A 48,025-nucleotide genomic window follows, 5' to 3' on the forward strand; every position below is an offset into this window, starting at 1 on the left:
GCGTATGGGTGAGGCGACAGACTGTTGGCTTTGGAATGCCGGTGCGCTTTGAAATATCTTGATTTCCCAGCCCATCATCACTGGGTCGAAAGGCGCGCAAAACCGCAAGCCCCCGGGCAAGGGTGGATGAAAACCGCATGTCGCGACCGGTATCCGGCATCAGCGAAACACCGGTTTACGCTTTTCCAGAAAGGCGCGGATGCCCTCTGCTGCTTCGTCAGCGCCAAGCGCGTCGCACAGGGTATTGCGCTCTGCGATCAGGTGATCGTCAAAGTCAGATGTCTCTGCATCTTTCAGCAAAAATTTAATCTGCGCGATGGCCTGTTCTGGCCCCTGCCCCAGTTGACGCGCAAGATCACATGAGCGGCTCAGCACGTCGCTATCCGGCACCAGCTCACTGACCGCCCCAAGGGCATACATGCGTGCGGCATCCAGAGGTGTTCCAAGCAGAGCCATCCGCGCGGCGGTTGCCCGCGGCATTGCCTGCATTAATGCGTGGCTTGCACCACCATCGGGCGTCAGGCCGGCCTTGACATAGGCAAGAGTGAACTTTGCGCTTTCGCCCGCGACGATCAGATCGCAGGCCATTGCCAACGACAATCCCGCCCCGGCGGCACCACCTTCTACCGCCGCAATCACGGGCTTAGGGCAGGTACGAATGGCGCGAATGATCCCGTGCAGGCCTTCGACCTTGTCACGCCGCTCGGCCACAGAGAGTTCGCGACGCTTCTTCAAGGCGTTGAGATTGCCGCCAGAGCAAAAGAAACCACCTTCTCCGGCAAGAACGACCGCATGTATCTCTGATTGCGAAGCTGCCTGCGCCAGGCCGGAGTTGATACCTTCATAGTATTCAGGTGTGAGAGCATTGCGTTGGGACGCATTGCAATTCCAGATCGTCAGAACACCTTGCGAAACTTCGTGACGAAACCCAACGCTCATCTCACGTCCAGCTCTCAGAATTGCTTCCGGCAGCCATGATCAAGCTGCCGAGAGCGCGATGAACCGCGCCAGGTGGTGGTCGACATCGCCAAACCAATGATCAATCATCGTTATACGGCGGGCGAAATGTGAGAGCGCATATTCATCTGTCATGCCAATCCCACCATGCATTTGCACAGTTTCCTCCACCACAAGGGCACCAACGCGGCCGATCAGGTTCTTCGTGGCACTCACGTGCCTTTCGCGCGTCACAGGGTCCGCATCAAGATGGCCGGCAAGGTTGATTACGGCGGAACGGGCCTGCTCGATCTCGATCAACACATCTGCCATGCGATGCTGGAGGGCCTGAAACTTGCCGATTGGCACACCGAACTGCTTGCGCTCTTTCAGATAGTCGAGGGTTAATGCCTTGGCCGCCTCCATGGCACCAAGTGCTTCGGCGCATATTGCAAGTGTTGCACGGGCATTGGCCATTTCCAGCGCGTCATATCCCCCCTCCAACCGAGCCGAGGGCACTACGTTTTCAAGAACCACAGTTGCACCAGAGGTTCCGTCGTTGTTGACGTGATCGGTGATTGTGACACCGGCCGCGGCTGGGTCGACCAGGAACAACGCGATACCGTCCTTATCCCAGTCCTCGCCACTTTCTCGGGCAGAGACGATCAGATGCGTTGCCTGCGCCCCGTTCAGGACGTGATGTTTGGCGCCGGTCAAAACGCCGCCAGAAACCCGCGATGCCACATGGTTAAGGTCGTACCGGGCAAGCGGCTCGGCATGTGTGAGCGTCGCGATTGCGCCGCCCGAAATTACCGCTTCGACCAGATCGGCATCCTGTGCCACGAGCGATCCGACCAGAACTGCGGGCAGAACCGGTTCAATCACGCCAGCGCGCCCAAGCTCTTCGAAAACCACAGCGATGTCGAAGCCTGCGCCCCCGAAACCGCCCGTGTCTTCCGAAAACAACGCGCCAAGGACGCCAAGTTCGACCAGCCCTTCATAGGTTTTCCTGTCATAAGGCGCACCGGACGCAATCGTCTTTCGGCGCGTTTCGTGGTCATAGGTGTCCGCAAGGAACCGTCCCAGGCTGTCCTGCAACATGCGGCGTTCGTCGGTCAGGTTGAAATCCATGTCGCGTCTCCCTCAGAGTCCCATGATCGCTTTGGTGATGATGGTGCGCTGCACCTCGTTCGACCCGCCAAAAATGGACAGTTTTCGATTGTTAAAATAGCTCGGCGATGAGGCAGCAGCATGTTCCGGCCCCATCATCTCGGCGTTGTCTCCGCCGTCCAGATAGTCTTCTTGAAACGGAAGCGCATCCGGACCTACCGCACGGCGCAAAAGCGAGGTCAGTTCCTGTCGAATGATTGTGCCTTTGACCTTGAGCATCGAGCTTTCTGCCCCCGGCGCCTGTCCTTTGGCCGCAGCTGAGACCACCCGCAGGTTGGTTGTTGCCATGGCCATCAGGTCGATTTCGACCTGCGCAATGCGGGCGGCAAAATGCGGGTTCTCGGCAAGAGGTTTGCCGCCGGACTGCACTTTGGAGGCAACCTCTTTGACGGTTTCCAACGCGGCATTTGAAAACCCGACGCCTGCAATATTTGTGCGCTCATGGGTCAGAAGGTATTTGGCATAGGTCCAGCCTTTGTTTTCTTCCCCCACAAGGTTCTCCGCTGGCACGCGCACGTTGTCGAAGAAAACTTCGTTCACTTCGGCCCCGCCATCGACAAGAACGATGGGCCGCACGGTGATGCCAGGCGTTTTCATATCAATCAGCAGGAAAGAGATTCCCTCTTGCTTCTTGACGTCCGGATCGGTGCGCACGAGACAGAAGATCCAGTTGGCGTGCTGACCAAGGGTCGTCCAGGTCTTCTGACCGTTTACCACGTAGTGATCGCCATCTCGTACGGCCCGTGTTTTGAGGGCAGCCAGATCAGATCCCGCGCCGGGCTCGGAGTATCCCTGACACCACCAGTCCTCGCCACTCAGGATGCGCGGCAAAAAGCGCTGGCGTTGTTCTTCTGAGCCGAATGCCATGAGAACCGGTGCCAGCATGGACAGGCCAAAAGGCACGAGACGAGGCGCATGGGCGCGACAACATTCGTCTTCGAATATCTGGCGCTGTACGGCATCCCATTCTGCGCCGCCATACTGTCTGGGCCAGTTTGGCGCAAGCCACCCCCGCGCATTCAGCATGGCGTGCCAGTTTTCGCTATCCTGCTTGGTCAGGCGTTTACCAAGCCTCACCTTTTCCGTTAGGTCTCGGGGCAATGTCTCGATCAGCCAATCACGCACTTCTTCGCGAAAGGCGTTTTGCTCGTCCGTATAGTTCAGGTCCATCACGGGTCTCCTAGAAAATCTCGAACAGACCAGCTGCCCCCATTCCGCCACCAATGCACATCGTCACAACGCCCAGCTTGGCGCCGCGGCGCTTGCCTTCCAGCAACAGGTGGCCGGTCATGCGTGCACCGGTCATCCCAAAGGGGTGTCCAATCGAAATCGAGCCCCCATTGACGTTGTACTTCTCGGGGTCAATGCCCAGCTGGTCACGGCTATAGAGACACTGGCTGGCGAAAGCTTCGTTCAGCTCCCAAAGGTCGATGTCATCCACTTTCAGCCCATGACGTTCCAACAAGCGCGGCACTGCGAAGACCGGACCAATGCCCATTTCGTCAGGCTCGCATCCGGCGACAGCAAATCCCTTGAAAGCCCCAAGAGGTTCAAGACCTCGACGCTCGGCCTCGGCGGCCTCCATCACGACAACAGCTGCCGCGCCGTCAGACAGCTGCGACGCATTACCAGCGGTAATGAAGTTACCCGCTCCGCGCACCGGATCGAGACCGGCAAGCCCTTCAAGGGTCGTCGTCGGACGGTTGCATTCGTCCCGATCAACGGTGACTTCTTTCATCGAGATCTCACCGGTTTCCTTGTCCTTCACAGCCATCGTGGCCTGCATCGGTACGATTTCGTCGGCAAATTTTCCCTCGGCCTGCGCCGTGGCAATCAGCTGCTGCGAGCGCAGGGCGTATTCGTCCTGATACTCACGGCTCAGGCCATAGCGCTGCGCCACGATGTCAGCCGTTTCAATCATCGCCATATAAATCGCTGGTTTGTGTTCAAGAATCCATGGATCGGGCGCCGGGCGCATCTTGGATTGTACCAGCGAAATGCTTTCCACCCCACCTGCGACCATCGGACCAGCACCCTCTTGTGTGATGGCATTGGCGGCGAGCGCGATGGCTTGCAGCCCCGAAGAACAGAACCGGTTTACGGTCATACCAGACGCCGTAACCGGCAGGCCGGCGCGAATGGCAATCTGGCGACCGATATTGGCCCCGGTTTCGCCTTCAGGCAGACCGCAACCAATCACGCAATCTTCAATCTCGCCCCCTTCCAGGCCGGCACGTTCTACGGCAGCGGACACGGCATGCCCGCCCATCGTTGCGCCATGCGTGGCATTGAAAGAACCTCGAAACGACTTGGCAAGGCCGGTCCGGGCGGTCGATACGATAACAGCTTGTTTCATGGATCGGTCTCCTTACCGGTTCAGCGAGGCAAAAGTCTTGCCCTCAGCGACGAGTTGTTCAAGAAGTGGCGCAGGCTGCCAGAAAAAATCGTCTTCTTTCTGGAAAGCTTTGATGTCATTCAGGATTTTCTCGAGTCCGACTGTATCCGCATAGTGCAGCGGTCCACCGCGCCAGCGCGGGAATCCGTAGCCGTTGAGCAGGGTCATATCCACATCGAGCGGGCGCAGGGCAATCCCTTCGCCAACCACGCGGGCGGATTCATTGACCATGGCCGCCATGTAGCGATCGATAATTTCCCCATCACTGATTTCGCGGGGCGTGATGCCTTTGCCGGAGCGTTCTGCTTCGATGATCTCCAAAACCTCGGGGTCAGGCGCTTCACTCCGGTCGTCACCATGGATGTAAAAACCACGCCCGGTTTTGCGCCCAAAGCGGCCTTTTTCACAGATACGGTCCGCAAACTCGGCATATTGCTCGCGCGGATCCCGGTCCGGTGCCCGACGCTTGCGCGAGGCCCAGCCAATGTCCAATCCGGCAAGATCCGCAACGCGGAACAGGCCCATGGCCAGGCCGAACTCTTCCATGGCACGGTCAACATCATAAGGGCTGGCGCCCGCCAGAACCGCGCCATTCACGGCCTTGGCATAGGCATTCAGGATGCGGTTGCCGATGAACCCGTCACAAACGCCAGCGCGCACGGCGATTTTCTTCATGCGCTTGGCCAAAGCAAACCCCGAGGCCACAACATCTGCAGAAGTCTTGTCAGCAACCACGACTTCGAGCAGGCGCATGACATGGGCTGGCGAAAAGAAGTGCAGGCCAATGACATCCTCAGGACGGTTGGTCATGGCTGCGATGTCGTTGATGTCGAGATAAGAGGTGTTTGACGCAAGAATTGCGCCTGGCTTGCAAATTTTGTCGAGCTTACCGAAAACGTCCTGCTTGACCTCCATGCTTTCAAACACGGCTTCGATCACAAGATCGGCCTGCGCAAAATCCGCATAATCCGTTGTGGTACGGAACTTCCCACCAACGATGGCGTCGAACTTGGCCTGTGCGAGCTTGCCGCGTTTTACAGCCCCTGAGAGATGGCCCGTGACTGTTGCAGCGGCTTTGTCTGCCGCTTCTTGGTCGCGCTCTGCCAAGGTTACATCGAGACCTGCAAGCAGGGCGCTGGTTGCAATTCCAGCCCCCATCGTGCCGCCGCCAATCACGCCAACCTGCTGGATGTCGCGCGGGGCGCCCGTTTTGATTTCTGGTACTTTCGCGACTTCACGTTCACCAAAGAAGGCGTGGACCATCGCGGCGCGTTGCGGATCATTGTAAAGCTCCATGAACAGCTCGCGTTCGCGGGTCATGCCCTCGTCAAACGGTAGGGTCATGGCCGCTTCAATGGCTTTCATGCAGTTGACGGGAGCCTTCAGGCCGCGCGCCTTTTTGGCAACGGCGGCCTGCATCTTTGCAAAATCCTCTGCATCAATTGCACTGGCTTCACGCGCACTCGTCGGGCGAGCCTTGGCGCCTTCCGCAACCAACCGTTCTGCCATTGCGATCCCGGCTGCGCGGACGTCATCACCTTGCGCAATCTCATCGATCAACCCCAGCTCCAGCGCCTCTTTAGCGCCGATCATGCCGCCGCCAGTGATCATCTGTACTGCCTTGGCGATAGGCACGATCCGTGGCAACCGCTGGGTTCCACCCGCGCCAGGCAGGATACCCAGATTAACCTCTGGCAGACCAAAACGTGCCGAAGCAAGCGCCACCCGGTAGTGCGCGCCCAGTGCTGTTTCCAGCCCGCCACCCAATGCCGTACCGTGCAACGCCGCAACGGTAGGAGTCGAGACCAGCTCAATTTGGTTGATAACATCAGGAAGACTTGGTGGCATCGGAGGCTTGCCAAACTCGCGAATGTCCGCGCCAGCGATGAATGTCCGGCCAGCCCCGTAGATAACAATTGCCTTCACAGCCTCATCAGCATCTGCCGCCAGGACAGTCTCGACCAACCCCTGGCGCACGGCCTGGCTCAATGCGTTTACGGGCGGATTGTCGATTTCAATAATGGCAAGGCCGTTCTCAACGGTCATGCGAACCGGGTCGGTCATGGGGATCTCCTAAGAATGGTCGGCAAAACAGGATTCGCCGCGCTGCAATAATTTTACAATGTAAAATTCACAAAATATACCTAAGAAATTCGTGACGCCGCGCCACTAAGCGTTGAGTCTTCTATTTTTCGCTAGCATCACGAGAGTTTGCCGCCAATTCGCCTTCCCAAAAAACGGGTGCAATCTTGGCGTCGGGCGTGTCGTGTTGGTAAGACGGCGTCATAATCTGCACTTCGTTTTCATTGAACACGTCGATGACATTCTTGTGCAGCTCACTCATCAGTTGCGGCAGAGAAGAACTTCGCGTGGTAAACGCATTGATCTGATAGTTGATCGCATAGTCCGCCAACGCTTCGACCAAAACAAACGGGGCGGGATTCTTCTTGAGACCCGTTGTACGCTCCGCAGCATTCAGCAACATCGCTTCAATTTTTTCGCGCGGCTCTTCATACCCAATCCCAACCGTGGTGTGCAGCAGCAGGCCCTTGCCATCCAGTTTGGCCGAGTAGTTCTTAACCTCGGAGGCCAGAAGTTTGGCGTTGGGAATACTGACCAGCTCGTTCTTGACTGTGCGAAGGTAGGTTTCCATCAGCTTGATGTTGATGACGTCACCGTAATACTCACCAACAAGGATGCGATCTCCGACCTTCATGCTGCGCTTGTAGAGAACAAACAATCCGGCCAACGAGTTGGAAATGACCGAATTGGAGCCGAGGGAGACCATCAAGCCCAAGAAGATTGTCAGGCCCTGAAAGGCCGCAGAATCCGAGCCCGGAATGTACGGGAAGCACAGTACAATGGCCATCAGGATCAGACCAAGACGCACCAGGCTATAGGTCGGCCAAATCCATTGAGGCTCAAAGTTCTTGAGCGCTATTGTCCCTTGCTCGACGTTCTCAAAAAACAGCCGGACACCGCGGATGGCAAAACTGGTGACCCAGGAAATGATCGCGATGACGATCAGGTTTGGCACATATGACACCGCCCCTTTTGCGAGGTCCACAATGGGATCGGTCACATACTTGATCAATAGCGACGCGATGGGCCTGGTTTCAGGAAAGGCCAGCAATACGAAAGACAAGTAGTAATAGAAGCCCACAAAGAGGGTCAGATCCAGGAAAAGGCGCATCACATATTCAGCCAACCGCGCGACCGCCTGACTTTGCACCATTTCTTTGGTGGCCTCCTGAACCGCCTTGAAGCGATGGCGCACCATACGACCAAGGAATGCAGGTAACCGGCGTCGGATCATCACGATAAGTGCGCAATAGGTGATAAAGACAGCAGTCCAGATCAGCGCAGTTGTCGCGCTTTGGGCAATCGCTTCGTCGGTGCGGCTCTCTCGATAGGCGAGGATCGCTGCCTCAATCGCATCGGATTGCAGTTCGACAACCACAACCATGTCCATTTGCTCGAGTTCTGCGTCGGCCTCGGTCGCAATGGTGATGAGCTGGCCTTCGGCGTAGATCTCGATGCCAATACCCACCCGCCGGGTTGTCATGACCACGCTTTTGGCAACGCTGGACTTCGCCACTTCTAGAATACGCTCTGAGATCTTTGCGGCGCGCTCGTCCGCAGGCAGTGCAGAGGAGCCACGCACATTAAATAGCGCCTCTCCGTCAAAAATCACCGGCTGAGCAAACTCTGTTGCCGTTTCCCGAGCCGCCTCTTCGTCCGGTTCGCTGCTTTGGGCGACCCCAGTCCCTGACCAGGAAAACGCCAATAGAATGCACAGAACAAGGCTGCGAAGTACCAGTTGCATCTCACCCCTCCCCAAGGGCCGAAGCAGTAAGCCGCCTCGTCCATGGTATGCTACAGGTGTAAGACGCAAACTCAACAACAGAGTGTCATAGATGATCCCGGATGGTGCCCGTTTTCGGCGATAGGCTGGCATCAATGTCGCGCATTTCCAGCGATAAAGCCAAAGATCGCGTCGCCAATACCGGAGCCAGAAACACCTTCGCCGCCTCAAAGACTGTTTTGGCAGCTGCTTCTTTCACGTCCTGCGGGCGCCCTTCTCGCAGACGGATTGAGATGTCAACAAAGCCGTGTTTAGCGTCTCCGTCTGCAATGGCATAGTGTTCTGCGCGAAACGCTCTGACCCGAATTCCTGGCATCGGGAATGCTTCGATTTCAGCAGCAGCTTTACGAATGGCCTCGCAAAATTCGCTCATATCCACCGCGTCTTCCAAGTTTGCTGAATACTCGATGATGAAATGTGGCATATGGAATCCTGACTTAACTTGCTTAATAAATTAAGTTTTAGCCAGGCGGCGTGTCAAAGTATTTCCCTAATCAGTGCAGATCAAAATTTTAGTTGACATGTTAAGTAATTTCTCGCTACCCTCCATCAACAGAACATCCCATCCACACGGGACCACGAAGGAGCATCTTATGAGCGCACTTGCAACCAACCTTGAAAAGCTGGACGGCTACCTCGCTCGGTTTCGTGAAACCGGCATCAAACATCGCATCGGCGGCAAGGATTGCGACGGTTCGGCCGGAACATTCCAGTCCACTTCTCCCGTCAACAAAACTGTGATTTGCGACGTCGCACGCGGGGATGCCAGCGACATCGACGCTGCAGCCCGCGCTGCAAAAGACGCTTTTCCGGCGTGGCGCGACATGCCTGCGTTAGAGCGCAAAAAAATCCTGATCCGTATTGCAGAAGGCATCGAAGCCCGCGCCGAAGAGATTGCCCTGTGCGAATGCTGGGACACAGGGCAGGCTTTGCGGTTCATGTCCAAAGCGGCCATTCGCGGCGCTGAAAACTTTCGGTATTTCGCGGACCAGGTAACCTCGGCACGTGACGGAAAGCAGCTGCAGTCACCGACACTCATGAATGTCACGACCCGCGTTCCAATTGGCCCGGTTGGCGTCATCACCCCCTGGAACACACCCTTTATGCTGTCGACATGGAAGATTGCCCCAGCCCTCGCCGCCGGATGCACTGTTGTTCACAAGCCAGCCGAGCTTTCCCCCTTGTCAGCGCGTATTTTGGTTGAAATCGCGGAAGAAGCTGGCCTGCCTCCGGGTGTTTGGAACATGGTCAACGGCTTTGGAGAGGATGCCGGCAAGGCACTTTGTGAGCACCGGGCCATCAAAGCCATCGCATTTGTTGGTGAGAGCAGCACGGGCAGCCTGATCCAGAAACAAGGCGCAGACACGCTGAAACGTTGCCACTTGGAACTGGGCGGCAAAAACCCGGTGATTGTATTTGACGACGCCGATCTGGATCGAGCGCTGGATGCGGTGATCTTCATGATCTACTCGATCAATGGTGAGCGCTGCACGTCGTCCTCACGACTGCTGGTCCAGGATAGCATCCGCGAAGAGTTTGAAGCCCGCCTGATCGCGCGTGTCAATAACATCAAGGTTGGCAACCCGCTGGATCCTGAAACCGTCATCGGCCCATTGGTTGGCGAGGAACACTTCAACAAGGTGACGTCCTATTTCGACATCGCCAAGGAAGGCGGCGCAACCATTGCTGCCGGCGGTGTGACCGTTGGAGACGAAGGTTATTTCGTGCGGCCCACGTTGTTTACCGGTGCCAACAATCAGATGCGCATTGCGCAGGAAGAGATCTTTGGCCCGGTCCTGACCTCGATCCCGTTTTCCACGGAAGAGGAAGCCTTGGAAATCGCCAATGACACGGACTATGGGCTGACCGGCTACCTGTGGACCAACGACCTGCAACGCTCGCTCCGCTTCACCGAAAAGCTCGAAGCTGGCATGATCTGGGTGAACTCGGAGAACGTTCGCCACCTGCCCACGCCCTTTGGTGGAGTCAAGGCCAGCGGCATTGGCCGAGACGGAGGCGACTGGTCATTCGAATTCTACATGGAACAGAAGCATATCGGCTTTGCCACCGGTGAACACCGAATACCGCGTCTCGGCGCATAAGAAGACCACTGGAAACGCGCGACATTTGGGAGGAAAACCTATGGGAGAGATTGTTCTCGCCGCCAAGATGACTCATGTACCGACCATGCTCATGTCCGAGCAGGACGGCCCCGTCAAAGGCAAGCGTCAAGCCGCCATTGACGGCCACCGCGAGATTGCCCGCCGCGCTAAGGAGCTGGGGGCTGACACCGTGGTGATCTGCGACACGCATTGGGTGATCAACGCGGGCTTTCACATCAACAGCAACAACCGTTTTGAAGGGCTGTTCACGTCAAACGAGTTTCCACAGTTCATCCAGAACCTGCCCTATGAATACCAAGGCAACCCGGAACTGGGCGACGCGATTGCGGCCAAGGCCAGCGACATGGGCGTCTACACACTCTCGCATCGGTTAGACTCGCTGGAGCTGGAGTATGGCTCGCTCGTGCCCATGCGTTTCATGAGCCGCGAACATGACATGAAGGTCGTCTCCATCGCCGCCTGGTGCACCGTGCACGACCATGACGAAAGCCGCGTCATCGGTGAGGCCATTCGCGCAGCTGTAGAAGCCAGCGACAGCAAGGTGTTGCTGGTGGCGTCCGGTTCGCTCAGCCACAAGATCTGGTCGAACAAGGACTATGCGCCCAACAACGGCACCTTCACAATTTCCAGCGAGTTCAACCGCCAGATGGACCTGCACGTTTTGGAGATGTGGAAGAATGGCGATCACGCAACCTTTCTCAAGATGCTGGGTGACTATGCCAACTTTTGCTGCGGCGAAGGCTCGATGCATGACACCGCCATGCTCTATGGCGCGCTCGGCTGGGACAACTATGATGCGAAATGCGAGGTCGTGACCGAGTACTTTCCGTCTTCGGGTACCGGGCAGACTAACGTGATCTTTCCGGTTCAATAAGGAACCGCAAGGAACCGCGCCCTCTGGCGTGATGGTCAGAGGGCTGAATTTGAGTATTTTTGGCAATACGAAGCAGGGGTTTGGGATGAAGTTTGCAACAGTGCGCGCGGGTGATGCGCAGCTTTATGGGGTGATTGTCGAGGGCGGGTTCATCGACCTCTCGGACTCGTTTCCCCAATGGTCCGGTTTGCGAGATGTGATTGAGGCCGACGCCTTGTCAGAGTTGGCGGCCGCATCTGAGAAGAAGCCCGTAAGTCATCCAGATGGCGACTTCAGCTATGACCTACCCATCCCCGAGGCCGCGCGCATCCTTTGCGTGGGCGTGAACTTCCCCGACCGCAATGCAGAATATAGGGACGGTAGCGCGCAGCCAAAGTACATGTCCCTGTTCCCCCGCTTTGTCAGCGGCTTTACTGGGCATGGCAGCAATCTCGTGCGTCCGCCCGAGAACCACACGCTGGACTATGAAGGTGAAGTGGCCATTGTCATCGGCAAGGGCGGACGGCGCATCAAACCCGAGGATGCCTATGACCACATCGCCGCTCTGACGCTGTGCAATGAGGGCACAATCCGCGACTGGGTGCGTCATGCCAAGTTCAATGTGACCCAAGGCAAGAACTGGGACAATTCCGGTGCCATGGGGCCTTGGCTGGTGCCCTTCACCGACGCCGCGCAATTGGATGACGCGCGCATCGTGACGCGGGTCAATGGCGAGGTTCGCCAGGACGATGTTCTGAGCCGTATGATGTTCCCGATCCGCGAAGAGATCGCCTATATTTCGACCTTCATGACGCTCCAGCCCGGCGACATCATCGTTACCGGGACCCCGACCGGGGCTGGCGCGCGGTTTGATCCGCCGCGTTATCTAAAACCCGGTGACGTGGTTGAGATCGAGGTCGAAGGCATCGGAACGCTCAGGAACGGCATTGAAGACGAGGTCGTGTCATGACCCCGGAAGATCACGCCTCCGCAGCCACCGCGTTGTTGCAGGCCGAGGCGTCTGGCCGCCAGATCGGCCTCTTGTCGTTGCAATACCCCGAGATAGGCATGGACGACGCATACGCCATTCAATCTGCCCTTGCTGCGCAGAAACTGGCGGCAGGCCGACGGGTGATCGGCTGGAAGATCGGGCTGACCTCCAAGGCCATGCAATATGCGCTGAACATCGACATCCCCGACAGTGGCATCCTGTTTGACGACATGGCCTTTGACACTGGCGGCACTGTACCCGAAGGGCGGTTCATTCAACCCCGTGTCGAGGCCGAGATTGCCTTTGTGATGAAAGCGCCACTGGCCGGAGACACTGTAACGCGACAGGATGTATTGGCGGCAACCGATTATGTGGCACCGTCGTTGGAAATTCTTGATACCCGCATCCTGCGCCAAGACCCTGAAACCGGGCGCGCCCGCACTGTCTATGACACCATCAGCGACAACGCGGCCAACGCAGGGTTTGTTCTGGGCAACCAGCGCCACGCGGTTGATTCATTTGATCTGCGCTGGGTCGGCGCACTCACCTTCCGCAATGGCGAGATCGAGGAAACTGGCCTTGGTGCGGGCGTTCTGAACGACCCGGTTGAAAGCGTCGTTTGGCTGGCGCGACGCATGGCGCAATACGGCCAGCGGATCGAAGCTGGTCAGGTGATCCTGTCGGGCAGTTTTATCCGCCCCATCGAATGCCCGCCGGGCAGCCATATCGCGGCTGATTTTGGCGACTTTGGATCGGTTGACATTCGCTTCACCTGATTAAAGCGCGCCCCGCAGCCCCGCGACGCGCGCCTTGACCTCTGCAATCGCCAGTTCTTTCACCGGCCCATAACCGCGTATGTCCATCGGGGCCGAGAGGATGTCCGCCAGGACAGGCCGATCGGCCCCTTGCGTGGCAACAGCGGTCCTCAGAACGCCCTCAAACCACAGGATCAGGCGACGTTCTTCGCGGCGCTCCCAAGCATAGCCAAAGGGATCAAACACCGTCCCACGCAGCCGCTTCATCTTGGCCAACACCCGCATCATGCCAGTCATCCAAGGGCCAAAGGTCCGTTTGCGTGGGCGTCCTCGCGCATCCCGCCCTGTGGACAGGATCGGTGGCGCCATGTGGTAGTGGACCTTAAAGTCACCCGAAAACATCTGGGCCAGACTGTCGGCAAACCCGGTTTGCGTGTGCAACCGCGCGACCTCGTACTCGTCCTTGTAGGCCATCAGTTTGAACAACGACTTCGCAGCCAGAATGGCCAGATCATCTCCAAAGGCTGCTTGAACAGGCGCAAGGGATTGGCGAAACCGTTCAGCGTAAGCGGCGTTCTGATAGTCGGTCAGAAAGCTCGCACGATCGGCCAGCACGACCTCAAGCTCTTCGGTCTCGTCACCTGTGTCCTCCACAACCAGCGCCTGCGGATTGCCCGCCATTACACGACCCAGATCAAAAGCGCTTGTGTTTTTTTCAACCGCTACTCCGTTCAACAGGATTGCCTGTTTCAACGCGACCTCTCTCACCGGGACCAGACCCTGTTGCCACGCGTAGCCAAGCATCAGCACATTGGCGAACACACTGTCGCCAAGCAGCTCTTCGGACGTCTTGTTGGCATCCAGGCCGCTGACATTCTTTGCACCAACTGCCTGACGGATCACCGCTTCTCGCGCATCTACGCGAAGATCAGCATCACGCTGCAGCACAAGATCTCCGGTCGGCATTTCGGCGCGGTTCAAAACCACCTGCGCACCATTGCGGTAGTGCGCAGATGCACGCGGACTTGACGACACAACGATGTCACAACCGATCACGGCATCTGCGGCACCTTGGTCAATGCGGACTTGATGAATGTCCTCTGGACCCTCAGCCAGACGAATATAGCTTAGCACTGTCCCGAATTTTTGCGCAAAGCCCGTGAAATCCAGAACCGATGCGCCACGCCCCTCGATATGGGCGGCCATCGTGATCAAGGCGCCCACGGTGACGACCCCAGTGCCCCCAACCCCGGTAACCAAAAGATCATAAGGCTTCGCGAGAGGAGGAAGGTCAGGTTCCGGCAGATCGACCAACAGGGCGGCCACATCGATTTCTGCGCCCTCCTTTTTGCGCCGCTCGGCCCCTTCGACCGTTACAAAGGATGGACAGAACCCGTTCAGACAGGAAAAGTCCTTGTTACAGCTCGACAGGTTGATTTTGCGCTTGCGCCCGTATTTGGTGTCCAGAGGTTCAACGCTCAGACAGTTGCTTTCGACCGAGCAATCGCCGCAGCCCTCGCAGACAAGCGGATTAATGACGGCAAAGCGTTTGGGGTCTTCCATGGTCCCTCGCTTGCGGCGCCGACGCTTTTCTGTGGCACAGGTCTGTTCGTAAATCAGGACACTGACCCCTTTGACATCGCGCAACTCGCGCTGCACCGTGTCCAGGTCTTCGCGCGTTCTCAACTGGGTGCCCGGCGGAAAATCTCCGTGATTGAACTTGCCGATATTGTCCGAAACAAGAACGATCCGGTGCACGCCTTCTGCACGGCACGTTTGGGCAATCCCCTGAACACTGACCGGGCCGTCAACTGGCTGACCGCCTGTCATGGCCACTGCGTCATTGTAGAGAATCTTGTAGGTAATGTTGGTGCCTGCGGCGACGGCTTGCCGGATTGCCAAGGACCCCGAATGATACCAAGTCCCCTCGCCCAGGTTTTGAAAGATGTGTTTGCCGCCATTGAACTTGGACGTCACCACCCACGGCACGCCTTCTCCTCCCATCTGGGCATAACCCGAGGTCTCGCGATCCATCCAGCTGGCCATGACGTGGCACCCAATGCCGCTGGCCGCCTGCGAACCTTCAGGCACCTTCGTCGACGTGTTGTGAGGGCATCCCGAACAGAAATAAGGGGTACGATTGGCGCCTTCGACCTTTAACAAAACTGGCGGGGTTCGTGTCAGCGCCCTGGCCTTGCCCGGCAGCCCTTCTTCAGGGAAAAAACGGTCCAACCGCTCTGCTACAATCGGCGCCAGTTTCAAGGGCGACAACTCGCCAGTCCAAGGGATCAACGGTTCTCCTGCAGCACGGTGTTTCCCAACCATCTTTTCCGGTTTGTCACCCGGCCAGTCATAGAAATACTCTTTGAACTGGCTCTCGATAATGCCCCGCTTTTCCTCGACGACCAGAACTTCCTTTTTACCCCGGACAAATGACAGCGCATCCCGCCGGGCCAACGGCCAGACCATGCCCACCTTGTAAATGTCGATACCCAGCGCGCGACACTTGATTTCGTCCAGGCCCAGCAACCGCAAGGCCTCCATCAGGTCAAGATGTCCTTTGCCGGTTGTAACAATACCAAAGGACGCCTCGGGAAGGTCATAGATGCGGCGGTCAATCGGGTTGGCCTCGACAAAGGCTTCCACGGCCTCCAACTTGTGGCCAATGCGTGTCTCAATCTCAGGGCTTGGAAGATCGGCCAGCCGGACATGCAACCCGCGTGCAGGTCCCTCAAATGGCGGCAGCACAAAGTCGCGATCACGGTGCAATTCGACAGATTGACCACTCTCAACCGTTTCTGAAATCGCTTTGAACCCCACCCATGTGCCTGAATAGCGCGACAGTGCAAAACCGTATTCCCCAAACGCCTGATACTCCGCCACCGACGCAGGATTCAACGTCGGCATGAACCAAGACATAAAGGCCACGTCCGACTGGTGTGGCATGGAAGAGGACACACAACCATGGTCGTCCCCTGCGACCACCAAAACCCCACCTTTGGGAGCTGACCCATAGGCATTACCATGTTTCAACGCGTCCCCCGAGCGGTCTACCCCCGGCCCCTTGCCGTACCACATGGAAAACACGCCCTCGACTTGGGCATGCGGATCCAGGCTCGCCTGCTGCGCCCCAAGAACCGCCGTGGCCCCCAAGTCCTCGTTCACCGCCGGCATAAAGGTTACATTGTTCTCTTCCACGCGATCCTTGGCGCGCCAGAGCTCCAGATCCAGCCCCCCAAGAGGCGATCCGCGATACCCTGATATGAACCCCGCTGTTTTCAGACCTTCGGCGCGATCCCGTCGCGCCTGGTCCAACATGATCCGCACCAGCGCCTGCGTCCCAGTCAGGAACACACGGCCTGTTTCCCGGGCGTATCGGTCGTCCAACTGATACGTATCAAAGGGTAGCGATTGGTCGGTCATCCGATATCTCCTGTCGACGCGCCCCTCCAGCCTACGCGAATTCCGTGAAATTCCTGACCAGTTTTCATTGCAACGGCATACCAAGACGGATAGTTCTTTCACAAAACACTAAATCCGTGGAATAACTCCTCATGATCATAGACACACGCGACAGACGCATTCTGGCTTGCCTGCAAATGGACTGCCGGATGTCCAATGCCGATCTTGCCGAACAGGTGGGCATGTCCGCCTCGGCCTGTTGGCGCCGCATCCGCGCCTTTGAAGAGGCCGGAATCATCGAGCGCTACGGCGCAGTGCTCAGCCCGGAAAAGCTGGGCCTCGAGTTCGAAGCCATCGTTCTGGTGCAACTCACCCGTCACGACCCCGACAAACTACAGGACCTCGTGCGTGTCATCGAACACCGTCCCGAGGTGCTCACCTGTTTCGCAACCACGGGTCAGGCAGACTACCACATGCATGTCCTCTTCCCCGACATCACCGCCTATAACGATTTCCTTGAAAAAACCCTTTTCCGCCTGCCCGCCGTTGCCAGCGCGCAAACCAACGTCGTCCTGCGCAAGATCAAACGTGCCGAAGCCATCGCCCCATAAAGAAAGGGGCCGTAGCCCCCTCTTCATCTGTTCATAAAGGCTTCAGGCGTCTGGGGGGCAGCTCCCAGACTTCCCTTAAACAAAAGCGATATGCTTGTTGAACGGCATCTCGCGGATACGCTGACCCGTGGCGGCAAAAATGGCATTGCCCAGCGCGGGCGCTGCAGGCGGCACTGGCGGTTCGCCAATCCCACGCACCTTGTCGCCGTTCTCCAGCCCCTTCACAAAGATCTCGGGACACTGATACAAACGCATGCCCTCGTGACTGTCATAATTCGACTGTTCGGCCATGCCATCCGCATAGGTGATCTCGCAATTGATCGCATGCCCCAAGGCAAAGACAACGCCGCCCTGCACGAGGTTCTCAAAGTTCACCGGATCCACCACCGTGCCGACGTCGGCGGTCACCCAGACTTTGTCGATGCGAATGCCATCCTCGGTATTGGTGACCTCGACCACCTCCGCCGTCGGCACACCAAAGCTTTCGACGAAAGCCACGCCCCGGCCCTTGTTCGGCCCCAGCTGACCACCCCAGGACGACATCTCGGCCACGGTTTCGAGCACCTTGCGGCTCACGTCATGGCCCATCAGCCGGATGCGCTCTTCCATAGGGTCGGCCCCCGCCGCGTGGATCAGCTCGTCCAATGCAGTGTCAAAAAAGAACCCATTAGGCGCAGCTCCAACCGAGCGCCAGGACGACACTGGCGCCAACTCCGGCGCGCGATAGGCCCGCATGCGGTAGTTGGGCAAAGTATACGGATTGTTCCACGCCCCGGCAGCGATCTGGCTGTCCGGTCCTGGCACCGGTAACTGGGCCCGTCCCATTTGCGAGCCAATCACTGATGGCATCGCCACCTGCAAATCCAGTGCTGCGACCCTACCATCCTTGACCGCTCCTGAAGCGCGGGCAATGCCCGGATGACGCGGGAAGTCATGCGCCATATCCTCTTCTCGCGAGTAGGTCAGCTTGACCGGCGTACCTCGCATCTGGTTGGCAATTTCCGTGGCCTGTTTGACATGCTCAAACTCCAGCCGGTGACCAAAACTGCCGCCCATGAATTGGTTGTGCAGTGTCACCTGTTCCGCATCATGGCCTGTGATCGCGGATATCAGAACCTGCAGCTGGCGCGGGATCTGATGGCCTGTCCAGACAGTCACCCCTGCATCTTCCACCAAAACAGTAGCGTTCAAAGGCTCCAACGGAGCGTGGGCCACATAGGGCGAACGGTACTCAACCTCAATCGCCTTGCCATCGGCCAAAGCGGCTTCGACCTCACCGTCATTGCGCCATTCCTTGTCCAGTTGTTTGTCAGTGAACGAGGCCGCCATTGCCTCCCAATGGCCATCCATTTCCGCCGGATAAGGCGCCTCTGCCCAATCCAATTCCACGGCTTCAGCCGCCTGGAATGCGCGCCACGTGTTGTCAGCAATCACTGCTACGCCACCAGTAATCTCAACCACTTTCGACACACCGCGCATAGACAACGCCTCGGTGGCGTCATAGCCATTCAATGTCCCGCCCTGACGCGGATTGACCTTAACCGCCGCATGCACCGCGCCTGGAATCTCGAGATCAATGCCATAGGTCTGTGTGCCGGTCGACTTGGCCAGAATATCCAACCGTTCCATGGGCTTGCCGATCAATCGCCACTGGCTGGGTTCGCGCAAGGTGACATCTGTGACCGGATTCAATCCCGCCGCGATCGGCGCCAATTCTTGATAGCTGAGTTTCGTGCCATCCGGCAAAACAACGTGCCCGGCCTCGGTTTTCAGCGCAGTGGTGTTGATGCCGGACTTCTCGGCCGCCGCGGCCTTCAGCGTCTCACGCGCCATCGCCCCGGCCTCGCGCAACTTGTCGAAACTGTCGGGAATGGTGGTTGATCCACCGGTGATCTGCATCCCCAGCAGCTTGACCATTCCGCCCATGAACCCACGCATCGTCTCGGCCGCAAAACTGTCGTCGGTTGACAGGAACGGCACGCCCTCATCTGCCAGTCCCCGGTTCCAATAGGCTTTGTCAGGCTTGCCAAAGCTGACCTGAAACTGGCCCAACTCCAGGTCCATCTCTTCCGCGATCAGGATGGCCTGTGAATGTGCAACCCCCTGCCCCTTGTCGCCATGCGGCCCGATCAGTGTGATCGTATCACCGTCTATCACCACCCAAGGGTTGAAGGTCGCCGCCCCACCCGACAGGTCTTGTTCCAAAGGGTTCGCGTAGGGTGTTTTGACCTTGTAGACCCCAAAGGCCACGCCACCAACCACTGCAGCCGACCCGATCAGGAACGTGCGCCGTGCGATTTTTCCAACTTTTCCCATAACTTACGCTCCCTGAACCTTGGTCGCAGCCAGCTTTACTGCGGCGCGAATGCGCGGATAGGTGCCACAACGGCACAGGTTGCCTGACATCGCCTCGTCAATCTCATCATCTGAGGGGTTCGGGTTTTCATTCAGCAGTGACGCCGCCTGCATCACCTGCCCCGACTGACAGTAGCCGCATTGCGCAACTTGGGTTTCCACCCAAGCCTCTTGCACCGCATGCAACAGGTCCGGCGTCCCCAGCCCATTGATGGTTGTTACCGGGCCATCCACGTCTGACACATAAGTCTGACACGAGCGCACAGCCTCGCCATTGATATGCACGGTGCAAGCACCACAGGCCGCGATCCCACAGCCGTACTTCACACCCTTGATACCCAGCTCATCCCTAAGCACCCACAGCAAAGGCATGTCCTCTTCGACATCCACCTCATGGGATTTTCCATCGACTACCAATTGCACGTGCACTCTCCCGTTGAACGATATTCGCTGGCTTCAAGATTAGCACTCACCGGGAAAATGCAACTTGCAGATCACGCCAAAATCAATTCTGATGACGCCAAGTCACTTGCAGAGGCTGGCTTTCACACCCGCCGAAACGCATCTTTCGTTCTGAAGACACGCCCAAAGGCCCGAACATGTCCCAGCGCACCCTTTATCCCGTGGCGCAGAAAATCGCCCAAACCTGCCAAATCCTGAAAATCTCGCCGGAACGTGTGATGCGCCGCGCAGGCCTGCCGGCAGACTATTTCAATCACGAAGGCAAAGGCAGCACTGCCGAGCAGTTCTTTGCCCTGTTCCAAGCGGTCTACGAAGAGGCCAAGCGCGAGGATCTCTCGCTGTATATGGGACAGCTTTATGCGCACGGGCCTTTTGTTCCTGCAATCTTTGCCTTTTCCTGCAGCCAAAATATCGAAGTTGGCCTGTCACGACTGGCCCTGTTCAAACCCCTACTGGCTCCACTTCGACTGGACGTGCAGCGACATGACGACCGGGTCACGCTCACCTTTGTTTCCGCCGATCCCGCCGTGGATTTGCCTGCGTGCATGGCCATGTTCGAACTGATCTATTTCCTTGAATGCAGTCGCCTTTTTACCGCCGAACGCATTGTACCCCTGCAAGTTGACTTGCCCTTCGACATGGCGGCATCGCCTGAGGAAACCGCCTTTTTCGGCATCTCAACCTCACCGGCACAGCACCCTGCCATCCACCTGTCGATCGAAGACGCAACGCGTCCCCTGATCTCGCAAAACGACAAAATGCTAAAAAGTGTGATGGAGGATCTGAACCGCCAGCTGGCAAAGAGTAAGGCGGCTCAACCCGTTTCCGCCCGCGTGCGCAGTGCCCTTGTCGAAATGCTGCCTTCGGGCCAATCCTCAGTGGACGATGCCTGCGACCGCCTCGCTATGTCCAAGCGCAGCCTGCAACGTAAGTTGAAAGACGAGAACACTTCGTACCAGGCGGTTCTGGAATCGGTGCGCTCGGAACTCTCGATACATTACCTGAAACAGGACGACATGACGGTCGAAGAAATCTCCTACCTGCTCGCCTACCGCGACCCCAATTCCTTTTACCGCGCCTTTCACGGCTGGACCGGCATGACCCCAATGCAGGCCCGAAGCGTGCAAGCTGAGTGAACTTTCTTTCCAAACAGACGCCAAACATCCATTCGACCACCGGCACCTGGGACTATGTTCTTGGCTGGGTCGAAAGAGATTCTCAAACAAGGGCTGCCCCAACGCGCGCCGGTTCGCGGTTCTGACAGCGCAATCAAAGGCGGAGGTATTCTCACCCTCCGCCTTGTCTTTAAACCTGACTTGGCAGCCAGAGCACAATCCACGGGAATGTCACCAACAGGGCAATTGTCACCGCATCAGCGATGAAAAACGGCGTCACGCCTTTGAACACGTCCTGTACGCTCAGATCATCACGCACGCCCGCCACCACGAAACAGTTCAACCCAATTGGCGGGGTGATCAGGCAGAACTCGGCCATCTTCACCACAAGAATACCAAACCAGATCGCACACATAGTGCCGCTCATGCCAAATGTGCTCTCTGCAGCGGTCACAGCCTCGCCCCCGTTTAGCGCCATCACGGCCGGATACACGACCGGAAGGGTCAACAGCAGCATTCCGATGGCATCCATGAACATGCCCAGAACCGCATAGGCCAAAAGAATGCAGACCAGGATCAGCCAGGGCGACATGGTAAGCGACGTAATCCAGTCCGAGAATGCACCGGGAAGGTCCGCAAACCCAAGGAAGCGCACATAGATCAGCACCCCCCAGATAATGGTAAAGATCATCACCGTCAGCTTGGCAGTATCCAAAAGCGCAACCTTAAGCTCTTTCCAGCGCATGCCTTGGTACAGCGCCATCAGGAACACGATAAATGCCCCTACAGCGCCACCTTCTGTCGGCGTTCCCCACGCGTCACCAAAGGGGTTGTAGACAAAGAAGATGATGATCACCACGACGGCCACAATGGGCAGTGCAGGCGGCAGCGAGGCAAAGCGTTCACGCCACGTGAACCCGGTGACAGGTGGGCCGACAGTTTTGAAGATCACGGCGATACCGATAATCATGGCGCCATAGATGACTGCCGAAAACGCGCCCGGGATAAATCCGGCGAGCAGCAGCTTGCCCACGTCCTGTTCCACGATGATTGCGTAAATCACGAGGATCGCGCTGGGTGGGATCAGGCTGGCAAGCGTCCCCCCCGCAGCAACTACGCCCGCCGCAAATTGTTTATTGTACCCAGCCTTCAACATCTCCGGGATAGCGATCCGGGCAAAGACAGCAGCCGTGGCAACCGAGGCGCCAGAGACGGCTGCAAAGCCAGCAGTAGCAAAAACGGTGGACACGGCCAGCCCACCTGGTACCCACGCAATCCAGCGTTTGGCGGCTTCAAAAAGCGCAGTGGTCAGCTTGGCGTGATAGGCAAGATAGCCGATCAGGATAAACGTTGGGATCAAGCTGAGCGCCTGACTGGACACTTTGGAATGCGGCACAGACCCCGCGATGGCGATGGACTTGCCCAGCGCCCCATCCCAAATTTCACGGCGCTCGTTCCAGTACAGAAACTTTTCAGGCGCATAGCCGAACTTGGCCCAGAAAATCCAGACAATGCCGATAAAGCCCGCCAAAGCTGCGGCGAACGCCACGCGCATCCCCAGCACGACAAGTACCAGCATCCCGCCAGTCACCCAAAGTCCGATGGTGATATTATCCATTTTGCTCGTCTCCGAGATGTTCGACCTCAGCGCGGGCCTGTTCTTCGATCGATTGCACCAGTGGCACGGCAACGGGCGACGGCAGGTTCAGAAACAACGCGCGACCGTATCCCACGACTTGTAGGGCCAGGCGCAGGCACATGACCCCGAAAGCAAGGGGCACAATCAGCTTTGACGGCCAGATCGGGATGCCAATGTCGATGGAACTGTCCCGCGAACACAGCGGACGAGCACAGTCGAATGAGCGTTCAAAGTGCGCCCAAGCGCCCATGGTCAGCGCGATCATCAAAAGCAGGATAAGGACCACACTCAACAGTTCAGCCCCCCAGAGCGCGCGGCCCTTCAGCTGACCGATGAGCATGTCCATACGAATGTGGCTGCCGTCCCGCTGGACATAGGCGATGCCCATCACGGCGATCAGCGGCATCAATGTCTCGATGTAGTCAACATAGCCGGACAGAGGCGACGCAAAGAACTGTCGACCTCCAACAGAGTACGCGGCGAGAAACATAAGGCTGAAAACGGCAAGACCACTCAGCAACGCAAAAAAAGTTTCCAGCTTGAGCAGGTGACGATCCAGCCGTGACAGTAGGCTGTTGTCTTCAAGCACGGCAGAACTACCGGCCATGTTCATCCCCCCAGATTTTTTGTTTTAGTGGAAACGGCCCCATGAAAACCGGGGCCGTTTCTTGTATCGCGCGCTTAGTTTGAGGCGCGGTGATCTTCGAGTGCTTTGACAACCAGATCATAAAGCTCCTGACCGGGCAGGCCCTGACCTTCCATGTCGGCAATCCATGCATCACGGATCGGATCCGCCGCTTTTGCACGGAATTCGTCCAGAACTGCGTCGCTGATCATGACTTTTTCAACGCCTTTTTCAGCCAGAACACTGTCCCACTTCTCCAAGAGGGTACCATAGTTGGCGACGTAATGGGCAAGCGCTTCATCGACCGAACTGTCCAGCGCAGCGCGGTGATCGTCACTGAGAGCGTCATAGGCGTCGATGTTGACCACAACCGGGCAGTTCACTGTGCCGGGGTTCAGGTTCGCCGTCCACCAGTCCGCCTGATTGATCGTGCCAAACGACAGGTGCGCGTGTTGAGCAAAAGCCACGGTGTCGACAACGCCGCTTTCCATCGCCTGATAGGCTTCTGTCGCGGTGACCGAAGTCGGCACGCCGCCTACCGCCTCAAACGCTTTGCCAAGACCGCCAGTGGCCCGAACGCGCATGCCGTCGAATTTGGCCAGTGTATCACGTGGCTCGCCTGTGCCGACAAGGTTGTACTGTGGCATGGGTGAGGTCATCAGCAGCATGGCGTTCCACTGTTCCATTTCCTCTGCCGCGGCAGGGTGCGCATAGACGGCCTTGGACACGGCCACTTCTTCGGCAAGGTTGGACACGCCAAGGAACGGCAGCTCCAGAACCGTGATCACGCGGTTCTTGTCACGGTGATAACCGGCACAGAACTGCGCCATCTCAAAGGCACCTATCGAGATACCGTCAAGATTCTCGCGGTTCTTTGACAGACCACCATAGCTGATGTTCAGGGTGAATTCGCCCCCGGTCTTTTCGCTAACCAACTCGGCCAGCTTCTCGACATGTTCGGTAAAGGCACGACGTTTGCCCCAAACAGATACATTCCATTCGGTAGCCATGGCTTCGGTTACAAAAGTCAACGAAAGGGCGGCCACAGCCGTCCGTCCAAATAGTTTACGCATCTTTTTCCTCCCCAATGCGTTTGCACTTGATGATTTGCAGTATGAAAGATGTAGCGCTGCTTGCCCATGAAGGAAAACGCGCGCCAACGCCACACAGCCCTGCGAAAATCCGCAGGGCCAATTCCGCTACAGAATAGCGTCTTTGTCGAGACCCAGTTTGACAATTTTTTCGTTCAGCGTACGCCGCCCGATCCCTAGGGCTTTGGCGGCTGCGTCCATGCGACCTTCATGCGCCTTGATCGCCTTACTGATCACCTCACGCTCAAAACTCGCAACCGCTTCGCGCAGCGTATCCGGGACGTCATCCAGCTTTTGATCTGCACGGATCGCCTCGGCCATCGACCCGGTGCTGCGCCGCGCTGCCAATACCCGACGCTCACAGGCATTGCGCAGTTCGCGCACATTGCCAGGCCAGTCGTGCGCCATCAGCGCTGCCAGATCGTCATGGTCGATTTCGGGCACGGATCCCTCGTGGATACGCGCGTAATCGGCAAGAAAATGCGACGCCAACAAGGTCAGATCATCTCGGCGCTGCCTCAGCGGCGGCAGGCTCAGAACAAATGTGTTGAGTCGGAACAAGAGATCCTGCCTCAGCCCGCCGTCGTTGACGGCCGCATCCACATCGACATTCGTGGCTGACACCACCCGCAGGTCGACCGATACCGGACGGGATGCCCCAACCGGCAAAACCTGCCCATCTTCAATCACGCGCAAAAGCTTGGCCTGTACCGGCAGCGGGCACATGCCAACCTCGTCCAGAAACAGCGTACCGCCTGATGCCGCGAGCAACCGCCCCTCGCTCTGACGTTCCACACCAAACATCTCGGCTTCAAAACTATCCGCAGACAAGGCAGCACAATTCAACGCCAGAAACGGTCGATCCGCGCGCGGGCTCAGATCATGCAGCGCGCGCGCCGCAACTTCTTTTCCGGTTCCGGTTTCCCCTTCGATCAAAACCGCTGCATCCATCGCGGCCAAATCCAGGATTTGATGGCGAAGGTCGACCAAAACGGCGGTTTCCCCCAGCATCACTCGGTCCAATCCGGACAGCTGGAACAGTCTTTGCTTCAGCCTTTCATTCGAAAGCCGCATCCGCGATTGATCCGCGGCATGGGTGAGGATCGTCAACAACCGGCGCGGTTCATAGGGTTTTTCGACAAAGCTATAGGCCCCGTCCTGCATGGCCTGCACGGCCATGGGGATATCCCCATGCGCAGAGATCAGTACCAGCGGCGGCGCATGGGGTCGCTTGCGAAGATGATTGAGCAAATCCATTCCCGACATGCCCGGCATCCGAACATCGGACAGGATCACGTCCGGACCAAAGGCTTCCAGCCGGTCCAGCGCGGCTTCTGCCCTCGGCACCGCCTCGGCGGCCCAACCTGCGGCGTTTAGGAGTTCGATCAACGATTGGCGCATTGCCTTGTCGTCGTCGACAACCAGAATGCTATAGGGCTGGATGTTGGTCATGCGGCATCCTCATTCCGTTCCGTCACGGGGATTGTCACCCGGAACACCGCCCCGCCGTTCGCGCTGTTCTTGCCAGTCATGGTTCCCTCGTGATCCTTGATGATGCTTGCCGAAATCGCAAGGCCCAGCCCCATCCCCTGGCCGCTCTCGCGCGTGGTAACAAAGGGTTCCTGCAATTCCTGCAGCGTGCGTGGACCCAGCCCATGACCGTTATCTTCCACCTCGAACCAGGCCTCACCCGAAGCTGCTCCGATGCGCACCCGCACCTTTGGATCGCTGACATCTTCTACGGCGTCTATCGCATTGCGCAGCACATTGGTCATCACTTGCTCAATCCGTAGCCTGATGCCACGCACACATATTGCAGAGTCCGGCTGATCCACGACCACATCAGTGCCGGTCTCCTCGATGTTCGGCGTCATCAGCGCCAAAGCCGCCTGCATGGCATCGCGCAAATCGAACGCCTCAAAGGGTTCGGCCTCGGGGCTGGCAAAGAACTTAAGCTGCCTTGTGATGCCTTCCATGCGGTCGACCAGCCCGGCAATACTGCCGGACAATGCCCCGGTGTTTCCCTTCAACTCAGCCGCAGCCAGATGGTTGCGCATGGCAGCAATGGGTTGACCCAACTCATGGGTCACCGACGCCGACAGCTGACCCAGTGCGGCCAGTCGGCTGGCCCGTTCCAGATCACTTTGCGCATGTCGCAGGCGTTGTTCCGCTGCCTTGCGCTCGCCAATCTCGACCGCAAGCTTGGCGTTCGCCTCGCGTAAAACTACTTCTTCTCGTTCAGAGCGCTGCAATCGGCGCTGGATGCGCCGGGCGCGCTGAACCTGAAACACGATCAACAATGATCCGGCCAGCAAAACAACACCCGCAGTCGCCAACCAGCTTTGTGTTACGGCCCTGTCGTCGCTGGCAAAATAGTGCAGCTGCCAGCCGTTCGGCAGATCATCCGCCACCAGATGCAACCTCTCATCGCCGGCAATTGTTGCCCGCATCTCGCCGCGCGACTGCCAGTCAAGCGGCTCCAACGGTTGTCTTGGAAACTGCCGTGCCTCGGTGATTTCCTGTCGCTTTGCCTCGGTCAGCGGGGACAGCACCCGGTATCGCCAATCCGGCAAGGAAGCCAACAAAATGACCCCATCAGCGTTGGCCAAAATGACCTGCTCACCAGCATTGCTCCAGCTTTCCTCCAGAGCGTCAAAGCTCTTCTTGATCGCGATCACGCCCAACATCGCTTGATCCGCGCCCCGTACACCATCGGCAATGAAGTATCCGGGCAGACCTGTCGTGGCCCCAATCGCGTAGAACCGCCCCTGCCCACCGGCAAACGCGTCTTTGAAGTAGGGTCGAAAAGCATAGTTCTGCCCCACAAAGCTCGCGGGAGTCGCATGGTTCGAGGCCGCAATCGTAGAACCGCTTTCCCCCATCAGGTAGATCGCGTCCAAACCGGCCTGATGCGAAAACTCCTCCAGCCGACGGTTCAAAGCACCGGTATCGCCGCCGTCGGCAGCCTCGATCACGAATGGGTCCCTCGCCAGAATATGGGTGAGATGAGAGTACCTCTCGACTTCGTCCACCACCGAACTGCGATACAATGACAAGCGTCCCAGCGCCTTGTCCATTTCCTCGGCCGAAAAGTAGACCGCCGAAATCCTGTTCACAAAAACCCCGACCAGGATTGCAGCCAAAAGAGAGATTATGAACGGTCTTGGAACCATGACACCTGTTTGGTTGTGCTGCGATACTTTGGCGAGGCTAGCCAATTGACCAGCCGCTGTGAACGCCTGTGCTGACAATCCACAAAGAAATGTGCAACATTCCTGTGACAGGAAGGCTTGCAAGGCCTTGACCTTCCCACTACTGGAAGCTCTATCTGGATTTAAAACCCACCCCCGGAGGTCCCATGTCCGATATGTCTTTGCGCTTTGAAATTGATGGTATGAGTTGTGCTGGGTGTGCCGGGCGCGCCGAACGCGCGCTTCAGGCCATGCCGGGCCAAACCGCCGCCAGCGTGAACCTCGCCAGTGAAACCGGCCTTGTCATGTTGACCGATGCCGACGCCGCCGATATCCGCGAGACCCTGCGCGGTGCCGGGTATCCGGCGCGCGAAGACATGATTGTGCTAGACATTGCGGACATGAGCTGCGCCTCGTGTTCAGCGCGTGTGGAAAAGGCCCTGCGCGCAGTGCCCGGGGTGCTTGAGGCCTCGGTCAACCTCGCCACGGAAACCGCGCAAATCACTGTGCTGCGCGGATCTGCGACGGCCGCGGACCTTGCCCATGTTGCGACAAATACGGGCTATGCCGCCACCCCTCGCAGGAATGAGGCCTCTGCGCCGGCCTCCGAGCAAGCAAAACAAACCGACGCACTCAGGAACGTCCAGATCGCCGCCGTTTTAACCCTGCCGGTTTTCATCCTCGAAATGGGGGGGCACCTCTACCCGCCCTTTCACCACTGGGTCATGGCCACGATTGGCATGCAAACCTCCTGGACACTGCAGTTCTTCTTAACAACGCTTGTGCTTCTCTGGCCTGGTCGCGTGTTCTTTGCCAAGGGCCTGCCATTGCTGGCCAAGCGCACGCCGGATATGAACTCGCTCGTGGCACTGGGGTCTCTTTCCGCTTGGGGGTATTCCACCGTCTCGCTGTTTTTCCCGGACCTTTTGCCCGCCGGAGCGCAAAATGTCTATTTCGAGGCCGCTGCCGTGATCGTAACGCTGATCTTGCTGGGCCGCTGGATGGAAGCACGCGCCAAAGGCCGCACTGGGGCCGCCGTGCGCAAACTTGTGGGCCTTCAGGCCAAAACAGCACGGGTTGACCGCGACGGGCAGGTTCTGGAACTGCCCATTGAACAGGTCCGTGTCGGAGACGTTCTGCACCTGCGTCCCGGTGAAAAATTCGCCGTTGACGGCCTCGTGGAAAGTGGCCGCTCTTATGTCGACGAAAGCATGATCACCGGCGAACCTTTGCCCGTTGAAAAAAACCCTGGTGCCACTGTGGTCGCCGGAACCCTGAATGGTCAGGGCACGATGACCTACCGCGCAACCAGCGTTGGGCGCGACACCATGCTGGCGCGCATCATTGCCATGGTCGAACAGGCGCAGGGGGCCAAGCTGCCAGTGCAGGCGCTGGCTGATCGCGTTGTTCTGATCTTTGTACCTGCCGTCATCCTGATCGCTTTGCTGGCCATCCTTGGCTGGTTGACCTTTGGCCCTGACCCACGCCTCGCCCATGCGCTTGTGGCCGGGGTCTCTGTCCTGATCATCGCGTGTCCCTGCGCCATGGGGCTTGCGACACCGACATCCATCATGGTTGGAACCGGACGCGCTGCCGGGATGGGTGTATTGTTCCGCAAAGGCGACGCGCTACAGCGGCTTGAGGACACACAGATCGTCGCCTTTGATAAGACCGGCACCCTAACCATGGGCAAGCCGCAACTGACCGCATTGGAAGCCACTGGCGGCTTTGACAGCGACACTGTCCTGCGTGTGGCCGCCTCGGTCGAAAGCCAGTCGGAACACCCCATCGCCCGCGCCATTGAACAGGCCGCCGTGGACAAGGGGCTGTCGCTCGACACGGTGCGTGACTTTTCGGCGATCAGCGGCTTTGGGGTGCGCGCGATTGTCGATGGCAAGGCTGTTCTGATTGGCGCAGATCGCCTGATGCAACGCGAGGGCATCGACATCACCACGTTACAAGCATCAGCCACCCCATTGGCGGCCAAGGGCCAGACGCCGTTTTACGTTGCCATAAACGGCACTGCCGCAGGCCTCCTTACTGTCGCAGACCCGATCAAACCGGGTGCGCGCGAAACCGTGATCCGACTGCATGCGGCCGGTCTCAAGGTTGCCATGATCACAGGTGACAACGCTGCCACCGCGCAAGCCATCGCTGCTGACCTCGGCATTGACCACGTCGAAGCCGAAGTCCTGCCAGAAGGCAAATCCGAGGCCGTCGTCCGGCTACAAGACACCTTTGGTCCTGTGGCTTTTGTCGGTGACGGCATCAACGACGCCCCGGCCCTCGCCATTGCCGATGCAGGCATCGCCATCGGGACCGGCACCGACATCGCGATCGAAAGCGGCGACGTGGTTCTGGCATCGGGCAACCCGGCGGGCGTTCTGAACGCGCTGGATGTGTCACGTCGCACAATGCGCAACATCCGTCAAAACCTGTTCTGGGCCTTTGCCTATAACGTTGCATTGATCCCAGTGGCCGCAGGTCTGTTCTATCCGCTGCTCGGCTGGCAACTCTCGCCCATGCTTGGTGCCGGAGCCATGGCGCTGTCCTCTGTCTTTGTGCTCACAAACGCCCTGCGCCTGCGCCGCATTCCTGCGCTATCAACCCCCGGAGATGCCTCATGAACATCGGAGAAATTGCCGAAAAATCCGGCCTGCCTGCAAAAACCATCCGTTATTATGAAGACATTGGCCTCGTGATGCCCAATCGGTCGCAGAATGGCTATCGCCATTTCAACGACACGGACCTCCACAAGCTGACCTTCCTTGCCCGCGCCCGCACCCTTGGGTTCTCGATCGAAGACTGCCGTACCCTGATGGCGCTTTACGAGGACGAAACCCGGGCCAGTGCCGATGTGAAAGACATTGCCACGCAACACCTCGACCGGATCGACGACAAGATTGCCCAGCTGCAATCCATGCGTGAAACCCTTTCGCATCTGGTGGCCGAATGCGCCGGTGACAACCGCCCGGATTGCCCGATCCTGAACGATCTGGCCTACCACCGCGAGTAGCCGCTACTACGGCCAGAGACCCTGGACAACTGAAATGCGATGCGTCCCTCGACAGCGCCTGACTGCGGGCTAGTTTGCCGCGCATGACAGTTTCCATACACTGGTTCCGACGCGACCTTCGTCTGGCAGACAATCCGGCGCTCAGCCATGCTGCCAGCACGGGCGCGATCATTCCCGTTTTCATTCGTGACCCTAACGCGCCTCTGGGTGGGGCAGCAGCTGCCTGGCTGCACCGATCACTTGACGCTTTGAACACCTCGCTTGAGGGCCATCTGCGGACATATTTAGGCAGCCCCCGCGATGTCCTGCCCGAGCTTGTCGCGCGCTTCGGAGCAAATACCGTGACCTGGACCCGGCGCTACGACGGTCCGGGGATCGAGATCGACATGACATTGAAGGATTACTTCAAATCAGTTGGTGTTACCGTTCACAGCGCCAATGGTGCGCTGTTGTGGGAACCGTGGGACGTCAGCAAGCCTGATGGCTCGCCTTACAAGGTCTTCACCCCTTTCTTTCGCAGGGGCTGCATCGCTGCTCCACTGCCCCGCGCCCCGCTGCCTGCTGCCCCGCTCGTTTTTGCGCCTGTAAATACCCAACCCGATGCAGTCGCCAATCTGGGTCTCGCTCCCTCTCCGCGCTGGGATCACCATGTTCTGAAGCTCTGGACCCCAGGCGAAGGCGGAGCCTCGCAACGGTTCGAAGCGTTTCTGACCTCGGGGCTGACCGGGTACAAAACGGGCCGCGACCACCCCGCGCGCAGCAATGTATCCCGCTTGTCCCCGCATCTCGCCTTTGGAGAGATTTCACCAAATACCGTCTGGCACGCCGCCCGAGCACAGCCGGCCACTCAGGACCGCGATCACTTTCAGTCCGAACTGGGCTGGCGCGAGTTTTCCTACAGCCTGCTGTTTCGAAATCCAGACATCGCCAGCCGCAACCTGAACATAAAATTCGACGCGTTCCCATGGCGAGAAGACGACCAAGCATTGCGGCTCTGGCAACGGGGTCGCACGGGCATCCCGATCGTGGATGCAGGCATGCGCGAGCTTTGGCAAACCGGATACATGCACAACCGGGTCCGCATGATTGCTGCATCGTTTCTCGTCAAGAACCTGCGCCTGCATTGGCGCCACGGGGTGAAATGGTTTGACGACACCCTGTTTGACGCCGACCCCGCCAACAATCCGGCCAGCTGGCAGTGGGTCGCGGGATCAGGCGCGGATGCGGCACCCTATTTTCGCATTTTCAACCCGGTCACGCAAAGCGCCAGGTTTGATGGGGACGGTGCCTATATCCGCCAGTTTGTTCCCGAGCTGGCCGCCCTTCCCGACAAATCCCTACATGCCCCCTGGGACGCTCCGGCCCACGTCCTCAAGACGGCAAATGTCACGCTGGGCGAGACATATCCCCGACCCATCGCCGATCTAAAGGAATCGCGGGCCGCCGCTCTGGCCGATTTTAAAAGCCTCAAACAGACCGAGTCGTCATAAGAAACCCCAATCGTTAGCGCCACCGGGGGACATTCTGTCTCTTTTATCGCTAACAGGCTGACGCAGAACGGGGTTTGCCCTTTCGCCCTGTCACCGGCCTCGGTATATCGCGGCCATATTGCGACAAAAAGGAAACGTCATGACCGTCACTGTTGGCATCAACGGATTTGGCCGGATCGGCCGCTGCACCCTCATGCACATCGCCGAGACCGCGCGCGACGATGTCAAGGTGGTCAAGGTGAACGCCACGGGCCCGCTCGACACCGCTGCCCACCTGATCCGCTATGACTCGGTACATGGCCGCTTCCGCAACGATGTCACCATTGGTGACGGCACCATGGACCTCGGCGTCGGCGAGATGCAGATGTACTCGACCTACGACATGGACGAGCTGGACTGGGACGGCATCGACGTCGTCATGGAATGCACGGGCAAGTTCAACGACGGCGAAAAAGCCAAGAAGCACCTCGAGCGTGGCGCCAAGAAAGTACTGCTGTCCGCCCCAGGCAAAAACGTCGATAAGACCATCGTCTTCGGCGTGAACGACGAGATGCTGGAAGCCTCGGACACCATGATCTCGAACGGTTCCTGCACCACCAACTGTCTGGCCCCCGTGGCCAAGGTTCTGCACAACGCGTTCGGCATTGAATCTGGTATCATGACCACGATCCACGCCTATACCGGTGACCAGCCGACCCTCGACCGCCGCCACAAAGACCTTTACCGCGCCCGCGCAGCTGCCATGTCGATGATCCCAACGTCCACCGGTGCCGCCAAGGCTCTGGGCGAAGTGCTGCCCGACCTCAAGGGCAAGCTGGACGGCTCTGCCGTCCGCGTGCCGACCCCCAATGTCTCGGCTGTGGACCTGACCTTCATCGCAAAGAAGGACGTGACCGAAGCCGACGTCAATGCGGCCATGGCCGAAGCCTCCGCCGGCGCCATGAAGGGCGTTCTTGGCTACTCGGAAGAGAAGCTGGTCTCGATCGACTACAACCACACCGAGGAAAGCTCGATCTTTGCAGCCGACCAGACCAAGGTCATCGGCGGCCGCCTCGTGCGTGTTCTGGCATGGTACGACAACGAATGGGGCTTCTCTTGCCGCATGGCGGATGTCGCAGCCAAGATGGGCTCACTCTAAGCCCTTTCATTGCGCTACAAATTCTTGCGCCTCCGGACGCTGTCGGGCATATCTTTAGCCAGACGCATCCGGAGGCGCTTTTTTTATGACCAACCCGATTGCCGTATTTTTGGCCATCGTGATCATCGCAGGTCTCGGCTATGATCTGATCTGGCTCGACGGCCAGACCTCGCTCTTGTTGGCGCGCAAACTCTTTGACCTGATCGAATGGGTCGCCTTCTGGCGCTAGTCCATCCGCATCCGCACAGCCACGGTACCCGAGACGGCCTTTTCCCAGTTCAGCTTGACCTGATCGCCGTCCGCCCCCTGTTCCACATCAACATACGGCACCGTGTACTCATTCACATTTGACGTGTTCTTGATCTTGCTCAACATCGTCACGGCTTCGACAGCGCGCGCATGCCCGCCAAAGGGCAGACGCTTCTCACTGTCGACAACCCAGGTAGAGGCGTGCGTGTTCTGCTCGTGCTCGACCACCAGCGGATTGTAGGCCGGGGTTGTGATGGCGTGGAACGTGTTGCCTTCGAACAGAATGTTCTTGCCCTTGGACATGTCGAGATCAGCATAACTGGTGTCCACCCGATCCACCCTGTCCATCGACGTTCCCTTGATCGACCGGAACTTGTTGCCCGTCACACAAAGACCCGTGATGTATTGCCCGATGCCATGCGGCTTGATCACCAGATAGGCCGTCCAGGGCGCCACGTCCCCAGACAGGAAAACATTGTCCGTGACACTCAGCGCAGAGAATGAGTATCCGCCGTCAAAGTCCGGCTCCGCATCGTATTCGTTGGTCCACTCGATATGGCAATTGTCCACGTAATTGCCGTCAATTGTCGTCGAACAATGCGAAATCCCCATGATGATCCCGGCCGTGCGCAGGCCCGCCGTCTCCGAGTCCCCCTGGAAAAAGTGGTTGCCGGTGACCATCGTATTGGCCCCGCCCGCCACAAGGAAATGACGGAACTGGCTGGCGCGGTTGTTGCGCACTTTGACGTCATTGCCGTTGGCATTGATCGCCACCGATATCCGGTCCTGCGCCGGGGTGCCACCTTCGGCCGTGAGGAACTGGCAACGGTCAATCAACATGCCCTGACAGCCGTAACCGGGTGACGTGATGGCACGATGTTTGGGCTTGGTGAAAAACGTATCGCGTACGTGGAACACCACGCCACTGTCGGACAGGATCACACCGCTGGCCTTGCTGTTGCACAGGAAATCGACGTTCGAGATCACCATCTGGCTCAGCTTTTCGAACCCGGTGAAGTCCAACACGTACTTGAAACGGGTAAAGGTCAGGTTTTGCGTGCCTTCGCCATCAAAAAACGGCTGGCTCAGGGTCAGCTCCTGCGTTGCCTCGTTCTTGGCGCGCACATAGATTTCACGGCCAACCCCATTGCCCTCCACCAACGAGCCGACCTGGATGTTCGCCACATTGGCGACGTTGGTCAGGGTCTTGGGGTCACTTACCGAATAGGTTGCCACAGAGGTCACGACATCCGGCTCCCAAACTGTGTCACCGTTGACATAAAACTGCCCGTTCCGGATCACGCGGCGCTGCGCATATGTGGTGCGGTTGTTCACCGCCGCCTGCATGTCCACCGGCGCCGAAATCGTTACACGCCGCCCGCCCAGGTCCAGAGTCTCGTGATCCGCGTTGTTCAAAAGCGATTGGAACGCTTTTTTGAACGCCAGTTCTTCGTCCTCAAATGCTTCAATGTAACTCGGCAGATCAAAGTTTCGCGTCAGGGACAGGTACTTGTCCTCCGGCATCGTCACCGTGCCTTCAAACACCGCCCTGGTGGTGAACGTCACATTGTCATTCAGGTAAAATGTCCCCGAAGGCACCAGCACATCGCGCCCACTGGCGTCCGCGATTGCCGCGAGAAAGGCGGGCGCATCGTCTGTCACCCCGTCACCAACAGCACCATAGTCACGCACATCGACCCAGTTCATCATGGTGCGCAGGAAAGCCGAGGTGATGTCCTCGATGATCAGGTCGTCAATGCGCACAATGCCGCCATTAGTACCCGTCAGGTCCAGCCCAAAGTGGCCATAGACCGCATCAGGCCCCCAGGCCATGTCCACACCACCCCGCGCGCCTGCACCCACGATGGCTGATACCTCTGTGACACTGCCATAGCTGGTCAACGCCGTTGACGGTCCGGTCTGAACAACGCTGCTCAGGTTGGCGTTCGAACCATCACCGGCCCAGGCTGCGATGCGCACACTTGGCAAGTTGCCGCTTACCGCCTTCACCCGTGCGGTCACACGCAGATAACACCCCGGCAGGATCGGTGTCTCTCCCATGTAACGCAGCTTCTGCACCGAGTCGGTCTTCTGCAGCTCCAGACAGCCGCTAAAATCCTGATCCGACGGTACAAAGGCGGCATTCACCGCCCCGTCATATGTGTCTGATCCCGGCGTCCCATCGCCGCTCGACCATACGTTCAGACCGTTTGCAAAAGCAGGCGGCATCAACAGCACGCCATCCGTAATCGCCTTGTTCATGATATCCCTTTCCTGAGCCCCCAAGCCGGGCAACGCCATATCGAAAGGGAAATATCAGGCGGGTCTTAAGGGTCTGCGAGACCACCGTGACGGTGCTCAGGCCCCGGTGCTTGGCGCGGCAAGGATCTGCACCCCGTTGATGCGCCAGGCGCCATCCACACGCACCATCTGATAGTCCAGCACATGCAGCGCGCCTTGCTGGTCGCGGATCAATACGCGCTGCCAGATGTTTCCGGCAATCTCACGTTGATCCAGAAACCGCAACTCTTCAGGCCTCCACACCATCGGATACCCGCGCTGCACCATCTCGGTAAAGGTCTCGGGGCCTCCGAACAGACGCTGGATTGTCGGGCTGGCAATGGCATAGGCCGCGCCCGCATCCCCCGCCTGAAACGCCGCGATCTGATCCGAGATCACGGCCTCGATCCCACCTTCTGCCACCGCCGCCAACGGTGCCCAGGCCACAAGGACCCCTGCCATCCATACGCGCATGTCCTGTCCTCCTAGTTTCAAAAACTAGGCCTGTGGCGCGCATGGTCAAACGCAGGCTACTTCAGCACAAACCGAAAGGCCCGCCGCAACTCGGCCACCGCACCGCTGTCAAACCACCTGCCATGAGCGATGATGATCCGCTCCGGGGCCCAGCCAATCATCGTTTCAACAGCTTTTCGCAGCCGATTGTATCGCCCGCGAAACGTCATCCGCATGTCCCGCGGCATCTGTCCGTCCGGCGCCAGAATATGCGCTGGTTTCGCAAACAGGCGCATCCACCATGGAATGTTCTGAGCCTCAAAATTCTCGATCAGATCGGTCAAAACCAGCGTGCGCGAGCGTGTATGGAAAAACACCGCCTCGTGATGGATTCGACTGCCCTGCACCACCATCTGCTCGATTTCGCCTTGCCAAGCCTCTTCAGCCTGCGCAGCCCTCAATTCATGGTCAAAGCTGATCTGCACACCCCGTGACTTTGCCCGCTTCGCCACGCCGGGCGCAGCATAGGTCAACGCCTCGGGAAAGGCCTCTTTCCATTCGGCAACATAGGCATAATGTATCCAGTTCGGTGCAATCAGGTGCGACACCTGCCCCATCGCGCGTAACGCGGCTGCAAGGCTCTCATCAAACACCGTCGGCGAATGCAGCCACAGATCGCCATTCTGCAACCGCACCACCGTCATCCGCGTGGAAAACGGCATCCCATAGAACCGGATCGCTGGCCCATCCACGATCCAGATATCCGGCCCAATCGGCTTCAACACATTCAGTGGTTCGTATCCGGTTTCCATGCCCAACCCTGCACCACGCCCACCCGCTTATCAAACCATTTGCTTTGGTGAACCTGGAGGCTGATACCCAAAAACAAAGCGCGCGCCCGACCAGGGCGCGCACAACTTGATACCAGCTATTTGGAAGTATCTCAGACGAATTCGCCCGCCAGCGCCTTCTCGATCAACGCAATAGTGTCTTCAACCCCGTAAAGCACGATGAAGCTGCCAAAGCGCGGCCCCTGTTCGGCACCCAAAAGCACCTCGTAGATCGCCCCGAACCATGCGCGAAGTGGCTCGAATTCATTGGTCTTGCCAATCGCGAACACCACCGATTGCAGGAACTCATCGCTGCTGAAGTCTGCCGCAGGCAAGGGGTCATCATTGCCCATCATCGCATTCTTGGCTGCAATCGCCGCCAGCGCCGCCTCTTCCGACTTCAGGGCATCCGCCAGTTCCTGCAACGCCTTGCGCTCTTTCTCATCCGCCGCGCGATACACCTTCGCAGGCTTCACAAAGTCATGGAAATAGCGCACCGCATGACCCGCCGCCGCATCCAACCCCGGATGGGTCTCCGCCGTCGCATCAGGCGCATATTTATTGATGAAGCCCCAAAGCGTTTCCTTGTCCTCGGCGTTGGACACCGACGCAATGTTCAAGAGCATCGAGAAAGGCACCACCATATCCGACTGCGGCACGTCCCCGCCGTGGATATGCCAGACCGGGTTGTTCAACTGCGCCTTGATGTCCTGCCCGTGATAGGCCCGCAACTGCTGATGATACTCATCCACCGCCTTGGGGATCACGTCGAAATGCATCCGCTTGGCGGTCTTGGGCTTCTGGTACATAAAGTACGCAAGACTCTCGGTCGAGGCATAGGTCAGCCACTCGTCAATCGACACCCCATTGCCCGAGGTCTTCGAGATCTTCTGGCCGTTCTCATCGAGGAACAGCTCATAGGTGAAATGCTCCGGTGCCCGCCAGCCGAGGATGCGACAGATCTTGTCATAGATCGGCGTGTTGGTGCTGTGGTCCTTGCCGTACATCTCGAAATCAACTTCCAGCGCCGCCCAGCGCGCGCCAAAGTCCGGCTTCCACTGCAGCTTCACGTTGCCGCCGGTCACCGGCAGGGTCCATTCCTTGCCGTCCTCATCATCAAAGGTGATGGTGTGATCGGTGGCGTTGACCTCTTTCATTGGCACATAAAGAACCCGGCCCGTTTCGGGGTGAATCGGCAGGAAAATCGAATAGGTCTGTTGCCGTTCCTCGCGCAGCGACGCCAACATGACCGCCATAATGTCATCGTATTTCTCAACCGCGCGCTTCAGCACCTCGTCAAACTGTCCCGACCCGTAAAACTCGGTCGCCGAGTAAAAGTCATACTCGAACCCGAACGTATCCAGGAACCGCCGCAGCATGGCGTTGTTGTGGTGGCCAAAGCTCTCATGTGTGCCAAACGGATCCGGCACCTTGGTCAGCGGCAATTGCAGATGCGGAACCAAGTCTTCCGAATTCGGCACATTGCCCGGCACCTTGCGCATCCCGTCCAGATCATCCGAAAAACAGATCAGCTTGGTCGGAATGTCCGAGATCACCTCGAACGCGGTCTTGATCATCGTCGTGCGCGCAACTTCGCCAAATGTCCCGATGTGCGGCAGGCCGCTGGGGCCATACCCCGTTTCAAACAGCACATAGCCCTTTTCCGGCGGCGCTTTCTGATAGCGTTTCAACACCCGGCGCGCTTCTTCAAAGGGCCAGGCTTTCGAAACAAGTGCAGCTTCGCGCAGTTCAGACATGTCCATCTCCGGATTCGGGCGGGCACCCTTTGTGCCCTCAATCCTCGGCTACCTATTGCCCACGGGCCTGTCAGTCAATATTCTGCACTGCAACAAACCTCATACGAAGGAGCCCGCCCGTGGCCCAGGACGTTCCCGCCCCCCTAACCCCCCAGGACAGCCTCATCGCCGTCATGGTCGCAATTTCTGCCTCAGACGAAAACATTCGCACTGCCGAACTGCTCAAGATCCAGACACAGGTCAACAACCTTCCCGTCTTTGCCGACTATGACATCGACCGTATGAAGACCGTGTCACAAACCGTCTTTGACCTCTTTGAGCAAGAGGACGGTCTGGCCGCACTCTTTGGTCTGATCCGTGACAGCCTGCCCGAGCGCCTTTATGAGACCGCTTACGCCTTGGCTTGTGATGTGGCCGCTGCCGACGGCTCGCTTGCAGAACCTGAACTGCGTCTCCTGGAAGAGATCCGGTATGAGCTGAACATCGACCGCCTGCACGCAGCGGGCATCGAACGCGGCGCCCGCGCCCGGCACATCACCTGAGGCGCAGAATGAGCTTGCTAGAGGCACAGAATTGGGGCTTTCCCGTCCCCATCGCTTACGGCCCAGGACGCCTGGCCGAGATTACAACTTTTTGCGCCACGGCTGGTATCCAAAGCCCCTTGGTGGTGACCGACCGGGGCAGCGCTGGATTGCCCTTTATCGCAGATCTCCTGTCGCACCTCTCAGCTTTGGGCTTATCTGCCACGCTCTACAGCGAGATTTCTCCCAACCCGCGTGACGATGAAATTGCGGCCGGGCGCGCCCAGTTCCGCAAAAACGCCCACGACGGCGTGATCGCCATCGGCGGCGGCAGCGGTATGGACGGTGGCAAGGCCATCGCGCTCACGGCCCGCAACGACATAAACCTCTGGGCCTTCGAGTACGAACAGACCCCGCCGCAAATTGCAGCCGACCAGGCCTTTCCTCCGCTGATCTGCATCCCCACCACCGCCGGCACCGGTGCGGAAACCGAAAGCACCGCAATGATCACCGACACAGGTCGCGGCATGAAGTGGTGCATCTGGCATCCCGACCTGAAACCGTCGCTCGCCCTGCTCGACCCCGAGATCACCCGCGCCCTGCCGCCCCACCTCACGGCCTGGACCGGCGTTGACGCGATGGTGCACGCGATCGAAGCCTATTGCGTCCCCGGCTTTCACCCATTGTGCGACGCCATGGCGCTCGAAGGCCTGCGCCTCACCTCGCGCCACATTGCCCACGCCTTCACGAAGCCGAACGACCTGGAAGCCCGCGGCGCCATGCTGACCGGCTCCTGCCTCTCCGGCATCGCCTTTCTCCAGGGGCTCGGGCTGGTGCATGCGATCTCTCACATGATCGGCGCCGAGTACAACACCCAGCACGGGCTGACCAATGCCATCCTTTTGCCAGCAGTCCTGCGCTACAACGCACCGGCCATCTCGGATCGCATTGCGCCAATGGCTCAGGCCATGGGGCTGACCGACACCTCGTTTGACGCCTTTTATGCCCATGTTTGCGGGCTTCTGGATCAACTGGGAATCCCCAAGACCCTGTCCGACATCGACGTCCCGGCCGACTGCGCGCCCGCAATAGCTGCCAAGGCGTTGCAGGATAGCGCCGCAGCGACCAATCCACGCACCCTGACCCAAACAGACATCGAAGCGGTGATCGAGCGTGCCCTGACCGTCGGCCGCTAACTCCACATACTCGCGACAAAGTTTGACTTTTTCTCGTCCTGTGCCACTCTCGGCATAACAAAAGCAACAACAGGACAGGCATGCAATTCCTACTCCGAGCCCTTTTCTGCACGCTCCTTTTGTGGAGCGCCCCCATCGACGCCAACGCTCTCGACGTCCGCAAGATCGAAGCCCGCGTCGACAAATCCTCGCAAACCATGACGGTCCATGTGAACGGCTGGAAGAAGTACACCTGGCCCGTGTCCACTGCCCGCCAGGGCAAAATTACCCCCTCTGGCACTTATGAAGGCGCCCAATGGCTGTCGCTCAATCACAAGTCCAGCCTCTACAACAACGCCCCCATGCCTTATTCGATCTTTTATGACGGGCATTACGCGATCCACGGCACCGATCAGATTTCGCGTTTGGGCCGTCCGGCATCGGCTGGCTGTGTCCGCCTTCACCCGGACAACGCCAAGATCCTCTTTGCGCTCACGCGGAAGGCTGGCAAAGAGAACCTGACAGTGATTGTACGCGACTGACCCTGGGGTTCTTATTGGACAAACGGCCAAGGGCAGATTTAGCCCCAAAATAACAAGAGGGGTAACGCCTCTCACGCCCCATAAAGGTTGTCCCACCGCTCGATCAGCCGCTGTTGCAACCCCTTGGCCTTTCGGTTCCAGCTCCGCGCGCCCTTTGGGCGTTCCTTGTCCTGTGTCGCAATCACGCGCCGCGCCCCCGTGTCAGCCACAAAAATCGCAAAGGTCAGCTCGGTGCCATCCCGCGCCGTGATATAGCCCGCCAACCCGCTGACAAAGTTCAGCGTCCCGGTCTTGGCCTTGACCTTGGTGCCGGGGTTCTTTTTCACATTGCCCTGTTTGTCGCGCAGCTTGATGTCCTTGAGGATCGGTTGCAACTCGGCCCGGCGCGACGCACTGGCCAGAGCACGTGCCATCTCGCCCGCCCGAAGCCGCGAGTCACCGCCAAGACCCGAGTGATCCACAAGGGCAGCGTTGGGCATGTTCAATGCGCCTGCTGCCCACGCGTTCATCTCTCCGGCCGACGCCTTCAGTGATCCCGCCTTGACCCCGCGGGTTCGGGTGGCCATCAGCCCGACCATTTCAGCTGTGATGTTGGTCGAATACTTCAGCATGCCTTTCAGCATGTCGCGCAATGCCATGCTCTGATGGCGCGCAATCACCTCACCCACGGGGGCTGTTCCGGTCTTCTTTGGGGCTTTCAGAACAACCCCATGCGCCCGCATCAGTGTACGGAACACCTCGCCCGCATAAAGCTCTGGCTGGCGCACCGGCAACCACCGCCCGCCCCCCTTGCCCAGCGCCCCGCTGGCCACCGTCCAGTGATCCGTATTGCCCCGTTTTTCATAAGTGTAGACCGGCATCTGCCGCTTCACGATCCGCATCTTGGCCACGCCGACCTCGGGACGGTATTTCTCCGAGCGCGCGTCCATGCTCACCCGCCACGCCCCATCGCTGCCGCGCTTCCATTCAAAATAGACCCGGTTGTAATTCAGGCTCAGCCCTGAAATTGCCGGAGAATACCCCACATGATCCGGCTGACCGGGGTCAATGGCCCGGACAAACGGCAACGCCCCACCCCAGACCAGAAACCGCCCCGAAACCTCGCGAAGACCACTTGCCTTCAGCGTGCTGGCCAAAGCCGCCAGCGTATCCGTATCCAATGTCGGATCACCCCCACCGGCCAAGACCAGATCGCCCTTGAGCACCCCGTTGCTCACTGGCCCCGTCGCCAGAACCCGTGTCTCGAAACGGTAACCCGCCCCCAGCGTATCCAGCGCATACATTGCCGTCACCGCCTTGGTGACACTGGCAGGCGGCAACCCGGTCTCGGCCTCGAACCCTTCCAGCACCAGGCCGGTTTTGGCATCCGCCACCGCAAACCCGACTTTGCCCTTCAATCCCGCCGCACGGATCAGCTCACCCGCACCGGGCGCCACACGCTGTCGCAGGCCCGACGGGCGCAGTTTCGGACGCAACGACGTGGCCGGAGGATTGGCCAGCGCCGGAGTTGCCACACCCGCCGCCAAGGCGCTCAAAAAGGCACGTCTGGAGAACTCTTTAACCATGTCCAGAGGTTAACCAGAGCCGCCGCCGCCACACAAGCCGCTCAATCACGACAAACGCCCCGCTCGCCGGAAATTTTTTACCATAGGCCTGCGGGGATCTGCATGCTAAACGCGGCCCATGTGGCAGGCCCTTTTCATCATGTTCATCGCCATGTCGATGATCCCCGCAGGTGACACGGCCGGCAAACTCCTGACAACAGAATATGCGGCCAGCCCCTATTTCGTCGCCTGGTCCCGTTTTGCCATCGGTGCGCTTGTGGCCCTGCCGCTGGTGCGCCCCGAAACGCTGCGCCTGATGAAAGACTGGCGCATCTGGCTGCGCGCCCTGTTCCTGACCGGCGGCATCAGCTTTATCCAGACCGCGCTCAGCACCGCGCCCCTGGCCGATGTCTTTGCCGCCTTCTTCATTGGCCCGATCTTCAGCTACCTTCTGTCGGTCCTGTTCCTGCGTGAACGGGTCACGCCCCTGCGCAGCGGGCTCATGGCCCTAGGGTTCTGCGGCGTCCTCCTGGTGGTCCGCCCCTCACTCACGATGAGTCCCGGCCTGCTCTGGGCCGTGCTGGCAGGTCTTTTCTACGGAGCCTACCTCACATCCTCGCGCTGGCTTGCCCCTCTGGGCCGCCCCGGCAGCCTGCTCTTCACGCAACTTGCCTTAAGCTTTGTGATGCTGACGCCTTTCTGCTGGAACTCGATCCCGCCGATCACCACCGAGATGGCAGGCCTCACCGTGATCAGCGCGCTCTTTTCCATGGGCGGCAACTTCCTCCTGCTTTTCGCCTATGCCCGCGCCCCGGCCTCGTCGCTTGCGCCCTACATCTACTTTCAGCTCTTTGCTGCCGTCGGCTTGGGCTGGCTGGTCTTCTCCGACCTGCCCGACGCCTTCACCATAGCAGGGTTGATCCTCATCATCGGCGCAGGCATCGCGTCGGCGTCATTGAATAGGCGCTCTTCCTAACAACCTCAGGACCACCGCCCCTCCGCCCTGATCCGGGTCGAGGAAATATCCCGCATCGGCACATTCACGAAACACCACGCGGGCGCCTCACAAGCCCCGAGCAAATGACTGGCCCGCGGATGCAACCGCGCATGCCGAAACACCTGCGCCATCTTCGCCGTGCGCCCCTCAACCCGCTCACCGGGCCGCGCCAACACACCAATCGGCACGCGCGCAACAATCTCCTGCCAGTCCTTCCACAAATGAAACTGCGCGAGGTTATCCGCCCCCATCAACCACACAAACCGCGCCTTCGGATAGGCCGCCTGCAACGCCGCAATCGTCTCGGCCGTATACCGCGTCCCGGCGCGCGCCTCAAAATCACTCACATGAATGCGCGGATGCTCCACCAAGGCGCGCGCCGCCGCCATCCGCCGTTCCAACCTGGCTGGCCCCCTCTGTTTCAAAGGATTGCCCGGCGACACCAGCCACCACACCCGATCCAACCCAAACCGCTTGAGCGCTTCCCGGCTGATATGCACATGGCCGGAGTGAGGCGGATCGAAAGACCCGCCCAAGAGGCCGATGGTTTGGGGGGTAGGGATATGTGAAGTGTCGTTTATTGGAAATCTCCCCATCAAACTTACGCAGACTCCACATTTCCTAAGGCAAGTGTCAATCAACCAAAGATTGTGCTTGACTTGATCCTTCTGCCCCTGCTCTCTAGCCACAAGAATGGGCCCCTTTCAAGACTTTTGGGTTCTACCCAAATTTGGCGGGGCATCCCCGTCGCAAACAACGTTACCTTGGCCATTCGGCGCAAAACCCTGACTGGGCTTCACCCAGCGCAGGTTGTGCCAGACATGTGAGGTTGAAAGGGTGCTCATTCGCCGAAATTTGGTAGCCGCATGAATTTAATCCAGTTTTCTCAATCTCTGGCCGCAGGACTTTGCGCAACGCCTTGGTCCCATCCTGCTCTGTTACGCTATCTCGAGGGATGGCTGCCACCACGCCACATGGCCTTTGCTTCCCATCTCGCCTCGGAAATACTTCTCTGGTATCCAAAGACCTATTCACCATGCCAATCTGACCTGGCAACAACTTTGTCCCGCCTCCCTGAGATTGCAGATGTTTGGAACTACGCGCGCCAAAAGAACGTATGGCCGCGCTCAAGAATAGATACACCAGAGTTTTTGCCCGCACCTGCTTTGGAAGGTTTGGATATCCCACACCTTGCCACCTGCGCAGACCTTGCAGACTGGCTTTTGATCTCGCAAGATCAGCTGACTAGATTTGCTGACCTAAAAAGCCTGTCAGCGTCCACCGACAACGCCTTTGCTCCACATTATAGGTACCATACCATCTCAAAGGCTAGTGGACAGGCGAGGTTGATCGAAGAGCCCAAACCGTTCTTGAAAACATTGCAAAAGCGCATCTTGAAGGGCATTTTGAACCATGTTCCGACCAGCGAAATCTCGTTTGGATTCACAAGAGGTCGTGATTGCCTTCAGGCCGCGTCAAAGCACTGTGGCGAAGACGTTGTAGTCACATTTGATCTGCGCTCCTTCTTCCCTTCAGTTCGACAATCTAGGGTGATTGGCCTGTTTCGCTGCCTAGGATATCCAGATGCAGTGGCACGGCATCTCGCTGGCCTGACAACTGTCATAACACCCGCTTTTGTCCTGAAACGCCTAAGACTTGAGAATGATCGATTTCTTCCGAACCGACACCTTCCACAAGGCGCGTCAACGTCACCTGCCATCGCCAACTTAAGTGCCTATGCACTGGATCGCAGATTGATGGGATTGGCGCGGCGCCTGGACGCGCAGGTCACACGGTACGCAGATGACATTACATTTTCAGGGCCGCGCGAGATCACAACTCCACTGAAACACGCAGTACCAGAAATCATTGCGGACAGCGGATTTGTTGTGAATCCACAAAAGACCCACATAATGCCCCGAACCCAGTGCCAAGTAACGACGGGTCTCGTCGTTAACGACCACATCAATATCCTCCGTCGTGACTATGACAATTTGCGCGCCGAGCTGCACCATCTGCTGACGCTCGATGATCCCCGGCGTCGGGATGCGTCGTATCTATTTGCACTCGATGGTCGCATCACATGGGTCGAGCGTGTCCACCCCGTACGCGGACAAAAACTAAGAGAATCCTTCAATCAGGTCTTACTGCGCGGCAATTGACGAGCTTTGGCCTGACGCAACACATTGCCCCCCCTCCCCCCTTCCGCTATCACCCCCCTCAGCACGAAACACACCCAACCCGGAGTCGTCCCATGGCATCCTATCAATACGTCTACCACATGCAGGGGGTCTCCAAGACCTATCCCGGCGGCAAGAAATGCTTTGAGAACATCCATCTCAGCTTTCTCCCCGGTGTAAAAATCGGTGTGGTCGGCGTCAACGGCGCCGGTAAATCGACCCTGATGAAGATCATGGCCGGTCTCGACAAGGACTTTACCGGCGAGGCCTGGTCCGCCGAGGGCGCCAAGGTCGGATACCTCCCGCAGGAACCACAGCTGGACGAGTCCCTCAGCGTGCGCGAAAACGTCATGCTGGGTGTGGCCGAGAAAAAGGCCATTCTGGAACGCTACAACGACCTCGCCATGAACTATTCGGACGAAACCGCCGAGGAAATGGCCGAACTGCAGGACAAGATCGACGCCGAGAACCTCTGGGATCTCGACAGCCAGATCGACGTCTCGATGGAGGCCCTGCGCTGCCCCCCCGACGACGCCGAGATCGCCAACCTCTCGGGTGGTGAAAAACGCCGCGTCGCCTTGTGCAAACTGCTGCTCGAAGCCCCCGAAATGCTTCTGCTTGACGAACCCACCAACCACCTCGACGCGGAAACCATCGCCTGGCTGCAACAGCACCTGATCGACTACAAGGGCACCATCCTGATCGTCACCCACGACCGCTATTTCCTCGACGATATCACCGGCTGGATCCTCGAACTCGACCGCGGCAAGGGCATCCCCTACGAGGGCAACTACTCCGCGTGGCTGGAGCAGAAAGCCAAACGTCTGGAACAGGAAGCCCGCGAGGACAAATCCAAGCAGAAAACGCTGGAACGCGAGCTCGAATGGATGCGTCAGGGTCAAAAGGCCCGTCAGGCCAAGTCCAAAGCCCGGATCAACGCCTATAACGACCTCGCCAACCAGTCCGAGCGCGAAAAACTCGCCCGCGCCCAGATCGTCATTCCCAACGGCCCCCGCCTCGGCTCCAAGGTGATCGAGGTCAACAACATCGCCAAACACTACGGTGACAAGCAGCTGATCGAGGACCTGTCGTTCTCGCTGCCCCCCGGCGGCATCGTCGGCGTGATCGGCCCCAACGGCGCGGGTAAATCCACCCTGTTCCGCATGCTGACCGGTCAGGAACAGCCCGACACCGGCAGCGTCGAATACGGCGACACCGTCAAGCTGTCCTACGTCGATCAGTCCCGCGATGACCTCAACGACAAGGACACCGTGTGGGAGTCGATCTCGGGCGGGGCGGAAATCATCGAACTCGGCGACGCACAGGTCAATTCCCGCGCCTATTGCTCGTCCTTCAACTTCAAGGGCGGCGACCAGCAAAAACCGCTGAACCTCCTCTCAGGCGGCGAACGCAACCGCGTCCACATGGCGCGCCTGTTGAAAGAGGGCGGCAACGTCCTCCTCCTCGACGAACCCACCAACGACCTCGACGTCGAAACCCTGCGCGCTTTGGAAGACGCCCTCGTCGATTTCGCAGGCTGCGCCGTGGTCATCTCCCACGACCGTTTCTTCCTTGACCGTATCTGCACCCACATCCTCGCCTTCGAAGGCGAAGCCCATGTGGAATGGTTCGAAGGCAACTTCGAAGACTACGAAGAAGACAAGAAACGTCGTCTGGGCGCAGATGCTCTGGAGCCCAAGCGGTTGAAGCATAAGAAGTTTACGCGGTGAAAAGACTAACCTCTCTCCTGTTGGTAGAAGAGCGGTTATTTGAAGCAGAGCACTTTGCTCTGCTTCTTCAAGGAAAACACCCGATAGAGCTCCAATACTATCTCAATGCATTTTTGTCCGCAGCGAGATCGGTGACGTTTCTTATTCAAAAAGAACTCGCACATACGCCGGGCTTTTCGCAGTATTGGGAACAAGTTCAAGATAAGTTGCGAAACGACAAAGCTGCTCGATTCTTCTTAGAGCTGAGGAACTTCAGTCAGAAAGCAGGCCGGGTAAACTTGAGTGGTAGAGGCGGCTTTGCAAAGCCCGCAAAATACACTCATCCAGCAATGCTAGGCGAAGAACCGTTCATGATCTATCGGTTTGAATCAGGTGCCGTCAAAGTACCGGAGGAAATCAATAGGGGCGAGATAACAACTGTTTGGTAAGCGGTGCGCCGCCCCCACACTTACGACATGACGCCTGATCTGCGATTCAGGGGCTTCTTTGGTTTGAGGGGAGTTTCTGTATGGGAGCTACAAGCGAGTTTCTGGCAAATGCGCCG

40 protein-coding genes (1 of these 40 cut by a window edge) are annotated in these 48,025 nt (G+C 58.3%); 18 read left to right on the top strand and 22 right to left on the bottom strand.

Going from position 1 to position 48,025, the window contains the following annotated elements; all coding sequences use genetic code 11:
- The 8 genes from EK369_RS16955 to EK369_RS16990 form a co-directional block, all read right to left on the bottom strand.
- Positions 1-160, bottom strand: the beginning of a protein-coding gene (locus EK369_RS16955) for an IclR family transcriptional regulator (protein WP_127115454.1). Its footprint begins 647 nt before the window's first position; the window shows 160 of its 807 coding nt (coding positions 1-160); its start codon is at positions 158-160; its stop codon lies off the left edge, out of view.
- A complete protein-coding gene (locus EK369_RS16960; protein WP_127115455.1) occupies positions 160-939 on the bottom strand; it encodes an oxepin-CoA hydrolase, alternative type in 780 nt (259 codons plus the stop codon). Before EK369_RS16960 ends, EK369_RS16955 begins: the two co-directional genes overlap by 1 nt.
- Positions 940-978: 39 nt before the next feature.
- Positions 979-2,067, bottom strand: coding sequence for an acyl-CoA dehydrogenase family protein (locus tag EK369_RS16965; protein WP_127115456.1), 1,089 nt, complete (start codon positions 2,065-2,067; stop codon positions 979-981).
- Positions 2,068-2,079: 12 nt separating this feature from the next.
- Complete coding sequence (locus EK369_RS16970; protein ID WP_127115457.1) at positions 2,080-3,276, bottom strand: acyl-CoA dehydrogenase family protein; 1,197 nt, start codon at positions 3,274-3,276, stop codon at positions 2,080-2,082.
- Positions 3,277-3,286: 10 nt separating this feature from the next.
- On the bottom strand, positions 3,287-4,462 hold the full coding sequence (locus EK369_RS16975; RefSeq protein ID WP_127115458.1) for an acetyl-CoA C-acyltransferase: 1,176 nt from the start codon (positions 4,460-4,462) through the stop codon (positions 3,287-3,289).
- Positions 4,463-4,474: 12 nt separating this feature from the next.
- Positions 4,475-6,565 carry a 3-hydroxyacyl-CoA dehydrogenase NAD-binding domain-containing protein gene (locus EK369_RS16980; RefSeq protein WP_127115459.1) on the bottom strand — a complete coding sequence of 697 codons (2,091 nt, stop codon included), beginning with the start codon at positions 6,563-6,565 and terminating at the stop codon, positions 4,475-4,477.
- Positions 6,566-6,686: 121 nt separating this feature from the next.
- Positions 6,687-8,327: a mechanosensitive ion channel family protein gene (locus EK369_RS16985; protein WP_235871461.1), complete on the bottom strand. Its 1,641-nt coding sequence runs from the start codon at positions 8,325-8,327 to the stop codon at positions 6,687-6,689.
- A gap of 85 nt (positions 8,328-8,412) precedes the next feature.
- Positions 8,413-8,790 carry a 5-carboxymethyl-2-hydroxymuconate Delta-isomerase gene (locus EK369_RS16990; protein WP_127115461.1) on the bottom strand — a complete coding sequence of 126 codons (378 nt, stop codon included), beginning with the start codon at positions 8,788-8,790 and terminating at the stop codon, positions 8,413-8,415.
- A gap of 169 nt (positions 8,791-8,959) precedes the next feature.
- Between EK369_RS16990 and hpaE the strand changes: the two genes are divergently transcribed.
- The 4 genes from hpaE (at position 8,960) to hpaH (ending at position 13,109) form a co-directional block, all read left to right on the top strand.
- Positions 8,960-10,468 (top strand): 5-carboxymethyl-2-hydroxymuconate semialdehyde dehydrogenase, encoded by a 1,509-nt coding sequence (hpaE, locus tag EK369_RS16995; RefSeq protein WP_127115462.1) that lies wholly within the window; start codon positions 8,960-8,962, stop codon positions 10,466-10,468.
- A 40-nt stretch (positions 10,469-10,508) separates the two neighbouring features.
- On the top strand, positions 10,509-11,363 hold the full coding sequence (hpaD, locus tag EK369_RS17000; protein WP_127115463.1) for a 3,4-dihydroxyphenylacetate 2,3-dioxygenase: 855 nt from the start codon (positions 10,509-10,511) through the stop codon (positions 11,361-11,363).
- A gap of 85 nt (positions 11,364-11,448) precedes the next feature.
- Complete coding sequence (locus tag EK369_RS17005) at positions 11,449-12,312, top strand: fumarylacetoacetate hydrolase family protein (RefSeq protein ID WP_127115464.1); 864 nt, start codon at positions 11,449-11,451, stop codon at positions 12,310-12,312.
- A complete protein-coding gene (gene hpaH, locus EK369_RS17010) occupies positions 12,309-13,109 on the top strand; it encodes a 2-oxo-hept-4-ene-1,7-dioate hydratase (protein ID WP_127115465.1) in 801 nt (266 codons plus the stop codon). The genes EK369_RS17005 and hpaH overlap by 4 nt, the downstream gene beginning before the upstream one ends.
- On the opposite strand, the gene EK369_RS17015 is transcribed toward hpaH, so the two are convergent.
- The gene (locus EK369_RS17015; RefSeq protein ID WP_127115466.1) at positions 13,110-16,511 is read right to left on the bottom strand and encodes an indolepyruvate ferredoxin oxidoreductase family protein; all 3,402 of its coding nucleotides are present in this window, start codon (positions 16,509-16,511) and stop codon (positions 13,110-13,112) included. It lies immediately after the preceding gene.
- 131 nt (positions 16,512-16,642) lie between these two features.
- Between EK369_RS17015 and EK369_RS17020 the strand changes: the two genes are divergently transcribed.
- Positions 16,643-17,101: an Lrp/AsnC family transcriptional regulator gene (locus tag EK369_RS17020; protein WP_127115467.1), complete on the top strand. Its 459-nt coding sequence runs from the start codon at positions 16,643-16,645 to the stop codon at positions 17,099-17,101.
- Positions 17,102-17,176: 75 nt separating this feature from the next.
- On the opposite strand, the gene EK369_RS17025 is transcribed toward EK369_RS17020, so the two are convergent.
- Positions 17,177-19,417 (bottom strand): xanthine dehydrogenase family protein molybdopterin-binding subunit, encoded by a 2,241-nt coding sequence (locus EK369_RS17025; protein ID WP_127115468.1) that lies wholly within the window; start codon positions 19,415-19,417, stop codon positions 17,177-17,179.
- Between the two features lie 3 nt (positions 19,418-19,420).
- Positions 19,421-19,879 carry a (2Fe-2S)-binding protein gene (locus tag EK369_RS17030; RefSeq protein ID WP_127115469.1) on the bottom strand — a complete coding sequence of 153 codons (459 nt, stop codon included), beginning with the start codon at positions 19,877-19,879 and terminating at the stop codon, positions 19,421-19,423.
- Between the two features lie 176 nt (positions 19,880-20,055).
- On the opposite strand from EK369_RS17030, the gene EK369_RS17035 reads away from it, so the two are divergent.
- Entirely contained in the window at positions 20,056-21,054 is a 999-nt protein-coding gene (locus tag EK369_RS17035) for an AraC family transcriptional regulator (protein WP_127115470.1), read from the top strand.
- A 169-nt stretch (positions 21,055-21,223) separates the two neighbouring features.
- Here EK369_RS17035 and EK369_RS17040 read toward each other — a convergent pair whose 3' ends face one another.
- The 5 genes from EK369_RS17040 to EK369_RS17060 all read right to left on the bottom strand — a co-directional run bounded on the left by EK369_RS17040 (position 21,224) and on the right by EK369_RS17060 (position 27,561).
- Positions 21,224-22,651 carry a TRAP transporter large permease gene (locus tag EK369_RS17040; RefSeq protein WP_127115471.1) on the bottom strand — a complete coding sequence of 476 codons (1,428 nt, stop codon included), beginning with the start codon at positions 22,649-22,651 and terminating at the stop codon, positions 21,224-21,226.
- Positions 22,644-23,279, bottom strand: coding sequence for a TRAP transporter small permease subunit (locus EK369_RS17045; protein ID WP_127115472.1), 636 nt, complete (start codon positions 23,277-23,279; stop codon positions 22,644-22,646). The genes EK369_RS17040 and EK369_RS17045 overlap by 8 nt, the downstream gene beginning before the upstream one ends.
- Positions 23,280-23,353: 74 nt before the next feature.
- Positions 23,354-24,370, bottom strand: a complete 1,017-nt coding sequence (locus tag EK369_RS17050; protein ID WP_127115473.1) for a C4-dicarboxylate TRAP transporter substrate-binding protein — start codon at positions 24,368-24,370, stop codon at positions 23,354-23,356.
- Positions 24,371-24,496: 126 nt separating this feature from the next.
- Positions 24,497-25,840, bottom strand: coding sequence for a sigma-54-dependent transcriptional regulator (locus EK369_RS17055; protein ID WP_127115474.1), 1,344 nt, complete (start codon positions 25,838-25,840; stop codon positions 24,497-24,499).
- Positions 25,837-27,561, bottom strand: coding sequence for a sensor histidine kinase (locus EK369_RS17060; protein ID WP_127115475.1), 1,725 nt, complete (start codon positions 27,559-27,561; stop codon positions 25,837-25,839). Before EK369_RS17060 ends, EK369_RS17055 begins: the two co-directional genes overlap by 4 nt.
- 185 nt (positions 27,562-27,746) lie before the next feature.
- On the opposite strand from EK369_RS17060, the gene EK369_RS17065 reads away from it, so the two are divergent.
- From EK369_RS17065 to EK369_RS21845, 5 genes are all read left to right on the top strand, one after another.
- Positions 27,747-30,206: a heavy metal translocating P-type ATPase gene (locus EK369_RS17065; protein ID WP_127115476.1), complete on the top strand. Its 2,460-nt coding sequence runs from the start codon at positions 27,747-27,749 to the stop codon at positions 30,204-30,206.
- Positions 30,203-30,595 carry a Cu(I)-responsive transcriptional regulator gene (gene cueR, locus EK369_RS17070; protein ID WP_127115477.1) on the top strand — a complete coding sequence of 131 codons (393 nt, stop codon included), beginning with the start codon at positions 30,203-30,205 and terminating at the stop codon, positions 30,593-30,595. Before EK369_RS17065 ends, cueR begins: the two co-directional genes overlap by 4 nt.
- Positions 30,596-30,678: 83 nt before the next feature.
- Positions 30,679-32,085, top strand: coding sequence for a cryptochrome/photolyase family protein (locus EK369_RS17075; RefSeq protein ID WP_127115478.1), 1,407 nt, complete (start codon positions 30,679-30,681; stop codon positions 32,083-32,085).
- A 139-nt stretch (positions 32,086-32,224) separates the two neighbouring features.
- The gene (gene gap / locus EK369_RS17080) at positions 32,225-33,223 is read left to right on the top strand and encodes a type I glyceraldehyde-3-phosphate dehydrogenase (protein ID WP_127115479.1); all 999 of its coding nucleotides are present in this window, start codon (positions 32,225-32,227) and stop codon (positions 33,221-33,223) included.
- Positions 33,224-33,308: 85 nt separating this feature from the next.
- Positions 33,309-33,452, top strand: coding sequence for a hypothetical protein (locus EK369_RS21845; protein WP_164727030.1), 144 nt, complete (start codon positions 33,309-33,311; stop codon positions 33,450-33,452).
- Here the strand turns inward: EK369_RS21845 and EK369_RS17085 are convergent.
- From EK369_RS17085 to EK369_RS17100, 4 genes are all read right to left on the bottom strand, one after another.
- Complete coding sequence (locus EK369_RS17085; protein WP_127115480.1) at positions 33,449-35,734, bottom strand: glycosyl hydrolase family 28-related protein; 2,286 nt, start codon at positions 35,732-35,734, stop codon at positions 33,449-33,451. The two genes, EK369_RS21845 and EK369_RS17085, sit on opposite strands and share 4 nt — an antisense overlap.
- A gap of 96 nt (positions 35,735-35,830) precedes the next feature.
- Complete coding sequence (locus EK369_RS17090; protein ID WP_127115481.1) at positions 35,831-36,226, bottom strand: DUF4864 domain-containing protein; 396 nt, start codon at positions 36,224-36,226, stop codon at positions 35,831-35,833.
- A gap of 56 nt (positions 36,227-36,282) precedes the next feature.
- Positions 36,283-37,017 carry a DUF4336 domain-containing protein gene (locus tag EK369_RS17095; RefSeq protein WP_127115482.1) on the bottom strand — a complete coding sequence of 245 codons (735 nt, stop codon included), beginning with the start codon at positions 37,015-37,017 and terminating at the stop codon, positions 36,283-36,285.
- Between the two features lie 131 nt (positions 37,018-37,148).
- Positions 37,149-38,792 (bottom strand): lysine--tRNA ligase, encoded by a 1,644-nt coding sequence (locus tag EK369_RS17100; protein ID WP_127115483.1) that lies wholly within the window; start codon positions 38,790-38,792, stop codon positions 37,149-37,151.
- A gap of 119 nt (positions 38,793-38,911) precedes the next feature.
- On the opposite strand from EK369_RS17100, the gene EK369_RS17105 reads away from it, so the two are divergent.
- From EK369_RS17105 to EK369_RS17115, 3 genes are all read left to right on the top strand, one after another.
- Positions 38,912-39,334, top strand: a complete 423-nt coding sequence (locus tag EK369_RS17105) for a tellurite resistance TerB family protein (protein WP_127115484.1) — start codon at positions 38,912-38,914, stop codon at positions 39,332-39,334.
- Positions 39,335-39,342: 8 nt separating this feature from the next.
- Positions 39,343-40,509: an iron-containing alcohol dehydrogenase gene (locus EK369_RS17110; protein WP_127115485.1), complete on the top strand. Its 1,167-nt coding sequence runs from the start codon at positions 39,343-39,345 to the stop codon at positions 40,507-40,509.
- A gap of 80 nt (positions 40,510-40,589) precedes the next feature.
- Positions 40,590-41,030, top strand: a complete 441-nt coding sequence (locus tag EK369_RS17115) for a L,D-transpeptidase (protein ID WP_127115486.1) — start codon at positions 40,590-40,592, stop codon at positions 41,028-41,030.
- A gap of 71 nt (positions 41,031-41,101) precedes the next feature.
- Here the strand turns inward: EK369_RS17115 and dacB are convergent, their stop codons facing one another.
- A complete protein-coding gene (dacB, locus tag EK369_RS17120; RefSeq protein WP_127115487.1) occupies positions 41,102-42,595 on the bottom strand; it encodes a D-alanyl-D-alanine carboxypeptidase/D-alanyl-D-alanine endopeptidase in 1,494 nt (497 codons plus the stop codon).
- A gap of 118 nt (positions 42,596-42,713) precedes the next feature.
- Between dacB and EK369_RS17125 the strand changes: the two genes are divergently transcribed.
- Complete coding sequence (locus tag EK369_RS17125) at positions 42,714-43,550, top strand: DMT family transporter (protein WP_127115488.1); 837 nt, start codon at positions 42,714-42,716, stop codon at positions 43,548-43,550.
- Positions 43,551-43,555: 5 nt separating this feature from the next.
- Here the strand turns inward: EK369_RS17125 and EK369_RS17130 are convergent, their stop codons facing one another.
- Positions 43,556-44,167: a nicotinate-nucleotide adenylyltransferase gene (locus EK369_RS17130; protein ID WP_127115489.1), complete on the bottom strand. Its 612-nt coding sequence runs from the start codon at positions 44,165-44,167 to the stop codon at positions 43,556-43,558.
- 378 nt (positions 44,168-44,545) lie between these two features.
- Between EK369_RS17130 and EK369_RS17135 the strand changes: the two genes are divergently transcribed.
- The 3 genes from EK369_RS17135 (at position 44,546) to EK369_RS17145 (ending at position 47,909) form a co-directional block, all read left to right on the top strand.
- Complete coding sequence (locus EK369_RS17135; RefSeq protein WP_164727031.1) at positions 44,546-45,733, top strand: reverse transcriptase family protein; 1,188 nt, start codon at positions 44,546-44,548, stop codon at positions 45,731-45,733.
- Positions 45,734-45,825: 92 nt separating this feature from the next.
- Positions 45,826-47,481: an energy-dependent translational throttle protein EttA gene (ettA, locus tag EK369_RS17140; protein WP_127115491.1), complete on the top strand. Its 1,656-nt coding sequence runs from the start codon at positions 45,826-45,828 to the stop codon at positions 47,479-47,481.
- Positions 47,478-47,909 carry an Ea47 family protein gene (locus EK369_RS17145; protein ID WP_127115492.1) on the top strand — a complete coding sequence of 144 codons (432 nt, stop codon included), beginning with the start codon at positions 47,478-47,480 and terminating at the stop codon, positions 47,907-47,909. Before ettA ends, EK369_RS17145 begins: the two co-directional genes overlap by 4 nt.
- Positions 47,910-48,025 lie beyond the last annotated feature (116 nt).

This window comes from Shimia sediminis, assembly GCF_003990645.1.
GTDB lineage: Bacteria > Pseudomonadota > Alphaproteobacteria > Rhodobacterales > Rhodobacteraceae > Shimia > Shimia sediminis.

What these genes read in the sequence shown, in the direction of transcription:
- EK369_RS16960 (WP_127115455.1), bottom strand. Translation starts at nt 939, where the DNA reads ATGAGCGTTGGGTTTCGTCACGAAGTTTCGCAAGGTGTTCTGACGATC.
- EK369_RS16965 (WP_127115456.1), bottom strand. Translation starts at nt 2,067, where the DNA reads ATGGATTTCAACCTGACCGACGAACGCCGCATGTTGCAGGACAGCCTG.
- EK369_RS16970 (WP_127115457.1), bottom strand. Translation starts at nt 3,276, where the DNA reads ATGGACCTGAACTATACGGACGAGCAAAACGCCTTTCGCGAAGAAGTG.
- EK369_RS16975 (WP_127115458.1), bottom strand. Translation starts at nt 4,462, where the DNA reads ATGAAACAAGCTGTTATCGTATCGACCGCCCGGACCGGCCTTGCCAAG.
- EK369_RS16980 (WP_127115459.1), bottom strand. Translation starts at nt 6,565, where the DNA reads ATGACCGACCCGGTTCGCATGACCGTTGAGAACGGCCTTGCCATTATT.
- EK369_RS16985 (WP_235871461.1), bottom strand. Translation starts at nt 8,327, where the DNA reads ATGCAACTGGTACTTCGCAGCCTTGTTCTGTGCATTCTATTGGCGTTT.
- EK369_RS16990 (WP_127115461.1), bottom strand. Translation starts at nt 8,790, where the DNA reads ATGCCACATTTCATCATCGAGTATTCAGCAAACTTGGAAGACGCGGTG.
- hpaE (WP_127115462.1), top strand. Translation starts at nt 8,960, where the DNA reads ATGAGCGCACTTGCAACCAACCTTGAAAAGCTGGACGGCTACCTCGCT.
- hpaD (WP_127115463.1), top strand. Translation starts at nt 10,509, where the DNA reads ATGGGAGAGATTGTTCTCGCCGCCAAGATGACTCATGTACCGACCATG.
- EK369_RS17005 (WP_127115464.1), top strand. Translation starts at nt 11,449, where the DNA reads ATGAAGTTTGCAACAGTGCGCGCGGGTGATGCGCAGCTTTATGGGGTG.
- hpaH (WP_127115465.1), top strand. Translation starts at nt 12,309, where the DNA reads ATGACCCCGGAAGATCACGCCTCCGCAGCCACCGCGTTGTTGCAGGCC.
- EK369_RS17015 (WP_127115466.1), bottom strand. Translation starts at nt 16,511, where the DNA reads ATGACCGACCAATCGCTACCCTTTGATACGTATCAGTTGGACGACCGA.
- EK369_RS17020 (WP_127115467.1), top strand. Translation starts at nt 16,643, where the DNA reads ATGATCATAGACACACGCGACAGACGCATTCTGGCTTGCCTGCAAATG.
- EK369_RS17025 (WP_127115468.1), bottom strand. Translation starts at nt 19,417, where the DNA reads ATGGGAAAAGTTGGAAAAATCGCACGGCGCACGTTCCTGATCGGGTCG.
- EK369_RS17035 (WP_127115470.1), top strand. Translation starts at nt 20,056, where the DNA reads ATGTCCCAGCGCACCCTTTATCCCGTGGCGCAGAAAATCGCCCAAACC.
- EK369_RS17040 (WP_127115471.1), bottom strand. Translation starts at nt 22,651, where the DNA reads ATGGATAATATCACCATCGGACTTTGGGTGACTGGCGGGATGCTGGTA.
- EK369_RS17045 (WP_127115472.1), bottom strand. Translation starts at nt 23,279, where the DNA reads ATGGCCGGTAGTTCTGCCGTGCTTGAAGACAACAGCCTACTGTCACGG.
- EK369_RS17050 (WP_127115473.1), bottom strand. Translation starts at nt 24,370, where the DNA reads ATGCGTAAACTATTTGGACGGACGGCTGTGGCCGCCCTTTCGTTGACT.
- EK369_RS17055 (WP_127115474.1), bottom strand. Translation starts at nt 25,840, where the DNA reads ATGACCAACATCCAGCCCTATAGCATTCTGGTTGTCGACGACGACAAG.
- EK369_RS17060 (WP_127115475.1), bottom strand. Translation starts at nt 27,561, where the DNA reads ATGGTTCCAAGACCGTTCATAATCTCTCTTTTGGCTGCAATCCTGGTC.
- EK369_RS17065 (WP_127115476.1), top strand. Translation starts at nt 27,747, where the DNA reads ATGTCCGATATGTCTTTGCGCTTTGAAATTGATGGTATGAGTTGTGCT.
- cueR (WP_127115477.1), top strand. Translation starts at nt 30,203, where the DNA reads ATGAACATCGGAGAAATTGCCGAAAAATCCGGCCTGCCTGCAAAAACC.
- EK369_RS17075 (WP_127115478.1), top strand. Translation starts at nt 30,679, where the DNA reads ATGACAGTTTCCATACACTGGTTCCGACGCGACCTTCGTCTGGCAGAC.
- gap (WP_127115479.1), top strand. Translation starts at nt 32,225, where the DNA reads ATGACCGTCACTGTTGGCATCAACGGATTTGGCCGGATCGGCCGCTGC.
- EK369_RS21845 (WP_164727030.1), top strand. Translation starts at nt 33,309, where the DNA reads ATGACCAACCCGATTGCCGTATTTTTGGCCATCGTGATCATCGCAGGT.
- EK369_RS17085 (WP_127115480.1), bottom strand. Translation starts at nt 35,734, where the DNA reads ATGAACAAGGCGATTACGGATGGCGTGCTGTTGATGCCGCCTGCTTTT.
- EK369_RS17090 (WP_127115481.1), bottom strand. Translation starts at nt 36,226, where the DNA reads ATGCGCGTATGGATGGCAGGGGTCCTTGTGGCCTGGGCACCGTTGGCG.
- EK369_RS17095 (WP_127115482.1), bottom strand. Translation starts at nt 37,017, where the DNA reads ATGGAAACCGGATACGAACCACTGAATGTGTTGAAGCCGATTGGGCCG.
- EK369_RS17100 (WP_127115483.1), bottom strand. Translation starts at nt 38,792, where the DNA reads ATGTCTGAACTGCGCGAAGCTGCACTTGTTTCGAAAGCCTGGCCCTTT.
- EK369_RS17110 (WP_127115485.1), top strand. Translation starts at nt 39,343, where the DNA reads ATGAGCTTGCTAGAGGCACAGAATTGGGGCTTTCCCGTCCCCATCGCT.
- EK369_RS17115 (WP_127115486.1), top strand. Translation starts at nt 40,590, where the DNA reads ATGCAATTCCTACTCCGAGCCCTTTTCTGCACGCTCCTTTTGTGGAGC.
- dacB (WP_127115487.1), bottom strand. Translation starts at nt 42,595, where the DNA reads ATGGTTAAAGAGTTCTCCAGACGTGCCTTTTTGAGCGCCTTGGCGGCG.
- EK369_RS17125 (WP_127115488.1), top strand. Translation starts at nt 42,714, where the DNA reads ATGTGGCAGGCCCTTTTCATCATGTTCATCGCCATGTCGATGATCCCC.
- EK369_RS17130 (WP_127115489.1), bottom strand. Translation starts at nt 44,167, where the DNA reads ATGGGGAGATTTCCAATAAACGACACTTCACATATCCCTACCCCCCAA.
- EK369_RS17135 (WP_164727031.1), top strand. Translation starts at nt 44,546, where the DNA reads ATGGCCTTTGCTTCCCATCTCGCCTCGGAAATACTTCTCTGGTATCCA.
- ettA (WP_127115491.1), top strand. Translation starts at nt 45,826, where the DNA reads ATGGCATCCTATCAATACGTCTACCACATGCAGGGGGTCTCCAAGACC.